Origin of the sequence: Rhodococcus sp. SB1D (genome assembly GCF_048573875.1) — a bacterium.
Lineage (GTDB): Bacteria > Actinomycetota > Actinomycetes > Mycobacteriales > Mycobacteriaceae > Rhodococcus_F > Rhodococcus_F qingshengii.
Window position 1 is genome coordinate 57,672 of sequence record NZ_JBMAIQ010000006.1, and the last position, 57,671, is coordinate 115,342.

Annotated in this window: 55 protein-coding genes (1 of these 55 only partly in view); 13 read left to right on the plus strand and 42 right to left on the minus strand. The window is 63.0% G+C overall.

The annotated features are described in order from the left end of the window. Together ACN50D_RS15145 and ACN50D_RS15150 are read right to left on the minus strand one after the other, a co-directional pair. A protein-coding gene (locus ACN50D_RS15145; protein WP_212633890.1) for a glycosyltransferase 87 family protein crosses the window boundary here: on the minus strand, positions 1–971 show its 5' portion. It extends 346 nt beyond the left edge of the window; the window shows 971 of its 1,317 coding nt (coding positions 1–971); the start codon lies at positions 969–971; its stop codon lies beyond the left edge, outside the window. 38 nt (positions 972–1,009) lie between these two features. Further along, the gene (locus tag ACN50D_RS15150; RefSeq protein ID WP_212633891.1) at positions 1,010–1,747 is read right to left on the minus strand and encodes a DNA alkylation repair protein; all 738 of its coding nucleotides are present in this window, start codon (positions 1,745–1,747) and stop codon (positions 1,010–1,012) included. 361 nt (positions 1,748–2,108) lie between these two features. On the opposite strand from ACN50D_RS15150, the gene ACN50D_RS15155 reads away from it, so the two are divergent. Then, entirely contained in the window at positions 2,109–2,477 is a 369-nt protein-coding gene (locus tag ACN50D_RS15155; protein ID WP_003941901.1) for an SPW repeat domain-containing protein, read from the plus strand. A gap of 71 nt (positions 2,478–2,548) precedes the next feature. On the opposite strand, the gene ACN50D_RS15160 is transcribed toward ACN50D_RS15155, so the two are convergent. Then, on the minus strand, positions 2,549–3,313 hold the full coding sequence (locus ACN50D_RS15160) for a glutamate racemase (protein WP_003941981.1): 765 nt from the start codon (positions 3,311–3,313) through the stop codon (positions 2,549–2,551). A 42-nt stretch (positions 3,314–3,355) separates the two neighbouring features. Beyond that, positions 3,356–4,534, minus strand: a complete 1,179-nt coding sequence (locus ACN50D_RS15165) for an FAD/NAD(P)-binding oxidoreductase (RefSeq protein ID WP_307850559.1) — start codon at positions 4,532–4,534, stop codon at positions 3,356–3,358. Positions 4,535–4,718: 184 nt separating this feature from the next. Between ACN50D_RS15165 and ACN50D_RS15170 the strand changes: the two genes are divergently transcribed. Genes ACN50D_RS15170 through ACN50D_RS15190 form a run of 5 tightly spaced genes read left to right on the plus strand, consistent with a single transcriptional unit; the run spans position 4,719 to position 7,262 of the window. Then, positions 4,719–5,186 (plus strand): Asp23/Gls24 family envelope stress response protein, encoded by a 468-nt coding sequence (locus tag ACN50D_RS15170; protein ID WP_003941912.1) that lies wholly within the window; start codon positions 4,719–4,721, stop codon positions 5,184–5,186. After that, the gene (locus tag ACN50D_RS15175; RefSeq protein WP_003941945.1) at positions 5,183–5,560 is read left to right on the plus strand and encodes a hypothetical protein; all 378 of its coding nucleotides are present in this window, start codon (positions 5,183–5,185) and stop codon (positions 5,558–5,560) included. Before ACN50D_RS15170 ends, ACN50D_RS15175 begins: the two co-directional genes overlap by 4 nt. Before the next feature lies 1 nt (position 5,561). Further along, positions 5,562–5,741: a hypothetical protein gene (locus ACN50D_RS15180; RefSeq protein ID WP_003942043.1), complete on the plus strand. Its 180-nt coding sequence runs from the start codon at positions 5,562–5,564 to the stop codon at positions 5,739–5,741. Next, positions 5,728–6,702: an Asp23/Gls24 family envelope stress response protein gene (locus tag ACN50D_RS15185; protein WP_007728390.1), complete on the plus strand. Its 975-nt coding sequence runs from the start codon at positions 5,728–5,730 to the stop codon at positions 6,700–6,702. Before ACN50D_RS15180 ends, ACN50D_RS15185 begins: the two co-directional genes overlap by 14 nt. Further along, positions 6,699–7,262, plus strand: a complete 564-nt coding sequence (locus ACN50D_RS15190) for a hypothetical protein (protein WP_212633892.1) — start codon at positions 6,699–6,701, stop codon at positions 7,260–7,262. Before ACN50D_RS15185 ends, ACN50D_RS15190 begins: the two co-directional genes overlap by 4 nt. 137 nt (positions 7,263–7,399) lie before the next feature. On the opposite strand, the gene tuf is transcribed toward ACN50D_RS15190, so the two are convergent. The 14 genes from tuf to ACN50D_RS15260 form a co-directional block, all read right to left on the minus strand. Then, positions 7,400–8,590: an elongation factor Tu gene (gene tuf / locus ACN50D_RS15195; protein ID WP_003941926.1), complete on the minus strand. Its 1,191-nt coding sequence runs from the start codon at positions 8,588–8,590 to the stop codon at positions 7,400–7,402. Positions 8,591–8,715: 125 nt separating this feature from the next. Further along, complete coding sequence (gene fusA / locus ACN50D_RS15200) at positions 8,716–10,818, minus strand: elongation factor G (RefSeq protein WP_007728394.1); 2,103 nt, start codon at positions 10,816–10,818, stop codon at positions 8,716–8,718. A gap of 200 nt (positions 10,819–11,018) precedes the next feature. Next, positions 11,019–11,489, minus strand: coding sequence for a 30S ribosomal protein S7 (rpsG, locus tag ACN50D_RS15205; protein WP_003941856.1), 471 nt, complete (start codon positions 11,487–11,489; stop codon positions 11,019–11,021). Continuing rightward, complete coding sequence (gene rpsL / locus ACN50D_RS15210) at positions 11,489–11,863, minus strand: 30S ribosomal protein S12 (protein ID WP_003941908.1); 375 nt, start codon at positions 11,861–11,863, stop codon at positions 11,489–11,491. Before rpsL ends, rpsG begins: the two co-directional genes overlap by 1 nt. A gap of 409 nt (positions 11,864–12,272) precedes the next feature. Further along, a complete protein-coding gene (locus tag ACN50D_RS15215) occupies positions 12,273–12,818 on the minus strand; it encodes a DUF3558 domain-containing protein (protein WP_042453122.1) in 546 nt (181 codons plus the stop codon). Continuing rightward, positions 12,815–13,363 carry a DUF3558 domain-containing protein gene (locus tag ACN50D_RS15220; RefSeq protein WP_003941874.1) on the minus strand — a complete coding sequence of 183 codons (549 nt, stop codon included), beginning with the start codon at positions 13,361–13,363 and terminating at the stop codon, positions 12,815–12,817. Before ACN50D_RS15220 ends, ACN50D_RS15215 begins: the two co-directional genes overlap by 4 nt. 83 nt (positions 13,364–13,446) lie before the next feature. Then, complete coding sequence (locus ACN50D_RS15225) at positions 13,447–14,058, minus strand: TetR/AcrR family transcriptional regulator (protein ID WP_003942008.1); 612 nt, start codon at positions 14,056–14,058, stop codon at positions 13,447–13,449. Between the two features lie 60 nt (positions 14,059–14,118). Then, positions 14,119–14,904, minus strand: a complete 786-nt coding sequence (locus tag ACN50D_RS15230) for an enoyl-CoA hydratase family protein (protein ID WP_007728400.1) — start codon at positions 14,902–14,904, stop codon at positions 14,119–14,121. A gap of 13 nt (positions 14,905–14,917) precedes the next feature. Beyond that, the gene (locus ACN50D_RS15235) at positions 14,918–16,078 is read right to left on the minus strand and encodes an acyl-CoA dehydrogenase family protein (protein ID WP_003942033.1); all 1,161 of its coding nucleotides are present in this window, start codon (positions 16,076–16,078) and stop codon (positions 14,918–14,920) included. Continuing rightward, positions 16,078–18,063 carry an acetyl/propionyl/methylcrotonyl-CoA carboxylase subunit alpha gene (locus ACN50D_RS15240; RefSeq protein ID WP_212633893.1) on the minus strand — a complete coding sequence of 662 codons (1,986 nt, stop codon included), beginning with the start codon at positions 18,061–18,063 and terminating at the stop codon, positions 16,078–16,080. Before ACN50D_RS15240 ends, ACN50D_RS15235 begins: the two co-directional genes overlap by 1 nt. Before the next feature lie 8 nt (positions 18,064–18,071). Next, positions 18,072–19,670: an acyl-CoA carboxylase subunit beta gene (locus tag ACN50D_RS15245; RefSeq protein WP_064443326.1), complete on the minus strand. Its 1,599-nt coding sequence runs from the start codon at positions 19,668–19,670 to the stop codon at positions 18,072–18,074. Next, positions 19,667–20,815 carry an acyl-CoA dehydrogenase family protein gene (locus ACN50D_RS15250; protein ID WP_007728404.1) on the minus strand — a complete coding sequence of 383 codons (1,149 nt, stop codon included), beginning with the start codon at positions 20,813–20,815 and terminating at the stop codon, positions 19,667–19,669. Before ACN50D_RS15250 ends, ACN50D_RS15245 begins: the two co-directional genes overlap by 4 nt. Then, entirely contained in the window at positions 20,812–22,533 is a 1,722-nt protein-coding gene (locus ACN50D_RS15255) for an acyclic terpene utilization AtuA family protein (RefSeq protein ID WP_050656401.1), read from the minus strand. The genes ACN50D_RS15250 and ACN50D_RS15255 overlap by 4 nt, the downstream gene beginning before the upstream one ends. Beyond that, positions 22,530–23,351 (minus strand): TIGR03084 family metal-binding protein, encoded by an 822-nt coding sequence (locus tag ACN50D_RS15260; protein WP_003941918.1) that lies wholly within the window; start codon positions 23,349–23,351, stop codon positions 22,530–22,532. The genes ACN50D_RS15255 and ACN50D_RS15260 overlap by 4 nt, the downstream gene beginning before the upstream one ends. A 109-nt stretch (positions 23,352–23,460) precedes the next feature. On the opposite strand from ACN50D_RS15260, the gene ACN50D_RS15265 reads away from it, so the two are divergent. The 3 genes from ACN50D_RS15265 to ACN50D_RS15275 are packed head-to-tail and all read left to right on the plus strand — an operon-like array spanning position 23,461 to position 25,690. Then, entirely contained in the window at positions 23,461–24,261 is an 801-nt protein-coding gene (locus ACN50D_RS15265) for a crotonase/enoyl-CoA hydratase family protein (protein ID WP_047268912.1), read from the plus strand. Further along, the gene (locus tag ACN50D_RS15270; protein ID WP_007728407.1) at positions 24,258–25,118 is read left to right on the plus strand and encodes an EamA family transporter; all 861 of its coding nucleotides are present in this window, start codon (positions 24,258–24,260) and stop codon (positions 25,116–25,118) included. Before ACN50D_RS15265 ends, ACN50D_RS15270 begins: the two co-directional genes overlap by 4 nt. Before the next feature lie 44 nt (positions 25,119–25,162). Further along, entirely contained in the window at positions 25,163–25,690 is a 528-nt protein-coding gene (locus ACN50D_RS15275; protein WP_212633894.1) for a gamma carbonic anhydrase family protein, read from the plus strand. 40 nt (positions 25,691–25,730) lie between these two features. Here the strand turns inward: ACN50D_RS15275 and ACN50D_RS15280 are convergent, their stop codons facing one another. The 7 genes from ACN50D_RS15280 to ACN50D_RS15310 form a co-directional block, all read right to left on the minus strand. Next, positions 25,731–26,717 carry a pirin family protein gene (locus ACN50D_RS15280; RefSeq protein WP_209921351.1) on the minus strand — a complete coding sequence of 329 codons (987 nt, stop codon included), beginning with the start codon at positions 26,715–26,717 and terminating at the stop codon, positions 25,731–25,733. A gap of 20 nt (positions 26,718–26,737) precedes the next feature. Further along, positions 26,738–27,211: a MarR family winged helix-turn-helix transcriptional regulator gene (locus ACN50D_RS15285; protein WP_007728410.1), complete on the minus strand. Its 474-nt coding sequence runs from the start codon at positions 27,209–27,211 to the stop codon at positions 26,738–26,740. Beyond that, positions 27,198–28,292: an LLM class flavin-dependent oxidoreductase gene (locus tag ACN50D_RS15290; RefSeq protein WP_007728412.1), complete on the minus strand. Its 1,095-nt coding sequence runs from the start codon at positions 28,290–28,292 to the stop codon at positions 27,198–27,200. Before ACN50D_RS15290 ends, ACN50D_RS15285 begins: the two co-directional genes overlap by 14 nt. A 147-nt stretch (positions 28,293–28,439) precedes the next feature. Continuing rightward, positions 28,440–29,972: a DHA2 family efflux MFS transporter permease subunit gene (locus ACN50D_RS15295; protein WP_003942006.1), complete on the minus strand. Its 1,533-nt coding sequence runs from the start codon at positions 29,970–29,972 to the stop codon at positions 28,440–28,442. After that, complete coding sequence (locus ACN50D_RS15300; protein WP_003941890.1) at positions 29,969–30,439, minus strand: MarR family winged helix-turn-helix transcriptional regulator; 471 nt, start codon at positions 30,437–30,439, stop codon at positions 29,969–29,971. The genes ACN50D_RS15295 and ACN50D_RS15300 overlap by 4 nt, the downstream gene beginning before the upstream one ends. 89 nt (positions 30,440–30,528) lie before the next feature. Next, positions 30,529–31,494, minus strand: a complete 966-nt coding sequence (locus ACN50D_RS15305) for an NADPH:quinone oxidoreductase family protein (protein ID WP_064074184.1) — start codon at positions 31,492–31,494, stop codon at positions 30,529–30,531. A 79-nt stretch (positions 31,495–31,573) separates the two neighbouring features. Continuing rightward, on the minus strand, positions 31,574–32,230 hold the full coding sequence (locus tag ACN50D_RS15310; RefSeq protein WP_003941871.1) for a TetR/AcrR family transcriptional regulator: 657 nt from the start codon (positions 32,228–32,230) through the stop codon (positions 31,574–31,576). A 65-nt stretch (positions 32,231–32,295) separates the two neighbouring features. On the opposite strand from ACN50D_RS15310, the gene ACN50D_RS15315 reads away from it, so the two are divergent. Both ACN50D_RS15315 and ACN50D_RS15320 read left to right on the plus strand, forming a co-directional pair. Further along, complete coding sequence (locus ACN50D_RS15315) at positions 32,296–33,285, plus strand: NAD(P)-dependent alcohol dehydrogenase (RefSeq protein WP_192712118.1); 990 nt, start codon at positions 32,296–32,298, stop codon at positions 33,283–33,285. Positions 33,286–33,329: 44 nt separating this feature from the next. Continuing rightward, positions 33,330–34,088, plus strand: a complete 759-nt coding sequence (locus ACN50D_RS15320) for an acyl-[acyl-carrier-protein] thioesterase (protein ID WP_007728423.1) — start codon at positions 33,330–33,332, stop codon at positions 34,086–34,088. On the opposite strand, the gene ACN50D_RS15325 is transcribed toward ACN50D_RS15320, so the two are convergent. After that, positions 34,085–34,285, minus strand: coding sequence for a hypothetical protein (locus ACN50D_RS15325; RefSeq protein WP_003941897.1), 201 nt, complete (start codon positions 34,283–34,285; stop codon positions 34,085–34,087). The two genes, ACN50D_RS15320 and ACN50D_RS15325, sit on opposite strands and share 4 nt — an antisense overlap. 73 nt (positions 34,286–34,358) lie before the next feature. Here ACN50D_RS15325 and ACN50D_RS15330 point away from each other — a divergent pair, with 73 nt between their 5' ends. Further along, positions 34,359–34,856 (plus strand): SixA phosphatase family protein, encoded by a 498-nt coding sequence (locus ACN50D_RS15330; protein WP_007728426.1) that lies wholly within the window; start codon positions 34,359–34,361, stop codon positions 34,854–34,856. A 13-nt stretch (positions 34,857–34,869) separates the two neighbouring features. Here the strand turns inward: ACN50D_RS15330 and ACN50D_RS15335 are convergent, their stop codons facing one another. Further along, a complete protein-coding gene (locus ACN50D_RS15335) occupies positions 34,870–35,877 on the minus strand; it encodes an LLM class flavin-dependent oxidoreductase (protein ID WP_054827492.1) in 1,008 nt (335 codons plus the stop codon). An 88-nt stretch (positions 35,878–35,965) separates the two neighbouring features. Between ACN50D_RS15335 and ACN50D_RS15340 the strand changes: the two genes are divergently transcribed. Beyond that, positions 35,966–36,352, plus strand: a complete 387-nt coding sequence (locus tag ACN50D_RS15340) for a glyoxalase superfamily protein (RefSeq protein WP_003942070.1) — start codon at positions 35,966–35,968, stop codon at positions 36,350–36,352. Between the two features lie 71 nt (positions 36,353–36,423). On the opposite strand, the gene ACN50D_RS15345 is transcribed toward ACN50D_RS15340, so the two are convergent. The 15 genes from ACN50D_RS15345 to rplJ form a co-directional block, all read right to left on the minus strand. Next, complete coding sequence (locus ACN50D_RS15345) at positions 36,424–40,380, minus strand: DNA-directed RNA polymerase subunit beta' (protein WP_003941914.1); 3,957 nt, start codon at positions 40,378–40,380, stop codon at positions 36,424–36,426. 117 nt (positions 40,381–40,497) lie between these two features. Beyond that, the gene (gene rpoB, locus ACN50D_RS15350) at positions 40,498–44,004 is read right to left on the minus strand and encodes a DNA-directed RNA polymerase subunit beta (RefSeq protein WP_003942068.1); all 3,507 of its coding nucleotides are present in this window, start codon (positions 44,002–44,004) and stop codon (positions 40,498–40,500) included. A gap of 461 nt (positions 44,005–44,465) precedes the next feature. Further along, positions 44,466–45,314, minus strand: coding sequence for a hypothetical protein (locus tag ACN50D_RS15355; protein ID WP_003941846.1), 849 nt, complete (start codon positions 45,312–45,314; stop codon positions 44,466–44,468). A 45-nt stretch (positions 45,315–45,359) separates the two neighbouring features. Continuing rightward, entirely contained in the window at positions 45,360–46,088 is a 729-nt protein-coding gene (locus ACN50D_RS15360) for a hypothetical protein (protein WP_192712115.1), read from the minus strand. A gap of 99 nt (positions 46,089–46,187) precedes the next feature. After that, positions 46,188–47,435: an MCE family protein gene (locus tag ACN50D_RS15365; protein WP_003942085.1), complete on the minus strand. Its 1,248-nt coding sequence runs from the start codon at positions 47,433–47,435 to the stop codon at positions 46,188–46,190. Further along, on the minus strand, positions 47,432–48,709 hold the full coding sequence (locus ACN50D_RS15370) for an MCE family protein (protein WP_003941859.1): 1,278 nt from the start codon (positions 48,707–48,709) through the stop codon (positions 47,432–47,434). Before ACN50D_RS15370 ends, ACN50D_RS15365 begins: the two co-directional genes overlap by 4 nt. Next, positions 48,706–49,959: an MCE family protein gene (locus tag ACN50D_RS15375; protein WP_212633895.1), complete on the minus strand. Its 1,254-nt coding sequence runs from the start codon at positions 49,957–49,959 to the stop codon at positions 48,706–48,708. The genes ACN50D_RS15370 and ACN50D_RS15375 overlap by 4 nt, the downstream gene beginning before the upstream one ends. Beyond that, positions 49,959–50,954, minus strand: coding sequence for an MCE family protein (locus ACN50D_RS15380; RefSeq protein WP_003942053.1), 996 nt, complete (start codon positions 50,952–50,954; stop codon positions 49,959–49,961). Before ACN50D_RS15380 ends, ACN50D_RS15375 begins: the two co-directional genes overlap by 1 nt. Next, positions 50,951–52,030, minus strand: coding sequence for an MCE family protein (locus ACN50D_RS15385; RefSeq protein ID WP_003941932.1), 1,080 nt, complete (start codon positions 52,028–52,030; stop codon positions 50,951–50,953). The genes ACN50D_RS15380 and ACN50D_RS15385 overlap by 4 nt, the downstream gene beginning before the upstream one ends. Further along, positions 52,027–53,388, minus strand: a complete 1,362-nt coding sequence (locus ACN50D_RS15390; RefSeq protein ID WP_003942007.1) for an MCE family protein — start codon at positions 53,386–53,388, stop codon at positions 52,027–52,029. Before ACN50D_RS15390 ends, ACN50D_RS15385 begins: the two co-directional genes overlap by 4 nt. After that, a complete protein-coding gene (locus tag ACN50D_RS15395; RefSeq protein WP_003941894.1) occupies positions 53,385–54,245 on the minus strand; it encodes an MlaE family ABC transporter permease in 861 nt (286 codons plus the stop codon). The genes ACN50D_RS15390 and ACN50D_RS15395 overlap by 4 nt, the downstream gene beginning before the upstream one ends. A gap of 5 nt (positions 54,246–54,250) precedes the next feature. Next, on the minus strand, positions 54,251–55,045 hold the full coding sequence (locus tag ACN50D_RS15400) for an MlaE family ABC transporter permease (RefSeq protein ID WP_003942038.1): 795 nt from the start codon (positions 55,043–55,045) through the stop codon (positions 54,251–54,253). A gap of 9 nt (positions 55,046–55,054) precedes the next feature. Further along, a complete protein-coding gene (locus tag ACN50D_RS15405; protein WP_007728450.1) occupies positions 55,055–56,176 on the minus strand; it encodes an ABC transporter ATP-binding protein in 1,122 nt (373 codons plus the stop codon). 259 nt (positions 56,177–56,435) lie between these two features. Then, on the minus strand, positions 56,436–56,822 hold the full coding sequence (gene rplL, locus ACN50D_RS15410; protein ID WP_003941857.1) for a 50S ribosomal protein L7/L12: 387 nt from the start codon (positions 56,820–56,822) through the stop codon (positions 56,436–56,438). Between the two features lie 78 nt (positions 56,823–56,900). Then, positions 56,901–57,485: a 50S ribosomal protein L10 gene (gene rplJ, locus ACN50D_RS15415; RefSeq protein ID WP_003942074.1), complete on the minus strand. Its 585-nt coding sequence runs from the start codon at positions 57,483–57,485 to the stop codon at positions 56,901–56,903. Positions 57,486–57,671: the final 186 nt, after the last annotated feature.

A 57,671-nucleotide genomic window follows, 5' to 3' on the forward strand; every position in this document is an offset into this window, starting at 1 on the left:
GCGGCAGGCACGAGATACACCCAGTGGTGAATCCAGCTGATCGGCGAAAGAATCGGCGCGCTCAATCCGATCACCAACGCCGCATCGACCGCTCGCCCGACGCGATAGACATCTCGGGCGATCCATAGCGCTACCCCCGCGCACAGCACGGTCGACGGCATCGCCAGAGACGCTGTCCATGGGCCCAGCGCGGCAAGTCCGCCCTGCAGCGAACTGTTGCCGGCACTCGCGATCGCCTGCCCGCTCAAATCCACCCGGTCGCTGAGGTTCCAGACGACGTCCGACCAGAAGGTCCAGCTGACGGCCGGGTCCACCACTGCTGCGACGGCGGTCGCCGCGGCAAATCCGATCGAACTCCAGATCGCGAGTCGCCACTGCTTCGTGACGACGAAGTAGACGATGAAGAGAGCCGGAGTCAGCTTGATCGCGGCCGCGACGCCGATCAGCAGTCCTCGCGGAAACCACCGGCCGAATCTCGAATCCTCTCGGCGAGTCACGTCGAGCAGTACGAGCACCATCAGCACCAAGTTCACCTGGCCGAATGAGATGTGCGCACTGACGATGGGAGTCACCGACACGGCCAGGACCAATGCCGCCATGACGAGCGGCCGCCTGGGGACGCGAGCGGGAGTGAACCTCGCAACCGTCCACACCAACGCCGCGATGCACAATCCCGACCACAGCAGATAGGCAGTCCACCAGTCGAAGAGGACAGTCGGCCAGAGGAAGATCACCGCGAATGGGGTGTAGGTGAACGGCATGCCCTCGTCGACGATCAACGGGCCGGACAGATTGCCCTCGTAGATGTTCGATCCCGCTGCGAACGCCTGGGCAGCGTAGCGGTAGACGAGAAAATCAACGGGTTCGACGGCTCGAACGGAGTACACGAGATAACACAGAGCTGCGACGCCGGCAGCGATCAGTGAACCGATCGTCACAATTCGAGACGCCTCGACACGGGTGGCGGGCATACTGAGAATCGTCCCACAACCTACCGAGCGGTACTTCGCTAGCGGGCCGCCCGGAAGTGCGCTCGCTCGTCTGCGGTCAGGTGTTCGCACGCGTAGCTCAGTGCCGTGCGTCCCATGTCTGCTGCATTCTTCCCGAGGAAACCGGTCAACAAATCCCGGTCCACCCGCTTGCCCACCTCGCGGAGCATCCAGCCCATCGCTTTCTGGGTCAAGTCTCGTCGATCACCCAGCACCTGCGCGGCAAGCTCGAGCGTGGTCGACCCGTCGCCGCGAGTGATGAATCCGTACGTCGTCAGCAGCGCCACCCGTCGTCGCCACAGGTCACCCGAATCGGAAAGCTCGAAGATCAGCCGGCGATCTCGGTCGTACAGCCAGCCGCCGAGGATCTGTCCGGCGGACGAATCCACGAGATCCCAATTGTTCACCCGCCCGTCCTCGACAGCGCTGAGATAGAAGTCGGCGATGCGGGCGCGACTCTCGTCGTCGAAAAATTTTGGGCGACTGACCTTTTCGAATCGAGCAACCAGGATCAACAGACCGGCCAACCGATGCTCGTGGACGTCGCTGTCGAGAAGGAGGCGTACCTGAGGCAACTCGAGACCGACATGCTTCTTCACCACCGAGCGCGTCTTCGGTACTCGCACGCCGATGAAGACGTCACCCTCGCCGTACTCCCCCGGCGCTGTCTTGAAGAACTTCTGTAGCTGGACGGCATCCGCGGGATCCGCGAGGTCGGCCAACTGTTCGATCACGTCCTGGGCACTCGATTGCGTCACCCCAGAACCTTCTCACGGGTCGTCTGTGCGGACTCTTCGATTCTCTCAGCGTCCTCACACCGTGTGCCCTGCTCGGCCACAGGTCGGCAGACGACACTCGAAGACAGTCAGTGAAAGGACCACCCATGATCACCGCCGCTATCGCATTCACCACTCTCACCCTCATGGCACTCTCGGGACATATCGCGGCCAGCGCTCCGCGCGGGCTCGTGGCAATCCGGACGAATAGTCACAAATCTTGATATTCGAGCCTCCACATCGCCTCTAACTGCAACGCGAATGCAATTGGCGGAGAGTTGATCTCGATCTGCCGCGGGCGTGTACTACAGGTGGACACACTCTCGTCTTTGGAGGTCTCGTCATGAAGTCGTGGAATCGAATGCAAGATGCCGTCGCGGTGGTTCTCGGCGTCTTTGCGGCTCTCTCGCCGATGTGGCTCGACACCACCGATCGGGCAATGTGGTCACTCGTCGTCCTGGGTGTCCTGGTTGCACTGTCGGGTCTGGCGCACATGGCACGTCCGGACATGGCCATGGCGGATTACGCGATGGGCGTTTTCGGCGTCTTGATGTTCATTTCACCCTGGGTCATGAGCTTCGACGCTCTACGCGGTGCGTCGTGGACGGCCTGGGTGGTCGGGGTCCTGACCGTTGTGGTCGCGGTGAGTGCGATGCCGGTGATGAGTGCGCGGATGCATCACGGGGGTCACGGCGGAGTAGCCGCCCATTGACAGAGCGGAGTAGCCGCCCATTGACGGAGCGGAGTAGCTGCCCATTGATGAATGGCTGGCTGCAGGCTGGATCAGGCTTTGATCGCGCCCAACAACCGCCCGGCGTCGAAGGCTTCGGCGCTGGGCGGTAGCGCGCCCGGACGTCCACTCACGAAAACCTCGACGGTTCCCGATCCTTCACCCGCGTCACCGAGCCCGTCGATCCGCCGCAGGGTCTGTCGTGCAACGGCTTCGGCACTGTCGAAGAGTGTGACACCGGCGGGTAGCCGCGCTGCGATTTCGTCCGCGAGCAGTGGGTAGTGCGTGCAGCCGAGGACAACGCCGTTGACGTCGTCCGGCGTCCGGGCCACTGCGGATTCGATGGCTGCAAGTGCGGCTGCACGATCACCGAGGTCTATCGAATCGGCCAAGCCGTGGCACGGCACCCCGACGACTTTGGCGCCGTTGCCGAACTGTTCGATCAGATCGGCTTGGTACCGGCTGGCAGTCGTCGCGGCGGTAGCCCAGATCGCCACTGAATCGCACGCGGCGGCCGCGGGCTTGATCGCGGGCACCGTTCCGATGACCGGCACACCCGGTCCGACCAGTTCGCGGACGTGTGGGAGAGCGGTGACGCTCGCGGTATTGCATGGAAGAACGATGACCTGAGCCCCACGATCGAGGCTCCGCCGCACCGCACCGAGTACCCGGTCGACGACCCACGGCTCGGGCTTGGGCCCCCAGGGGGCGCCGTCCGGATCGAGGGACAGCACAAGATCGAGATCCGGGCGCAGGCGTCTGAGCCACGCAGAGGTAGGGAGCAGGCCCAGTCCCGAGTCGATGAGTGCAACGATCACCGCACAAATCTATCGCCTCGGAACCGGTCCTGCCTCATCCGTTCAGGCCGGTGTGGACTCCAACACGTCCGAGATGGGCGTGCCGGCTGCGATCTTCGCGCGCATCTTCATCACAGCTCCCGCGCTACCGCCGCCGACGACAGCTGCCAGCACACCGTCGCGCTCGTAGTAGGCGACGAACTTTCGGCCGTCGTCCTTGACGATGTGAACGGTGTCCGTGGGTGCGACGGTCCCCAATGCCTGGATCTTGACGTCGTACTGATCGCTCCAGAAGTACGGAACCTGCGCCGGCGCATCCGGATCACCCGTTCCGGTGATCGCTCCCGCCAGGATCTTGGCCTGGTCCCCAGCATTGGTCCAGTGTTCGACACGCTTGCGTCGATCTCCGATCTGCCAGGACGCGACGTCGCCGACCGCCCAGACGTGTTCGGTGCTGGTGCGGCCGACGCCGTCGCAGAGCACTCCGTTGTCGAGTTCGATCCCCGAACCGTCGAGCCATTCCGTGACCGGCACCGAACCGACTCCGATCGCGACCACGTCGACCGGGATTTCCGAACCGTCGCTCAAGGTCGCAGCGGCAACCGCTCCGTCGCCGGACAACGAGGTCAAGCCCGTACCGACTCGGACGTCGATGCCCTCGTTCCGATGCAGACGTTCGACGAGGGCGCCGACGGTGGGGCCGAGCACCGACGCCAGCGGCGTCGGCTGGGGTTCGAGCAACACGACGTCGACGCCGTGAGACTTCATGCTTGCGGCCAGTTCGCAGCCGATGAAGCCGGCCCCGACGATCAGCGCACGCTTACCGGGAGCAAGGTCGGCGCGGAGGGCCAACGCTTCCTCGATGGAGCGCAGAACGTGCACTCCGGACAACTCCGGAAGGCCGGCGATGCAACGCGGAGTCAGTCCGGTCGCGATGACCAACTCGTCGTAGTCCAGGGTGGATCCGTCGGCGAACGCCACCGACTTGGCGACCGTGTCCACCGAGGTTGCCGGCGAACCGAGCTTGAGATCGACCTTGTTCTCGACGTAGAACTCGGCCGGACGCAAGGTCGTCTCGTCCTTGTCGCCGCGGATCACTTCCTTCGACAACGGAGGCCTGTCGTAGGGCAGATGCGTTTCCCCACCCGCGAGCGTCAATTCACCTTCGAAACCCGCTCGTCGCAGTTCCTCGACGGTCCGCAGTCCCGACAAACCCGCACCCACGATCACTATCCGTGCCACCACGTACCACCCTGTCCGACCCACGTCACTTGCAGCGCTCACTATGAACGCCGTCACTATTTGCCTCCGACTCTGCCATACCAAATGCCGGAGTAGGTGTGGTGCATCCCGCATGGTCACCTACCAGTCACTACAGTTGGAGGTACTTCAGACGCACGCACTGACACATGAGCAGGGAGCCCCCATGACCAGCGATTCCAGTGAAAAGAACAGCGTCCGATTCGGCGCCGACGGTGGCGCGGAACTAGTCAGCACCCAGGGTAAGACGATCATCGCCGACGCCGTGGTCGCCAAGATCGCCGGTATCGCGACCCGCGAGATCAACGGCGTGTACGACGTCGGCGGGGGCACAGCGCGTGCGGTGGGGGCACTTCGCGACCGCATACCGGGCGCCCGCGTCAACCATGCCCAGGGCGTGGCGGTGGAGGTAGGCGAGAAACAAGCCGCCATCGACATCGGCATTGTCGCCGAGTACGGCGTCGCACTCCACGAACTGGCGGTAGGTATCCGCCGCAACGTCATTGCCGCAGTGGAAAGCATGACGGGTCTCGAGGTCACCGAGGTCAACATCACCGTCTTCGACGTCATGCTCTTCGAGGATGCAGAGAGCGGCGGCAGTACCGATCCGGAAGCCAAGCCGAGGGTTCAGTGAGTACCGCCGACGCCGGCCGCGAGATCGACGCGGCCGAGGTAGTCGCCGACGCGGTTCTTGCCATCCCGGAAGTGGCAGATCTGCACGGAGGACAGTTCGGCGAAGTGGGAACCTACCTCCCCGGACGCCGCATCACCGGCGTCGTCGTCGACGAAAACTCTTGTGCTGTACACATTTCCGTTCACTATCCGGCAGACGTTCGCAGCGTCGCCGAACGCGTACGAGCGGTGGTGGCGAGATTGGTCGACGTACCGGTGAACGTGACCGTCGGCGACCTGTCGACAGCGGGATATCTACCCGTTGATTCCGAAAATGCAGTCACCGAGCCTGCCACCGTCACAGACATTGCACCGAACATTCGAGAAGGGAACTGACATGAACAGCACCACCGTCGGACTGCTGGTCGGTCTGCTCCTCGCACTCGCCGGAATCATGGGTGGGTTCAGCGGTTTCGTCTTCGCAGTCCTGCTCGGCGCCGCCGGTATGGCGATCGGAGCACACCGCGACGGACATCTCGACCTCGGCGCGATCCTCCGAAGCCGTGGCCGTGGCTGAGCCGTCCGATCCCAGCGCAGCGGACGATCCTGGCCTACGCGGCTCCTTGGTCATCAAGGACCGTGCGATGGCCAAGATCGCCACGGCCGCAGCGGTGAACGTCCCGGGGGTGGTCCGCCAGTCCGGTGGCTTGACTCGCCTGACCGGACGCGACCTTCCGCGAGCCGACATCTCGATGGGTAGCGACGCCGTCGCCATCAATCTCTTCCTCGCCGTGTCCTGGCCGTGTTCGGTCACCGAGTTGACCGGCCGGGTGCGAACGGAAGTCGGACGCAGCGTCGAATCGCTGACCGGGCTTCCACTCCACGACATGAACGTGATGATCGCGGCAACCGAGGGTTCTGACGACTCCTGTGTTTCCGGCGTCGAGATCGCGGAGGGCCCGGCACAGCAGGCACTCTCGGATCCGATTCCGCCGCGGGTCCCCTCTGCGAACCCGGCGGCCGCGGTTTCGGCCGTCGTCATCGCGTGTGGTCTACTCGCACTCGCCTTCGTCGTCTCGCGCGAATGGTTCATCAACCGTGGAACTTTCGAATCGGCGCCCTGGATCCGAAACTCCGTGGAGTGGACGTCTCGCCTGCACTGGCAACCGTGGCTGCTTCCGGTGGCGATCGCTGCCGTTGTCGCGGGTGTTGTCCTGATAATGTCGGCGATCAAACGCCGTGCGAAAACCCATGTCCCACTCGGGAACCCGAGCGCATCGACGGTGTGGATGCGGCCGACTGACATTGCACGTCTGTGCAGTAGCCACGCAGCGGTCGTTCCCGGCGTCGGCTCGGCTCACACCAGCGTCGACCGTAAACACGTCAAGGTCCACATCGAATCGACCGGTGGCGATCGAGCTGAACTTGCCGCAGCCGTCGACGCGGCGGTTCGGCCCCACCTCGCGATACTGCAGCGGCCACTGCAACTTTCGGTTGTCGTGCGAGAAACTGTAGTACGACGAAAGGACGCCTCGTGAACCGTTGGATCTCCGCGGTCGATCGGATCATCGTCCTCATCGTCGGAATCGCACTCCTCGCGGCGGGCGCATACGCCATCGCGTGGGACGCGGGCGCGTCGCTGATTCGAACCTGGGTGTCACGCCTCGATCGGGAGGTCCTCTTCGGCCTTCCGGAGGAGCCGTGGTGGCACTGGGTACTGTCGGGCACCTTCGTCCTCTGTGTCTTCGCCGGTTTCGGGCTGTTGTACCTGAACCTTCGCCGGCGCCGCACAAGCGCAGTCACATTGCGGCACAACGAATCCGGTACCGACGTCAGCGTGGATCTCGGACCCGTCGCAGACGGCGTAGCGGCCGAGCTCGCTCAGCTGACCGGCGTGCGGAGCACCAAGAGCAAAGCGACGGTCGATCGCGGACTGCCGACGCTGTCGATTGTCGTCACTGCAGATCCGTCGATCGACGTCGCCGGATTCACCGCTTCGGCCGAACGCATCGCCGGCGCAACCAGGCGCAGCCTCGACGGCTCAACCGTCGCAGTACAGGTTCTGCTGCACCTCGACCGGGTGGTAGCCAACAAGTAAGTAAGAACCACGCAGGCACCCGATCACCGAACACTCGATCACAGGCCACCCGATGGAAGACACAGAAAAGGCGCTCACTCCCCGAAGGGAATGAGCGCCTTTTTCAGTGCTGTAAATCAGCTAGCGAGACAAGAGTCTCACTTGATGATCTTGGCAACCTTGCCGGCGCCGACCGTACGGCCGCCTTCGCGAATTGCGAAGCGCAGGCCCTCGTCCATGGCGACAGGCTGGATCAGCTTGACGGACATCTCGGTGTTGTCACCGGGCATGACCATCTCGGTGCCCTCAGGCAGCGTCACGACGCCCGTAACGTCCGTGGTACGGAAGTAGAACTGCGGGCGGTAGTTGTTGAAGAACGGGGTGTGGCGGCCGCCCTCGTCCTTCGACAGGATGTATGCCTGGCCCTCGAACTCCGTGTGGGGAGTCGTGGTGCCCGGCTTGACGACAACCTGTCCACGCTCGACATCTTCGCGCTTGATGCCACGAACGAGCAGTCCGACGTTGTCGCCGGCCTGGCCCGAGTCGAGCAGCTTGCGGAACATCTCGATACCCGTGACCGTGGTCTTGGTCGAGGTTTCCTTGATGCCGACGATCTCGACCTCTTCGTTGACGTTGACAACGCCACGCTCGATACGACCGGTGACAACGGTGCCACGGCCGGTGATCGTGAAGACGTCCTCGACGGGCATGAGGAAGGGCTTCTCGGTCTCACGAATCGGGTCCGGGATGGACTCGTCGACAGCAGCCATCAGGTCGAGAATGGACTGCGTCCACTTCGGGTCACCCTCGAGTGCCTTGAGTGCCGAGATCGGAATGACGGGGGCTTCCTCGTCGAATTCCTGAGCGGCCAGCAGTTCGCGGACCTCCATCTCGACGAGCTCGAGGATCTCGTCGTCGTCAACCATGTCGGCCTTGTTCAGGGCGACGAGGATGTAAGGAACGCCAACCTGGCGAGCGAGCAGGACATGCTCGCGCGTCTGGGGCATCGGGCCGTCGGTAGCTGCGACGACGAGGATAGCGCCGTCCATCTGAGCTGCGCCGGTGATCATGTTCTTGATGTAGTCGGCGTGACCCGGTGCATCGACGTGCGCGTAGTGGCGCTTTTCCGTCTGGTACTCAACATGCGAGATGTTGATCGTGATGCCACGAGCCTTTTCCTCGGGAGCCTTGTCGATCTGATCGAAGGCCGAAGCCTCGTTCAGGTCGGGGAATGCATCCGCGAGAACCTTGGTGATGGCCGCCGTCGTCGTGGTCTTGCCGTGGTCGACGTGACCAATGGTGCCGATGTTCACGTGCGGCTTCGTCCGCTCGAACTTCGCCTTCGCCACTTTGTGTCCTCCTGGACTGTTGTTGCTTGCCGTATGCAGCAGTGCGGTTGGTTGTTACTAGGTCGTGCTTCGTGCCGGAAGAAACCGAGGTTACTTGCCGGCGCGGGCTGGGGAGCTCGCTGTGCTTACTCGCCCGTCGCCTTGGCGATGATTTCCTTCGAGACGTTCGCGGGAACCTCTGCGTAGGAATCGAACACCATGGAGAAGTTCGCTCGGCCCTGGGTCTTCGACCGCAGGTCACCGATGTAACCGAACATCTCCGAGAGCGGAACCAGCGCCTTCACGACACGGGCACCACTGCGTTCCTCCATGGCCTGGATCTGGCCACGGCGGGAGTTGAGGTCGCCGATCACGTCGCCCATGTACTCCTCGGGCGTTGTGACCTCGACAGCCATGAGCGGCTCGAGAATGACGGGGCCGGCCTTGCGGGCGGCTTCCTTCAGTGCCTGCGAACCGGCAACCTTGAACGCCATTTCCGAGGAGTCGACGTCGTGGTAAGCACCATCGAGCAGCGACAGCTTCAGGTTCACGAGCGGGTAGCCGGCGAGAACACCGTACTGCATCGCGTCCTGCGCACCGGCATCCACGGAGGGGATGTACTCGCGCGGGATACGTCCACCGGAGACCTTGTTCTCGAACTCGTAGGTAGCACCGTCTTCGCCCACGAAAGGCTCCAGAGCGATGATGACCTTTGCGAACTGGCCCGAGCCACCCGTCTGCTTCTTGTGGGTGTAGTCGTGCTTCTCGACCTTCTTGGTGATGGTCTCGCGGTACGCAACCTGCGGCTTACCGACGTTCGCCTCGACCTTGAACTCGCGACGCATGCGGTCGACGAGGATATCGAGGTGGAGCTCGCCCATACCGCCGATGACGGTCTGACCGGTCTCTTCGTCGAGCTCTACCGAGAAGGTCGGGTCCTCTTCGGCGAGCTTCTGGATCGCGACGCCCAGCTTTTCCTGGTCGGACTTGGTCTTGGGCTCGATGGAGACCTGGATGACCGGCGCGGGGAACGACATCGACTCGAGGACGATGGGGCTCGCCTGATCGCACAAGGTGTCACCGGTGGTGGTGTCCTTGAGGCCGATCATTGCGTAGATGTGGCCGGCTACGGCCTCGTCTACCGGGTTCTCCTTGTTGGCGTGCATCTGGAAGAGCTTTCCGATGCGCTCCTTCTTGCCCTTGGTTGCGTTGAGCACCTGAGCACCCGGATCGATACGACCCGAGTACACGCGGACGAAGGTCAGCTTGCCGAAGAACGGGTGAGCAGCGATCTTGAAGGCGAGAGCCGAGAACGGCTCGTCCTTGCTCGGCTTGCGAGTGATCTCTACTTCTTCGTCACCGAGCTTGTGGCCGATGACCTCGCCGATGTCCAGCGGGTTCGGAAGGTAGTCGATGACCGCGTCGAGCATGGGCTGAACGCCCTTGTTCTTGAACGCGGAGCCACAGAGAACCGGGTACAGCTCGGAGGCGACCGTCATCTTGCGGATGGCGCCCTTGATCTCCTCGATGGTGAGCTCTTCGCCGCCGAAGTACTTCTCCATGAGAGCTTCGTCGGACTCTGCAACCGTCTCGAGCAGCTTCTCGCGGTACTCGGCAGCCTTCTCGACGAGATCCGCGGGGATCTCCTCGATGGTCGGAGCGGTTCCCGTCGGGACCACGCCGCGCCAGGTGATGGCCTTCATCTCGACCAGGTCGACGACGCCGTCGAAGTCGTCCTCAGCGCCGATGGGCAGCTGGAGAACGAGCGGCTTCGCGCCCAAGCGGTCGATGATGGTCTGGACTGTGAAGTAGAAGTCCGCGCCCATCTTGTCCATCTTGTTGACGAAGCAGATGCGCGGAACGTCGTACTTGGCAGCCTGACGCCAAACCTGCTCGGACTGCGGCTCGACACCCTCTTTACCGTCGAAGACAGCAACTGCGCCGTCGAGCACGCGCAGCGACCGCTCCACCTCGACCGTGAAGTCGACGTGGCCGGGGGTGTCGATGATGTTGATCTGGTTGTTGTTCCAGAAGCAAGTCACGGCGGCAGACGTGATCGTGATGCCGCGTTCCTTCTCCTGCTCCATCCAGTCCGTCGTCGACGCACCGTCGTGCGTCTCACCGATCTTGTAATTGACACCGGTGTAGAACAGGATGCGCTCGGTGGTGGTGGTCTTGCCGGCATCGATGTGCGCCATGATGCCGATGTTGCGGACCTTGTTCAGGTCAGTCAGCACTTCCTGTGCCACAGGTTTCTTCCCCGCTCGTTGCTTGGTTTTCGGGTGTCGGCCTTATCGGTGTGTTCCACCGTCAGGGCCATGGTCTTTCAATTATGTCTCTGCCGAGGCGAACCTGGCCACCTGCGTCCGGAATCCGTCGCGATGATCAGGCCGCCAACGGCGACAAGCGTCGGAGCCCCACCCGATGGCAGTTGCTCCGACGCTTTACATCACCAGCGGTAGTGGGCGAATGCCTTGTTGGCTTCGGCCATCTTGTGAGTGTCTTCGCGACGCTTCACAGCTGCACCGAGGCCATTGCTGGCATCGAGGAGCTCGTTGGCGAGACGCTCGACCATGGTCTTCTCACGACGTGCACGCGAGAAGGTGACCAGCCAGCGCAGTGCCAGCGTGGTGGAACGACCGGGGCGAACCTCGACCGGCACCTGGTAGGTAGCGCCACCGACGCGGCGGCTACGAACCTCGAGTGCAGGCTTGACGTTGTCCAGGGCGCGCTTGAGGGTGACGACAGGATCGGTGCCGGTCTTCTCGCGTGCCTGCTCGAGAGCCTGGTACACGATTCGCTCTGCGGTGGACTTCTTGCCGTCCAGCAGGATCTTGTTGACGAGCTGCGTCACCAACGGGGAACCGTAAACCGGGTCGTTGATGAGCGGGCGCTTCGGAGCGGGGCCCTTACGTGGCATTAGCTCTTCTCCTTCTTGGCGCCGTAGCGGCTGCGTGCCTGCTTGCGACCCTTGACACCCTGGGTGTCGAGGGAGCCGCGGATGATCTTGTAACGGACACCCGGGAGGTCCTTCACACGACCGCCACGGACGAGCACCATGGAGTGCTCCTGAAGGTTGTGACCTTCACCGGGGATGTACGCGGTGACCTCGACCGAAGTCGTGAGGCGAACACGTGCGACCTTACGGAGCGCGGAGTTCGGCTTCTTGGGGGTGGTGGTGTACACGCGAGTGCACACGCCACGACGCTGCGGGCTGCCCTTGAGGGCTGCCGTCTTGACCTTGGCGGTCTTGTCGCGGCGACCCTTGCGGACCAGCTGGTTGATGGTTGGCATTTACCGGCTTTCTTGTGACGAACAGACTGCTCGAGCGAACTCGGGCCGTTCGAAAACGTGGCTGTTCTGAAATTAGGGATCTAGCAGTTGGAGCAAGAGAGCTGCTGCTCCTCACCCACCTCAGAGTCTGTACTCAGCACTTTCATGCCGCGCACTGCCCCCGAGGTCGGGCGTGTCGCATACCCCCACACAGGCAGCCGGATGCTCGTTCATCAGCAGTTTCTGCTCGAACGCGCGCACGGCAATACCTAGCTAGGCACACAGATCGGCCCGGGCATGCCGGACACGACCCATAACGATACCTGTCGGCGCGCCACGAGGTCAAAGCGAGGCCACGGTGATAGTGACCTCACGCTCTGACCAGACACTCTGGCTGCACACTCAGACCACGCAGCCGGACCGGTCGCGATCAGATGCTGCGGTTCAACGTCAACGCGCCGAGCTTTGCCGCAGCCTCGCACGGATCCGCGCCGCCTTGCGGCTCGGTGACCCACCAACCGAACACTCCCCCGGCCGGTGCGCTCGCGCTCACCCCGCAGCTCTGCGGATCGGCCGGCTGGCGAACCTGGTACCCGCCACTGCCGTTGATGTCGATTTTCGCCACCACGTATCCCAGGTGCTCGAATGCAGCGCGCTCGTGATCGAGGGTGCCCGTCTCGAACCAGTTGAAGGTGATCTTGATCGGACCCGCGGCTCCGATGCCGTCCCAACGGCAGATAGCGCCGAAGAACCCACGCCCGACGGCGTCGGCACCCACGGCACCGGCGATCTGCTCGTCGGTGACGGCTTCGCATTCTTGGAGGACGTTCGCGAATTCCTGGCTGTCACTACCGCCGTAGCTGCCCTCCGCACGAGGAGTCCCGGTGACCACCGAGCCGCAGCCTGTCAGCAGAACCAGCGACCCCGCCAAGGCGAGTCCGATCCTTACGCGCTTCACGGCGCCCTCGAACTTCACTGTGCCCTCGAAACTGTTTTTTCCATCAGATCCCGCGCCACCGTGCATGGATCCGCGGTCGGTGGCAGCAAACCGTAGGTGATCGACCAGTGCACGAAGTCTCCGCCGAACGCGATACCCAACTCGCACAACGAACCTGCGGTGGACGCGATGAAGCCCTGGTGTCCACCGATCGTGATGTCGTCGGCAGGACGTCCGAGCAGGTCGGACCCGGCCCGTTCGCGGCCGATCGGGCTACCGCGGTACCAGGAGAAACTGACGCTCGGGCCGTTCGAACCGGCGACTTCCCACTGGCACCCGACGCCGTTGCGCGTCGTCGTCGCAAAAGCGCCGAGATTGAAGGCGTTGACAACTTCCTCGTCGGTCACCGAGCCGCATTCGGCGAACATCGGGCCCGGATCCGTAGGTGCGAGTGCCTGCGAACCCGCACCGTCGCCCGGCTGATCGACGGACCCGTCGCCGGAGCTGCAGCCGACCACGGCCGAGAGCACGGCAGCCGAGACCAATACCGAAGTCCCGATCGAAGTGAGAGTGCGTGCAGCCATGGAGCCGACTGTACTTCTCGGTGGCCCCCGACACACGCCACGTGCGCGTCAAGAGCACCGGCGCCGGCCCCGCCGCTACCGATTCAGGGAGTTGCCACCGGTACCCGAACAAGTGTGGAATCCAATTGCGCCGCCCACTGTTTGACCACCTCGGTGCGTCGGCGCGAGTCGTCTGTCAAGACATCAGCCAGCCCCAGCCCGCGGGCCAGGTCCAGGGTCGCCTGTACCAAGCGGTGCGTCACCGGGTCGGAGTCGTCGACACCCAGACTCTCGACGGCCATGCGGTGCGCGATGCGCCCGAATCGTTCCTCGAGGGGCAGTACGCGGGCACGCAGGTCGGGGTCGGAGGCAGCGGCCGTCCACACCTGCAGTGCTGCTTTGAACAGAGTCCCGGTGTAGTACTCCACCAACCGCGAAATGATCGCCTCGGTTCGTCCGGCACCCACCGGAAGGTCGGTCGATTCCTTTCGTGCCTGATCCATCCGGGCGTCGAACATCACCTCGAGCGCCGCGGTGATGAGGTCCTCGCGGGTCGGGAAGTGATGCTGCATGGCGCCTCTGGACACCCCGGCACGCTGCGCGACGACGCTCATCGTCGTTGCGCTCCACCCGAGTTCGGCGAGACACTCCACAGTCACTTCGAGCAGGTGGGAGCGCGTGACTCGACTTCGGTCCTGCTTGGGCTCTCGAGTCATCGCGCCGCCATCCCTTCTACTTCTGTGTTCCAGCGCTTCTGTGTCCCAGCTGCGCAGTTTCTACTGCGCCCAGGCCGCTGGACGCTTCTGCAAGAAAGACATCATGCCCTCACGAGCCTCGTCAGAGGAAAACAGCCGAGCCGACTGCGCGATCATCTCCTCGCCGTCCCGGTCGAATCCAGCCAGGACCGAACGCGTCGTGATCCACTTCGATTCGGCAAGTCCCTGCGGTGAACATTGGCGCAAGGTGCCGAGCAGTTCGGTGATCGACTCCTCCGTGTCCTGCGACGCGGAGGTGACGAGTCCGATGGATTCGGCCTCGTGCTGGCCGAACTTCTCGCCGGTGAGCAGATAGCGGCTCGCAGATCGCTGGTCGAGCCTCGGCAGGACCGTGAGCGAAATGATGGACGCTGCCAAACCCAACCGTGATTCCGTCACCGCGAAGGTGCTCGCCGGTCCGGCGACGACGATGTCGCACGCCCCGACAAGACCCATGCCTCCGGCCCGGACGTGACCGTCGATCCGCCCGATCACCGGCTTGGGAAGCTCGAGAATGCTGCGCAAGAGTGTCAGCATCCCCCGTCCTCGCTCCTTGACGGCGTCCTCCGGTGATGCGGACGAACCGGAGGCCTCACTGAGATCGGCTCCCGCACAGAATGTTCCACCGGTGTGGGTGAGTACCACCGCTCGAACTGCCGGATCGGCGGCAGCCGACGTCAACCCAGCCTGCAACTCCGTGACCAACCGCGTCGAAATCGCGTTGCGGTTGTGGGGTGAGTCGAGAGTGATCGTGGCAGCACCGCCCGATACTTCGTACCGTACGTATGGCTTGTCCTGATCCGTCATGAGTCGCCTCTTCCTAGTAGGACCGTGGCAGACCGAGGGAATGCTGTGAGACGAAGTTGAGGATCATCTCGCGGCTCACCGGCGCGACACGGGCGATACGAGCCGCACCGAGCATGGCGGCCAGTCCGTATTCCTTCGTCAGTCCTGCGCCGCCATGCGTCTGGATCGCCTGATCGAGCGCCTTGATGCTGGCTTCGGCGGCGGCGTACTTGGCCATGTTCGCGGCTTCGGCAGCACCGAAATCGTCACCGCTGTCGTAGAGCACCGCGGCCTTCTGCATCATCAGCTTGGCGAGCTCGAGTTCGATCTTCACCTGCGCGAGTGGATGCGAAATGCCTTGGTGCGCACCGATCGGCGTCTTCCACACCGTGCGCTCGTTGGCGAACTTCACTGCGGCGTTCAGGGCGTAACGGCCCATGCCGATGGCCATCGACGCACCCAGGATGCGCTCGGGGTTGAGGCCCGCGAACAACTGCATCAGGGCGGCATCGGCTTCGCCGACCAGAGCGTCGGCCGGCAGACGGACGTCGTCGAGGAAGAGGATGAACTGGTGGTCCGGTTCGATGATGTCCATCTCCATCTGCGTCTTCACGAATCCGGGAGAATCCGTGGGGACGATGAACAGAGCGGGCTTGAGCTTGCCCGTCTTGGAGTCCTCGGTGCGCGCAACGACGAGGACCGCGTCAGCCTGATCGACACCCGAGATGTAGATCTTGTTGCCGCTCAGGATCCAGTCGTCTCCATCCCTGCGTGCCGTCGTGGTGATCTGATGAGAGTTGGAACCAGCGTCGGCCTCGGTGATTCCGAACGCCATGATCTTGGAGCCGTCGGCGAGGCTGGGTAGCCACTGCTGCTTCTGCTCCGCCGTGCCGTACTTGCCGATGATGGTGCCGCAGATGGCCGGGGATACGACAACCAGGAGCAGACCGGCACCCTGCGCCGCCAATTCCTCCTGCACCAGCGCGAGTTCGTAGATGCCTGCACCGCCGCCGCCGTATTCCTCCGGCAGGTTGACGCCCAGGAATCCGAGTTTGCCCGCCTCGTTCCACAATTCGGTGAGCGGCTCCCCCTTTCGCGCCTTGGGCAGCACGTAGTCGACGTAGTTGAAGCGCTCACCCAGTTTGGAAACGGATGCCCGCAGTTCCTTCTGCTCTTCGGTCTCGATGAAACTCATCATGCTTCCTCTTCTGTAGCGGGTTCTTCCACACGTGCGAGTACCGATCCGACCTCGACCTGCTGGCCGACGGCGACCGGAAGTTCCACCAGGACACCGGCAGTCGGCGCGGTGACGGTGTGTTCCATCTTCATGGCCTCCAGCCACAGAATCGGCTGGCCGGCGGTGACGGTGTCACCGAGTGCGGCACCGAGGCGGATGACCGATCCCGGCATCGGAGCGAGCAACGAACCGGCGGCGACTTCTGCGGACGGATCCACGAAGCGCGGTGCTGCCGTCAACGCGACGGGTCCGAGCGAGGAGTCGACAAAAATCTCACTCCCGTAGGCCGCAACGTCGAACGAGCGCTGTACTCCGCTCTGCTCGAGCACTACCCGGGTCGCAGTTGCCGATACCAGGCGCACGTCGTCGAAGCCTTCTGCACTCAGCACGCCGCTTCGGCTCAGGGAGTAGCGGACGTCGTAGTCGCCCGACGCAGTGGAATAGCTCTTGCTCTGCGGCTGCGACGGGAGGTTGCGCCACCCGCTGGGCAAGCGGCCGATGACGCGGGCCGACGCCCGGTTGTGCGCGGCATCGGCAAGTGCCGCCGCCAGCGCCGAGAGTCTTTCGGCGGCGGTATCGGCCAAGGGCGTAGACAGCTTCTCGAGGTCGTGAGTCTCGAAGAAGGCAGTGTCGGTGTCTCCGGCAATAAAGGCGGGGTGGGCCAGGACGTTGACGAGCAGGTCGCGGTTGGTGCGCAGCCCGTGAATCCTGGTGCGCGCCAGCGTCGATGCGAGCAGCCGGGCAGCTGCGGTCCGCGTCGGCGCGTACGAGATGACCTTGGCCAACATCGGGTCGTAGTGGACGCCGACAACACTGCCGTCGACGACGCCGGAGTCGAGGCGAACGCCCTGCTCACGCAGAACACTGAATTCTTGCGGGTCACCGGGCAACTCGATGTGGTGGACGGTTCCGCTCTGCGGCTGCCAGTTCTTGGCGGGGTCCTCGGCGTACAGGCGCACCTCGATCGAGTGCCCTCGGATCTCCGGCTGATCGTCCGGAAGTACTTCACCTGAAGCGACCTGCAATTGCAGTTCCACCAGATCGAGCCCGGTGGTGCACTCGGTGACCGGATGCTCCACCTGCAAACGCGTGTTCATTTCGAGGAAGAAGAAGTCGCCCTTCTCGTCGGCGAGGAACTCGACGGTTCCTGCGCCCTCGTAACCGATGGCGTTGGCGGCGAGCCGCGAGGCGTCGAACAGCTTGTCGCGCATCGCGGGGATGCGTTGCACGAGCGGCGACGGGGCCTCTTCGACCACCTTCTGATGCCGACGCTGGATCGAGCACTCGCGCTCCCCCACCGCCCACACCTCACCGTGGCGGTCGGCCATGACCTGAACCTCGATGTGCCGACCGGTCTCGAGGTAGCGCTCACAGAAGACCGTCGGGTCGCCGAAAGCGGACTGCGCCTCACGCCGCGCCGCTTCCAGTTCGCCGTCCAGCGCCGACAATTCACGAACGACACGCATTCCGCGTCCGCCGCCGCCCGCCGACGCCTTGATCAGCACCGGCAGATGAGCCTCGGTCACCGCGGCGGGATCGAGTTCGGAGAGCACCGGCACTCCGGCGGCGTCCATGATCTTCTTGGACTCGACCTTCGACCCCATGAGCTCGATGGATTCGACGGGCGGGCCGATCCACGTCAGTCCCGCGTCGATGACGCTGCGCGCGAACTCCGCGTTCTCGGAGAGGAATCCGTATCCGGGGTGAATCGCGTCGGCGCCCGAAGCCTTGGCGGCGGCGATGACGAGCTCACCCCGCAAGTAGGTCTCGGCAGGCGTGTTACCCGGCAGGCGAACCGAAGCATCGGCTTCGGCGACGTGCGGGCTGTCGGCATCTGCGTCGGAAAATACCGCGACCGTGCCGATTCCGTTCTTGCGGCAGGTTGCAAAGACACGGCGGGCGATTTCGCCACGATTGGCGACCAGTACTGAAGTGATTGTCACGGCGTGCCTCACATACGGAAGACGCCGAAGTTCTCGGTGCCTTCGATCGGGGCGGTGGCGATGGCCGACAGGCACATTCCCACCACGGTGCGGGTGTCTCGGGGATCGATGACGCCGTCGTCGTACAGACGACCCGACAGGAACATCGGAAGTGACTCGGCCTCGATCTGGTTCTCGATCATCGCGCGCATGCCGGCGTCGGCCTGCTCGTCGAAGACCTGGCCGCGGGCCTCGGCAGCAGCGCGTCCCACGATGGAGATGACGCCGGCGAGCTGCGCACCGCCCATGACGGCGGACTTGGAACTGGGCCACGCAAAGAGGAACCGCGGATCGAACGCGCGTCCGCACATACCGTAGTGACCGGCGCCGTACGACGCTCCGAGCAGGATCGAGATGTGCGGAACCTTGGAGTTGGCAACCGCATTGATCATCATCGATCCGTGCTTGATCATGCCGCCCTCCTCGTATTCCTTACCCACCATGTACCCGGTGGTGTTGTGCAGGAACAGCAACGGCGTGTTGGAACGATTGGCGAGCTGGATGAACTGCGTGGCCTTCTGTGATTCCTCACTGAAGAGCACTCCACGTGCGTTCGCCAGGATGCCGATCGGGTAGCCGTTGAGCTCGGCCCACCCGGTCACGAGGGAGGAACCGTAGAGCGGCTTGAACTCGTCGAAGTCGGAACCGTCGACGATACGGGCGATGACCTCACGCGGATCGAACGGGATCTTCAGGTCGGCCGGAACGACGCCGAGCAACTCTTCCGGATCCTCGAGCGGTTCGATGATCTCCGCGCGCGGCGCCGGCCCCTTCTTGGTCCAGTTGAGCCGCTTGACGATCGAGCGCCCGATGCGGATCGCGTCCTGCTCGTCGGCGGCGAAGTAGTCGGCCAACCCGGACTTGCGAGCGTGCATTTCGGCGCCGCCGAGTGCCTCGTCGTCGGATTCCTCACCGGTGGCCATCTTGACCAGCGGCGGGCCTGCGAGGAACACCTTGGAGCGTTCCTTGATCATCACGACGTGGTCGGACATGCCCGGGATGTACGCACCGCCGGCCGTCGAGTTACCGAAGACCAGTGCAATGGTGGGGATTCCGACTGCGGACAGCTGAGTGAGGTCACGGAACATACGCCCGCCCGGGATGAACACCTCTTTCTGCGTCGGCAAGTCTGCGCCGCCGGACTCTACGAGGGAGATCACCGGGAGGCGGTTCTGCATGGCGATGTCGTTGGCCCGGAAACCCTTACGCAGCGTCCACGGATTGCTGGTGCCGCCGCGCACGGTGGGATCGTTGGCGACGATCAGGCATTCGACACCTTCGACGACGCCGATACCGACCACGGTGCTGGCTCCGACCGGGAAGTCACTCCCCCACGCAGCGAGGGGACACAGTTCGAGGAACGGTGAATCCTGATCGAGCAGGAGTTCGATCCGCTCGCGTGCCAGGAGCTTTCCCCGCTTGTGGTGCCGCTCGGTGTACTTCTCGCCGCCACCCGCCAACGCCTTGGCGTGCTCGACCTCGATCTCGGCGAGCTTGGTGTTCATGGTCGAAGTTGCGGTCTTGTACACCTCGGAATTGGTGTCCAGTGTTGACCGGATGACACTCATGACTGATACCCCAATCGCTTGGCCGCGAGGCCGGTGAGGATTTCGGTGGTTCCGCCACCGATTCCCAGAATTCGCATGTCCCGGTACTGCCTCTCCACTTCGCTTTCCTGCATGTATCCGAGGCCGCCGAACAGCTGAACAGCTTGGTTCGCAACCCATTCGCCCGTCTCGACTGCCGTGTTCTTCGCAAAGCACACCTCGGCGATCAGATCGCCGTCACCGGCCATGTACCGCTCGATCACCGAGTGCGTGTACACCTTGGCGACGTCGATCTTGCGGGCCATCTCGGTGACGGTGTTCTGGACGGCCTGCCGACTGATCAGGGGGCGACCGAAAGTCTCACGGGCGCGGCACCATTCGAGCGTCAGCTCCAGGCAACGTTCTGCACTGGCATACGCCTGCGCGGCGAGCGCTACCCGCTCGGAGACAAATGCCTGGGCGATCTGCGCGAAGCCGCTGTTCTCTGCACCGACCAGATTCTCCACCGGAACCCGGGCGTCGACAAAGGAGAGTTCCGCGGTATCGGATGCGCGCCAGCCCATCTTCTCGAGTTTGCGCGAGACGGTGAATCCCGGTGTGCCCTTCTCGATCACGAGCAGTGAGACACCACCCGCGCCGGGACCACCGGTGCGCACCGCTGTAACGACGAAGTCCGCTCGAACGCCGGAGGTGATGAACGTCTTGGCGCCGTTCACGACGTAATGATCGCCGTCGCGCTTGGCTGTAGTTGTCAGGTGCCCGACGTCGCTGCCTCCGCCGGGCTCGGTGATGGCGAGCGAGCCGATCTTGTCGCCGCGCAGGGTCGGCTTGACCCACTTCTCGATCTGCGCCTCGTCGCCGGCCGCGATCAGGTGCGGCACCGCGATGCCGCAGGTGAAGAGCGATGCGAACAGCCCGCCCGACGCACCTGCCTGATGCATCTCCTCACAGATCACGATGGAGTCGACGGCGTCGCCGCCCTCACCACCGGCCGATTCGGGTGCGCTGGCCCCGAGGAGTCCGAGAGCGCCTGCCTTGCGGTGCAATTCGCGCGGAATCTCGCCGTCTCGCTCCCACTGCGTCAGATGCGGCAGAATCTCCTGGTTCACGAATCCGCGTACGGTCTCGCGAAGCGCAAGCCTTTCCGGTGTGGTCCACACGGTCACCGTGAATCCTCTTTCTCGTCAGTTACGGGGAGTAGCGAAATCGGGATGTCGATGTGGCGCGAACGCAGCCATTCACCAATTCCCTTGGCCTGCGGATCGAACCGCGCCTGCGAGGCGACACCCTGACCGAGAATTCCCTCGATCACGAAGTTGACGGCACGAAGGTGCGGAAGCTGGTAGCGAGTGACGTTCAGGTCTGCTGCTTCCGGTAGCAGTTCCTTGAGCATCTCGACGGTCAGTGTGTGCGCCAACCACTTCCACTGATCGTCCGTGCGAACCCAGACGCCGACGTTGGCATTTCCGCCCTTGTCGCCGCTACGGGCACCGGCGATCGTGCCGAGTGGTACTGAAAGCGACGTCTGTGGCGGCAACGGCTCCGGACGCTCCGGTTCGCCGACGGGTTCGAGGTCCTGCGTCAACGTGGACGGAGCGATGTCCACGCGCGTGCCGTCCGGCAGTACGGCCACGTGCGGCACCGATCCCGCGTCGACGTAGCCGGGGGTGAACACTCCGTACGGTTGGCCGTTGCTCGGCGGAGCCGTCAGCGAGAAGCCGGGGTAGCTGGCAAGTGCCATTTCCACCGCAACCGCGGAGAAAGGGCGACCGATCACCTTGGGGTCGGAATCGCGAACCACGCAGCGCAGCAACGCACTCGCGGTTTCCTCGGTGTCGGAATCCGGATGATCCGTGCGAGCGAGAGTCCAGACCAGTTCGGCGGGCTTCTTCGTCAGCCAGGATTCGAGCTGAGTCTTCGCCAGATCGGCCTTGGCCTCGATGTCGAGACCCGTGAGGATGAAGGTGGCCTCGTTACGGAACCCGGCCAGCGTGTTCAGGGAGACCTTGTACTGCGGCGGCGGAGCCTCGCCCGTGACGCCGCTGATCAACACCCGGTCCGGGTCTTCCTGGGTGAGCACTGCGTTGTCGATGCGGGTCGTCACGTCCGGGCCTGCATAGCGTCCACCGGTGATCTCGTACAGCAGCTGCGCCGTCACCGTGCCGACGCTCACCTCGCCGTCCGTTCCGGCGTGCTTGGTGATGACCGAGGTTCCGTCCGCGTTGATCTCGGCGATCGGGAAGCCAGGCCGGCCCAGATTGGGAATCTCTGTGAAGAACGCGTAGTTGCCGCCGGTGGCCTGGGTTCCGCACTCGATGACGTGGCCCGCCGCGACAGCACCGGCAAGCTGATCGAAATCATCTCGCTTCCAACCGAAATGGTGAGCGGCCGGACCGACGATCACCGACGCATCGGTGACCCGTCCGGTGACCACGACATCGGCGTCGGCCGACAATGCTTCGACGATGCCCCAGGCGCCGAGGTACGCATTGGCCGTCAGTGGGGAGCCGAGTCCGAGTTCGTCTGCCCGAGAGATCAAATCGTCGCCCTCGACGTGGGCGATCTTCGCGTTCAACCCCAGCTTGGTGTTGACCTCGCGCAACGCGTCGGCCAGTCCGGCGGGATTGAGACCGCCTGCATTCGCGACGATCTTCACCCCCTTGTCGAGCGCAAGGCCGAGCGTGTCCTCCACCTGCCGCAGGAACGTCTTCGCGTAGCCGAGCGACGGGTCCTTCATCCGATCCCGCCCGAGGATCAACATCGTCAGTTCGGCCAGGTAGTCGCCGGTCAGGTAGTCGAGTTCGCCGCCCTCGAGCATCTCGCGCATCGCCGAGACGCGGTCGCCGTAGAACCCGGAGCAGTTACCGATCCGTACCGAACTCATTTGCCCACCTTCGATGCTCGTCCCTCACCGCTGGATCCGACGGCGGCTCGTCCCTCACCGCTGGGTCCGGCAAAGGCCTGCGCGAACCCGAGCCACTCGTCCGCATCGGCACCCACGGCGACCAGATCGAGATCGGCGCGATTGGCACGCTGGGTGACCAGCAAGCAGAAGTCCAACGCCGGCCCGGTGACCTTCTGCGGCGCATCTTCCGGCCCCCAGGTCCAGAGCGACCCGTCCGGCGCGGTCAACTCAACCCGGAAATCGTCGGCGGGCGGCGTCTTCTCGTTGACCGAGTACGCGAAGTTTCGCGTCCGCACACCCAGGTGAGCGATGTTCTTGATGCGCGCCGTCGGAGCGCGTTCGACGCCGAGTGCGTCGGCAACGTCCTGCCCGTGCGCCCACGTCTCCATCAGTCGCGCGGTAGCCATGGAGACACCGCCCATGGGCGGGCCGTACCAGGGGAACTTGGTTCCGGCCGGGGCGGCGGTGAGCGCCTCGACGAGAGCGGTGCGCCCCGCTCGCCAATCGGCGAGCAACTCCGCCGGCTGGCGGGCCGCCTGTTCGGCAGCACCGTCGTCGACAAACCCTGCCGGGTTCACGAACGCCGCCTTCAACTGCTCCGCGAACCCGTCCGGGTCGGTGATCGCCAGGATCGCTGCACTGTCCGTCCAGTGCAGGTGCCCGATCTGATGTGCGATGGTCCACCCTTCCGCAGGCGTCATTGTCGCCCATTTCTCCTCGGGCAGATCCGCAACCAGGGCGTCGAGGCTCTCGCCTTCGGCCCGCAAGTCATCGATGAACGTCTGAAGTTCGGCCATGCGACCAGCATCACACTCACATCCATAAAAATCAAGCACGAATGATTGTTATTGCGAAATCCTGTGGTGAGAGACTGAGCTCAACTGCCATCGACAACCAGGAGCACCCATGAGCGACGCCGTACTGATCTCGCGAACCGGCGATGTGGTCACGTGGACCCTCAATCGCCCGGACACCCGCAATGCGATCTCCGAGATCGACATGATCGAGGCCCTCGAAGACGCAGTCACCGCGGTCAACCGAGATCAGAGTGTGCGCACGGTCATTCTGACGGGGGCCGGATCGGCCTTCTCCTCCGGCGGCAACGTCAAGCACATGCGAGACAAGGAGGGCATGTTCGGTGGCGCACCCGGCGAGATCCGCCAGGGCTACCGGCACGGCATCCAACGCATCCCGCTCGCGCTGTACACGTGTGAGGTGCCGACCATCGCGGCGGTCAACGGCCCGGCCATCGGAGCGGGCTGCGACCTCTCACTCATGTGCGACCTCCGCATCGCCTCGACCGCCGCAGTCTTCGCCGAGAGTTTCGTCAAGGTAGGACTCATTCCCGGCGACGGCGGAGCGTGGCTGCTCCCCCGCGCGATCGGCAACGCCCGCGCGGCCGAGATGGCGTTCACCGGTGAACCGATCGATGCTGCGAAGGCACTCGACTGGGGTCTGGTCTCGCAGGTGACCGAGCCCGAGGAATTGCTTTCCGCTGCGCACGCTTTGGCAGCTCGAGTAGCCGCCAATCCCCCGCAGGTACTCCGCATGACCAAAAAGCTCCTCCGCGAGGGCCAGCACCAGAGCCTCGAGAGCTTGCTCGAACTCTCGGCCGCCATGCAGTCGATCGCCCACCACACCCGAGATCACCACGAAGCCGTCGCCGCGATGCTCGAGCGTCGAAGTCCCGAGTTCACCGGAGAATGAAGGCCGGCAGTCAGCTACTGCCGGTCGGAGCAGTCCTCACGTCGATACTGTCGCTCCAGTTCGGAGCGGCATTCGCGACGACACTGTTCTCGCAGATCGGGCCGGCCGGAGCCACGACGCTGCGGCTGACGATCGCCGCGATCATCCTCGGCGTCATCGTCCGCCCGCGATGGAGCAGATGGTCGAACCGGCAGCGCAAAGGCATCTTCGCGCTGGGCATCGCCCTCGCCGTGATGAACGGCGCCTTCTACCTCGCCCTCGACACAGTGCCCATCGGAACGGCCGTCACCATCGAGTTCCTCGGACCGCTCACCCTGGCCGCAGTTCTGTCTCGTCGGTGGGCCGACGGAGCATGGGTGCTGCTCGCCTTCGGCGGAGTGTTGCTGCTCGGGTTGGGCGATCACGGCGAATCCGGTTTGGACCCGATCGGGGTGATGTTCGCGTTGATCGCCGCTACTGCGTGGGCCGGATACATCGTGGCCGGTTCCCACCTGGCCGCGACGCTCCCGAGCGCCGACGGGTTGGCAGGCGCAAGCATCGTCGCGGCCGTATTGACGCTGCCCTTCGGCGTCGTCTCGGGCGGAAGTGAACTGCTGGATCCGACGATGCTCGCCGCAGGCGCAGCCGTCGCCGTCCTCTCGTCCGTCATCCCGTACAGCTTGGAAATGTGGGCGCTGCGCTCTCTAGCCAAGAAAGTCTTTGCCGTCCTCATCGCCCTCGAACCCGCAGCGGCCGCACTGGCCGGAGTCCTCGTGATCGGGCAAACGCTCGACGCGTTCACACTCGTGGCCATCGCACTGGTGGTGGCCGCGGGCGTCGGCACAGTCGTCATGAATCGAAAACCCACAGCGAAGTAGTCCAGGTACCGTCAGAGCACGTCATTCCAACGCACAGGAGAACCATGACCAACCCGATCATCGCCACCGTTCTCGGTAACACCCCGCAGATCGACGAAAGTGCGTTCATCGCACCCAACGCCACCGTTGTCGGCGCGGTGACCATCGCTGCGGGAGCCAGCATCTGGTACGGCGCGGTCCTGCGCGGCGACGCCGAATCGATCTCCATCGGTGCTGACACCAACATTCAGGACAACTGCACGGTTCACGCCGACCCGACGTTCCCCGCGGTACTGGGCGAACGAATCTCGGTCGGCCACAACGCGGTGCTGCACGGGTGCACCGTCGAAGACGACGTTCTCGTCGGCATGGGTGCCGTGGTGCTCAACGGCGCACACATCGGCTCGGGGTCACTGATTGCAGCCGGCGCCGTCGTGTCTCAGGGGATGCAAATCCCGCCTGGATCACTGGTCGCCGGCGTGCCAGCCAAGGTCAAACGTGAACTCTCCGAAGGCGAAAAGGCCGGTATCACCGCCAACGGCGCCGGCTACATCATGCTCGCGAAGGCTCACCAGGACATCGAACAAGCCTGATCGAAACGACGCTCGCGGCCGGTAGCAGCAAGAGCAACGACTAGCCTCGGGGCCGCAACGTACTGTTCGGCAACTCGGGTGCCGGGAGCGCCGGACCGTCGTATCCCGGCACGACGCCGAAACGCCGGTCCGGGACGCTGCCGTCGAATCCGGAGGCAAGCTCGGCCTGCCACTTGCGTCGATACTCGACGATCTCTTCGTGTGTACGGCCCATGAAGTTCCACCACATGATGACCTGCTCGCCCAACGGTTTCCCGCCGAGAAGTAGCAGTCGAGCCGGTTCGGATCCCGGATTGCGCAAAGTCAGTTTTCCGAAACCCGGTGCTTGATAACCCAACTCGGCCCAGTCGACAGTGGTACCACGCAGAACAACCGATCCTTGATCGACGATCACGCCGTGCTCATGTGAACGATCGACATCGAGGGCGATCTCGGCCCCAGGATCGAGAATCACCTCGGCACCGAGTAATTCGGTGAAGGTAGACACCGGAGACGTTTCACCGGCGAGCGAACCGAGGAACACACTGAGCGTGACACCATCGGTGGTCACCGGCTCCGGTCGATAGTGAACGAACGCGGGTGCGGTATCGCGCGCCGCATCCGGCAGCGCCACCCACAACTGCATCCCGTGCAGAACCTTCGTATTCGGCGTCGACACCTCGGAGTGCGCGATCCCACTCCCGGCCGTCATCAGATTCAGTTCACCCGGCCGCACCATCGCATGGGAACCGATGCTGTCACGGTGCTCGATCTCTCCGGTGAACAGCCAACTCACCGTCTGCAAACCGGTATGCGGATGCGGCGGCACATGCATGCCCGGTCCTGAGCCGACGTCATCCGGACCGTAATGATCTGCAAAACACCATCCCCCGATCAGCGAACGCTCGCGTTGCGGGAGGGTGCGTCGCACTCGCATGGCCCGCGGGCCACCGAGCGGTACGTCGCGCGGGGTGAGGATCTGAATCTCGCTCTCCGCCGGATGGCCTTCGCATTCCTGCTCGACGGGCTGCGCTTCGAGGTTGCTCATATCGTCCATCCTGCCTCCAGTCATGACTGCGCGAGACGCAGACGCGTGCACAATTCGGCCAACAGTCGAAGTTCATCCGCGTCCAGGGCCGGTCCGACGTGGCGGCGGATGCTCGCGGCATGACGGCGACCCACTGATTTCTGCAGCGCTGCACCCGTTTCGGTGAGTTGCACGATCGTCCCGCGGCGATCCTGTGGATCAACACTTCTCGTTACCAGACCTTCGCCCTCCAACCGTTCCACCAGGCGACTGAGCGAAGGCTGGCTCAGCAATATCTCCCGATTCAGGTCATGCAGGCGAAGGGAACTACTCGGCGCAAGACTCAGCGTGAACAGCACGTCGTACTCGCGCATCGACACCTGATCCCAGACGTCATCGGCAGAGAGCCGCCGCATCACCGACACCTGGGCGCGAAACAAGGCTTCCCAGGCGTCGGTGGCGAGTTCGGTGGTGCTGACCGGAACCTCAGGCGGTTGCTCGTCAGGCAGTGACACTGCTTGCCTCACGAGCCGCCTTCATCGACGCGTGAGTGGGCGGGTTGTCCGGCACATGTGCTGGCCGCCTGGCCGCGAACTCACGGCGCAGAACCGGAACAACTTCCTCACCGAGCAGATCGAGCTGCTCGAGCACCGTCTTCAGCGGCAGTCCGGCGTGATCCATCAGGAACAGCTGGCGCTGGTAGTCACCGAAGAAATCGGCAAACGCCAACGTCTTCTCGATGACCTGTTCAGGGGAACCGACGGTCAGCGGCGTCTGCTCGGTGAACTCTTCGAGTGAGGGCCCGTGGCCGTACACCGGAGCATTGTCGAAATACGGACGGAATTCCTTGACCGCGTCCTGACTGTTCTTGCGCATGAAGACCTGACCACCGAGACCGACGATCGCCTGATCCGCGGACCCGTGGCCGTAATGCTCGTAACGCCGGCGGTAAAGATTGATCAGCTCGATGTAGTGCTCTTTCGGCCAGAAGATGTTGTTCGCGAAGAATCCGTCGCCGTGATACGCCGCGATCTCCGCGATCTCGGGGCTGCGGATCGAGCCGTGCCACACGAACGGCGCGACGCCGTCCAGCGGGCGCGGTGTGGACGTGAATCCCTGGAGTGGAGTGCGGTACTCCCCTTGCCAGTTCACGACCTCCTCGTCCCAGAGCCGGCGAAGAAGTTGATAGTTCTCGAGCGCCAACGGGATACCGGCGCGAATGTCTTTGCCGAACCACGGGTACACAGGCGCGGTGTTTCCGCGACCCATCATCAGATCGACGCGCCCCTCGGCGAGGTGCTGGAGCATCGCGTAATCCTCGGCGATCTTCACCGGGTCGTTGGTGGTGATCAGCGTCGTGGACGTGGACAACGTGATCTTCTCGGTCTGAGCAGCGATGTATCCGAGCATCGTCGTCGGAGACGACGGAACGAACGGCTTGTTGTGATGCTCGCCGGTCGCGAAGACGTCGAGACCGACTTCCTCGGCGTGCTTGGCGATGGTTGTCATGGCCTTGATGCGCTCGTGCTCTGTCGGGGTCGCCCCCGTCGTGGGATCAGTGGTGACGTCACCGACCGTGAAGATTCCGAACTGCATGGTTGCTCCTCCGCGAACTAGATCCATGCGTTTGCATGTAACTGATCAAACATTCAACCATCCGGCTGTATTCCACGGCAAAAAGATGAGGGCGGCACACAAGATGTGTGCCGCCCTCACCTGGACGAACGATCTACCGAAAAGCGGTCAGTGCATAACGATCGGCGTTGCCGTCTCGCCCTCGGCCACCGGCCTGGTGGTCTTGCTCCGCGGTAGGAAGAACGCCGGGATGAGGGTCAGGACGATCAGCACAGTGGCAACGAGGAAGGTGTTGCCGAAAGCGTCCGACGCCGCACTGAGAATCGAATTCGCAGCAGACTCCTGCGGACTTCCCGGCTCGGTCGGAATGTGCGAGGCCGCACCGACCATCGTCGTATCGAGGCCACGATCGAGAAGCTGGTTGGTCAAGACCACCGACATCACGGCGGTACCGATCGAACCTGCGGTCTGCTGAACGATGTTCATCAGAGTGGAGCCGCGAGCGATCTGCTCGTTGGAGAGCGTCACGATAGCTGCGGTCATCAGCGGCATCATGGTGCAACCCATACCGAGGCCCATGACGAACAAGGCGCCCATCAGCAGCCACGTCGGGGAATCCGAGGCAACCTGTGTGAACACACCCAAACCGATGAGAATCAGCGGCAAACCGGTCAGGACGATCTTGCCCGGGCCGATCTTGTCGACCAGTCGACCAGCGATCGGCATGGTGACCATAGCGCCCAGACCCTGCGGAGCCATCAACAATCCGGCCGCGAGCGTGGTGTGACCGCCGACCTGGATGAAGTAGCTCGGGAACAGCAACCCGGCGCCCATGAACGCGACGATGAACAGCGACGTCGTGATGACGGCGGTGGTCAACTGACGGTTCTTGAACAGGTGCAGGTCGATCAGCGGGTGATCCTTGTTGAGCGCGTGGAACACGAAGGCGATGATCAGCGCCAGACCGATACCGGCCGACACCAGAACCCGAGCCGACGCAACCGTTCCCACCTCGGGGATGGACGACACACCGAACAAGAACAGCGCGAGGCCGGGTGACAGCAGGATCATGCCGAGGAAGTCGAACGACTCCGAAGGCTTCGCCTTGTCGGACGGCAGAATGATGAATGCTGCTGCCAACGCGATGATGCCGATCGGCAGGTTGATCAGGAAGATCCAGTGCCAGCTCGCGGCCTCGATCAGCCAACCACCGAGGATCGGGCCACCGATGGGGCCGAGCAGCATCGGGATACCGAGAACTGCCATGACGCGACCGACGCGGTCCGGACCGGCGGCCCGGGTCATGATCGTCATACCGAGCGGCATCAACATGCCGCCGCCGAGACCCTGGAGCACGCGGAAGCCGATGAGCGAGGTGATGTCCCACGCCATCGCACAAGCGACCGAACCGAGTACGAACAGCACCAGGGCCGTCATGTACAGGCGCTTGGTACCGAAACGGTCGGCAGCCCAACCGGTAACCGGAATGACCGTCGCCAAGGCGAGCGTGTAGGCCGTCATCGTCCACGCGACGGTGGCGTACGAAGTTTCGAAGTCCTCGGCAAAAGTGGTGAGCGCGACGCTCACCACGGTTACGTCGAGAATCGACATGATGGCGCCGAGCACCACCACGGAAGCGATCTTGAGGACCGCCCCGTCAAGTTTGTCGGACGCCGGTGCCGGCGCGTTCGGCGATGTCATCGCGAAGTCTCCTGGTTAAGTGCTCGCAGATAGTCACCCGCGAGAATGGGCTTGAGAGCCTCGAACAAACGAATCCGCTCTGGCTCAGGAACACGCGACGCGAATTCGCGAAGCTGGCCGCGCTTGCACTCGATGTGGTTGGTCGTCACCTTACGACCGGCCTCCGACAAGGAAACCCGCTTGACGCGTCGGTCCCGCTCGTCTTCACGGCGATCGACCAGACCCATGTTCACGAGCTGATCGATGTTCCGCCCCGTAGCTGCCACCGAGAGCCGAAGCTCGTCGGCAACCTCGTTGATCGGGATCGCCGCATCACGTTGTGCAAGTACGAACAGCACACGCACCTGAGAGAACGAGAGATCCAGTTCGATCAACGCATCGATCGACTCCGAATCACCGGCGCTCATCAGGCGAGTGAACAACTCGTCGAGTGCTCCATACAGGTCATCAGAATCGGAAGCGATCACCTGGCAAATGGTAGTGCGGTTGCAACTATTGCCCAAATGAAAACATGTTGCAACTTATTATTTGGTGACCACCATCACGTTGCGAAGAATCATTCCTGCAGCAAGATGGCCTTTCCGAGAACTTTGCCGCTTTCGAGATCAGCCAGGGCAACTGCTGCGTCGGCAAGCGGATACCGTGCCTTGACCAGCGGACGCAAGCCGTTTCGGACGTGTTCTACCAGCGATGCGTGTATCTCGGCTACCGCCTCGGGATTGGTACGCGTGAACTCACCCCATGCCGCGCCGACAATGCTGATATTGCGAAACAGCACCCGGTTCACCTTTATCTCGGGAATACCGCCGCCGGCGAATCCGATCACCACGAGTCGTCCTTCGGGTGCCAGAACCCGGACCGCGTCGTCGAACGCATCGCCGCCCACCGGATCCACCACGATCTGAGCGCCGACGCCGTCGGTCAGTTCCCGAATCCGCTCTCCCCATCCCGGAGCCAGCGCGACCACCTCGTCGGCACCGAGCTCACGCAAGAAGTCATCGACGCCCTCGCGTCGTACCACGGCGATCACCCGGGCACCGTGCGCCTTGGCCAGCTGGATGGTTGCCGTTCCGACTCCGCCTGCAGCGCCCAGCACGACGACTGTCTCCCCCGCGACGATCTTCGCGCGACGAGCGAGCGCGAACTCCATCGTCTGATAGTTGATGATCAGCGAGGCCGCCTCGTCGAAGGCGAGTCCGTCCGGAATTCGGAGTACCTGCGCCGGGTTGACGGCAATCCGCTCTGCATACCCACCCAGATACGCGGCCGCGAGAACACGATCGCCCGGAGCGAAACCCGACCCTTCCGGCGCGGAGACCACGACGCCCGAGATCTCCGCGCCGGGAATGAACGGCGGTTCCGGGCGGATCTGATACTTGCCGTAGGTGATGAGCAGGTCCGGAAAGCAGACGCCACTGGCCTTCACATCGATGAGAACAAGACCTTCGGCTGCGGGCTCGGGAACCTCCTGCGCGACAATTCCTTCGGGACCGGACAGTTCCGTAACCACCATGGCGCGCACAGAAAGCTCCTCTTCGGGACATCTGAAGTCTGGACCGGTAACCCGGTTTTCTCGACTTTAACCCGGTACTCACGTCAGATCATCGTTCGCTCCCGATGTGCAGACGTTCGAGTCCGTCGAGAATCAGATCGAGACCGAAAGCGAATTCGGCAGCGTAGCTGTATCCCGGAGCAAGGACGTGCTCGGTGGTCAACTCGGCCAGGTGCGGATACTGACCGCTCTCGAACGAGCCCATGATCGCCTTCGCCAGTTCCGTCGTTTCCTGCGCTGTTTCGAACGGCAAGCTCACTTCTTGCAGCACGAAGCCGTAGATGTACGCATCCATGATCGAAAAGGCATGCGCAGCAAGGGCGACGGGAAAGTCGGCGGCGCGTAGCGTTCCGATGACGGCATCGTGGTGGCGCAGGGTCGCGGGACCAGGCGTCGTTCGGGACTCCATCAACGGAGTTGCCCACGGGTGCCTCCCCAACACTTCCCTTGTCGATACCGCTCGCACGTGAAGTTCCGTGCGCCACGGGCGTCCCGGCGTCGGCAGATCGATCTCCGCGAAGACCGCATCGACCATTCCGTCGAGCAGATCCCCCTTGTCCGAAACATGGTTGTACAGAGACATCGCTTCGACGCCCAGTTCGGTGCCCAACTTCCGCATGGTCATCGAATCGATTCCGACGGAATCGGCAAGCGCGACAGCAGCGTGTACGACGTCGTCTCGGGTCAATCTTGCGCGCTTCTCCACGTTGACAGAACTTACACCGTAAGTGCAATACTTACGCTGTAAGTATTCGACGAACGGAGACTCGCATGCCGAAGGAACTGATGACCGCCGTCGTACAGGATCGCTACGGCGAGGCCGACGTTCTCTACGTCGACCACATTCCGCGCCCCGCTGTCGCCGACAACGAAGTGCTGATACGCGTCGAGGCCGCGTCCGTCGACCGCGGGGCATGGCATCTCATGGCCGGACTGCCATATCCGTTGCGCCTCGCGGGTTTCGGGCTGCGCAGACCTAGGAACCGGGTACGCGGACTGGACGTATCCGGCCGAGTCGAGGCCGTCGGCAGTTCGGTGACCCGCGTGGCAGTCGGCCAGGAGGTATACGGGATCGCGGTCGGTTCGTTCGCGGAGTACGCACGCGCACTCGAGACGAAGATTGCCGCAAAACCTGCCCGGTTGTCGTTCGCACAAGCAGCAGCGGTGCCGGTCTCCGCCCTCACAGCGTTGCAAGCCGTGCGCGACCACGGCCGCGTGCAGGCGGGCCAATCCGTCCTCGTACTCGGCGCATCCGGTGGCGTCGGGATCTACGCGGTGCAGGTGGCAAAAGCCATGGGCGCTCACGTCACCGGCGTGTGCAGCACCTCGAAAACCGATACCGTCCGCTCCATCGGTGCCGACGAGGTTCTCGACTACCGCGTCGACGACGCCACCGACGGATCGCATCGGTACGACGTCATCATCGACACCGGCGGCAACCGCCGACTGCGAGATCTTCGACGGGCGCTCACACGCACCGGAACGCTGGTGATCGTCGGCGGCGAGAACGGCGGACGGTGGCTCGGCGGAACCGATCGCCAAATACGCGCACAGTGCTTGTCTCCGTTCATATCTCAGAAAATGGGCACCTTCATCGCTTCGGAGAACGCCGACGATCTGGAGGTCCTGACGCAGATGATCGACGCAGGTGACATCACCCCGGTGATCGACTCCGTTCATCCCCTTGCCGACACCGCCGTCGCCGTGGCACGAATGGTCGACGGCTCCGGCTGCGGAAAGCAGATAATCGCCACTCGCTGAAAAGCCTGACAGAATCGGCTCACTCCAGCGAACAGGAATCTCACGTGAACCCAGATCTCACGCTCGCGCAACAGCCGGACCGAGGACCGATCTTCGTCAAGTCCCGCCCGGTCCGCACCGGCGACATCGACGTCGCCAAGCAGGTCAGGCTCGACGCCGTCGCCCGCTACCTGCAGGACATCGGCAACGACAACATCGAGGCCGCGGGAGCCATCGACACCCATCCGCTCTGGATAGTGCGTCGTACGGTCGTCGACGTCGTACGCCCGGCGATCTGGCCGGAAGAGTTGACGATGACTCGCTGGTGCTCCGGCTTCTCCACGAGATGGGCGAACATGCGTGTGCGCTTCGACGGCAGCAACGGCGCGCTGATGGAAACCGAAGGCTTCTGGATCAACATCAGCGCCGAGTCGGGCATGCCCACGCGGATGAGTGACGACTTCATGCGGCCACTGGAGGAATCCACCGACGAGCATCGCCTGAAGTGGAAGCGAGTCCTCGCCGAGAACGCACCGGAGGCGGACGACGCCGGTGTTCTGGACACGCCGTTCGCTCTGCGCGCCACGGATATCGACCCGTTCGACCACGTCAACAACGCCGTCTACTGGCAGGCAGTCGAAGAGGTCCTCAGCGCTCGCACCGAACTACGGACAGTTCCGCATCGAGCACTGATCGAGTACCTCTCCCCCATCGTCTCCAGCGACGACGTCGTCCTGCGCAGCCGCGTCGACGACAAGACCGTCACGGTCTGGTTCCTGGTCGGCGAAGCGCTCCGCGCAGTTGCGCAGGTGAGCGCCCTCTAACGCAGTTTCTGGGTCGCGACAGCCGCGACACCGAACACCAACGCAAGAAGAATCGCGGCCCAGAAACCGAAGAGCCACCACACCACGCCGAACACGACCACTGCCGGGGCAACGGTGATGAAAGCGATGGTGGGGCTTTCGCGTACCACCTCGAGTGCAGTTCGGGCATTAGTTCGATCGAGCTTCTTACCGGCCATCGAAAACCTCCTTCAAGGTCCTGACCATCCAGAGTAACCGGACTGACGGGCACAAAGCGGATACCGTGAACGCATGGCCGACCACCGCACCCTCGTCCTCATGCGACACGGCAAGTCCAGCTACCCCGAGGGCATCCGTGATCACGAGCGTCCACTCGCCGAACGGGGCCTGCGCGAGGCCCGCATCGGCGGCGAATGGATCCGTGAAAACGTCCCGCCCGTCGACGCCGTTCTGTGCTCCACCTCCCGGCGGACCGTCGAAACCCTTGCCTCGACGGGAATCGAAGCTCCCGCCGGGTTCGAGAAGTCCATCTACGGCGGCTCACCCGCAGACGTCATTGCAGCTGCGCGAACCACGTCCGACCACGTCAAGACGCTCCTGATCGTCGGACACGAACCCGGAATTCCCTGGACTGCACTCGATCTCGCATCGAACGAAAACTCCGAAGCGGCCCAACGTATCCGCGACAAGTTCCCGACTTCGGCGATCGCCGTCCTCTCCGTACCGGTGCCGTGGACCGAACTCGACGACTCCGTCGCCACTCTGCTCGAGTTTCACGTGCCTCGTTAGATCAACCACACCGCTAAACCACCTCACGTAGCAGGCGGTCCGAAAGTGCAAGCGCGTCACGGTCGTACGTCGATGTCGACGCCAACACTTCGTCGGCACCGGTCCGTTCGGCGAGAGAGTGAAGTTGCTGTTTCACCTCGACGGGTGTGCCGTGCAGCGCCGAAGCCGTGAACGACTCGATGCGCCTGGCGTTTCGATCACTGCGCGGGGCGCGCCTGATCTCGTCCGGCGACACGAGCGGCGGAAACTCCCCTGTCCGTGACGATTCTGCGAGCGCGTACGCCTCCGGGATCAGCAACTCACGGGCCGCCTCGGTGGTATCGGCAACCGCCACCTCGAGGGAAACCACCACATAGGGTTCGGGGTGTGTGTCGGTGGGCTGGAAAGCTCGGCGGTACTCGTCCAACGCATCCACCCGATCGGTGCTACCGATTCCCAGTATCGGCCCACCCACGACCACCGGAAGCCCCAGCTGCGCTGCCACTTTCAGACCTGTGCGCGTCGCCAGCACGAAGATCGGGACTCCAGTCTGCGACGCCGGCCGTGCCGTCACTGCGGCGGAACCGTCCAGATAACGCCTCACCTCGTCCAGGTCCGACACAAACGTGTCCGGAGCGTCCTTGCTGCGTCGTAGTGCCTGACGTACGGGCTCCGTGAATCCCAGCGATCGGCCGAGGCCGAGGTCGATTCGCCCCGGGTAGAGAGCCTCCAGCATCAGGAACTGCTCGGCGACGATCAGCGGTTGGTGATTCGGCAGCATGACCCCACCGCTGCCGAGTCTGATATCGCGCGTATGCGCGCCGATCGCGGCAAGCAGTACTGCCGGCGACCCGCTCCCGATCCCGGGCACCGCGTGATGCTCGGCGACCCAGAACCGGTGGTAGCCGAGAGCGTCGGCGTGCGCGGCACGTTCGACGGAATGCGTCAGAGCTGCGGAGTCGGGGTATCCGCTCCTGGTTCGGGATCGGTCGAGCAGTGAGAGAAGCACCCTCGGAGCAACAAGGAATTCGGAAAGTTTCATCCGGACGCCGAACGAGGACCGTTTCTGACCGCAATACCCGCAACACTGGACCTGTCGCCGGAATTCACCATCACATGAAGGGCACGTCATGGACATCAAGCTCGAACTGGTCGCCATTCCCGTCACCGACATCGACCGCGCCAAGGACTTCTACGTCCGCCTCGGATTCAATGCCGACCACGATCACACGGTCAGCGAAGACCTGCGATTCGTCCAGCTGACCCCTCCCGGTTCGGCCTGCTCGATCTGCATCGGCAAGGGAATCACCGACGCCGAGCCCGGCTCGGTCGTCGGCATGCAGGTAGTGGTCAAGGACATCGAAGAGGCCGAGCGCGAGTTCAAGAGCCGCGGCATCGACATCAGCCCGATCGACGACCAGGCCTGGGGGCGGTTCATCTACTTCGCCGACCCCGACGGGAACAAGTGGGCCGTCCAGGAGATCGTCATCCCGGACCTCAGCGGCAGCAACTCCTGAAAACGTCCCACTCCTGACATGAAAAATCCCCCCACCTCTTTCGAAGTGGGGGGATTTCTACGAACTAACGCTTAGCGGTAGTCGTTGCTGAAGCCGTAGTCGTCCAGCGGAACTGCAGCACCGGTGTTCTGGCCGAAGCCGTCCGGGCTGTAGTACTGGTCGTCGTACGACGGCACTGCGTAAGCAGCGGCGCGTGCCTCTTCGGTGGGCTGAACCTGGATGTTGCGGTAACGGTTGATACCGGTACCGGCAGGGATCAGCTTGCCGATGATGACATTTTCCTTCAGACCGATCAGCTTGTCCGAGCGGCAGTTGATAGCCGCGTCGGTCAAGACACGAGTGGTCTCCTGGAACGATGCCGCGGACAGCCACGAATCCGTCGCGAGCGACGCCTTCGTGATACCCATGAGCACCGGACGGCCGGCTGCGGGCTCGCCACCCTCGGCGACAACGCGGCGGTTTGCCGACTCGAACTCGGCGCGCTCGGTGAGCGAACCGGGCAGGAACTCGGTGGCACCGGAATCGATGATCGTCACGCGACGAAGCATCTGGCGCACGATGACCTCGATGTGCTTGTCGTGGATCGACACACCCTGGCTCCGGTACACCTCCTGGACCTCGTTGACCAAGTGGATCTGAACCTGACGCGGACCCATGACTCGCAGGACCTCGTGGGGATCGGCAGCACCTTCCATGAGCTGCTGTCCGACCTCGACGTGGTCACCGTCAGCCAAGAGGCTTTCGCGACCGTCGGCATGCTTGAAGACGCGCAGACGCTGACGCTTGCTGAGCTTGTCGTAGACAACCTCTTCGCCGCCGTCGTCCGGAACGATGGTGATCTTGTAGAAACGATCGCCGTCTTCGAGCTGTACCCGACCGGTGACGTCCGCGATAGGAGCCTTGCCCTTGGGCACACGTGCCTCGAACAGCTCCTGGACACGCGGCAGACCGCCGGTGATGTCATCTCCTGCGACACCACCCTGGTGGAAGGTACGCATGGTCAGCTGGGTACCGGGCTCACCGATCGACTGTGCGGCGACGATACCGACAGCCTCACCGATGTCGACCAGCTTGCCGGTGGCCATCGAGCGGCCGTAGCAAGTGGCGCAAACGCCGGTGCCGGTGGTGCAGGTCAGGACCGAGCGGACCTTGACCGTCGTGATGCCGGCTTCGAGCAGAGCATCGATCGCGGGGTCACCGAGATCGTGGCCACGCTCGACGATGACGGTGCCGTTCGCGTCGACTGCATCGGCCGCCAAGGTACGGGCGTACGTGCTGGTCTCCACGTGAGCATCGCGGATCATCGTGCCGTCGGCCTGCTTCTCGGCGATCGTGGTGACGATGCCGCGCTCTGTTCCACAGTCGACCTCGCGGACGATGACGTCCTGCGAAACGTCCACCAGACGACGGGTCAGGTAACCCGAGTCGGCGGTGCGGAGTGCGGTATCGGCCAGACCCTTACGAGCACCGTGCGTGTTGATGAAGTACTCGAGAACGGTCAGGCCTTCCTTGAAGGAAGACTTGATCGGACGCGGGATGAACTCACCCTTCGGGTTTGTCACCAGGCCCTTCATACCGGCGAGCGAGCGAACCTGAGTCATGTTGCCGGCTGCGCCGGACTTCACGATCATCGGGATCGGGTTGCTGTCGGGGAAGTGAGCCTCCATGGCCTTGCCGACCTTGTCGGTCGCTTCCTGCCAAATGGTGACCAGAGCGCTGTTGCGCTCCTTCTTGTCCAGAGCACCACGCTGGTACTGCTTCTCGATCTTGTCGGCCTGAGCCTCGAAGTCCTCGATGATGGCAGGCTTCTCCGGCGGCACGAGCACGTCGGAGATCGAGACCGTGACACCCGAACGGGTGGCCCAGTAGAACCCGACGTCCTTGAGCTTGTCGACGGTCTGAGCAACCACGATCATCGGGTACCGCTCGGCGAGATCGTTGATGATCGTCGCCTGGCGCTTCTTCGGCATCTGCTCGTTGACGAACGGGTAGTCCGCCGGAAGCAGCTCGTTGAAGAGCACACGGCCGAGTGTCGTGGTGGCGGTCCAGCCGTCACCGTAGTTCCAGCCCTCGGGGAACAGTTCGTTCTCGAGGTCGCGCGGCGGACGCTGCTGCGTCAGACGCACCTTGATCTGAGCCTGAACCGAGAGCGCGCCGCGGTCGACTGCCATCTGAGCCTCGGCGGGCGAGGAGTACACGCCCTGCTCTGCCTCGTCGTTGGTCGGAGCAACGAGCTCACCGGTGACACCCTCGTCGAGACGGGTCAGGTGGAACAGACCCGTGACCATGTCCAGACGCGGCATGGCGAGCGGGCGACCCGAAGCAGGCGAGAGGATGTTGTTCGAGGACAGCATCAAGATGCGTGCCTCGGCCTGAGCCTCTGCCGACAGCGGGAGGTGAACAGCCATCTGGTCACCGTCGAAGTCGGCGTTGAAGGCCTCACACACCAGCGGGTGGAGCTGAATGGCCTTGCCCTCGACGAGCTGCGGCTCGAATGCCTGGATACCCAGACGGTGCAGCGTAGGTGCACGGTTGAGCAGCACGGGGTGCTCGGCGATGACCTCTTCGAGGACGTCCCACACCTGGACGCGCTTGCGCTCGACCATGCGCTTTGCCGACTTGATGTTCTGCGCGTGGTTCAGATCGACCAGACGCTTCATCACGAACGGCTTGAACAGCTCGAGAGCCATCAGCTTGGGCAGACCACACTGGTGCAGCTTGAGCTGAGGACCGACGACGATGACGGAACGACCCGAGTAGTCGACGCGCTTACCGAGCAGGTTCTGACGGAAGCGACCCTGCTTGCCCTTGAGCAGATCGCTCAGGGACTTCAGCGGGCGGTTACCCGGTCCGGTGACCGGACGTCCACGACGACCGTTGTCGAACAGGGCGTCGACCGACTCCTGCAGCATCCGCTTCTCGTTGTTGACGATGATCTCGGGAGCACCGAGGTCGATCAGTCGCTTGAGGCGGTTGTTGCGGTTGATGACGCGGCGGTACAGGTCGTTGAGGTCGGAAGTCGCGAAACGTCCACCGTCGAGCTGAACCATCGGGCGAAGCTCCGGCGGGATCACCGGAACAGCGTTGAGGACCATGCCCATCGGCGAGTTGCCGTTGGTCTGGAATGCCGCAACCACCTTGAGGCGCTTGAGTGCACGCAGCTTCTTCTGGCCCTTGCCGCTGCGGATGGTCTCGCGGAGAGACTCTGCCTCGGCGTCGAGGTCGAAGTTCTGCATCAGGATCTGGATGGACTCTGCGCCCATCGCACCCGTGAAGTACTCGCCGTAACGGTCGACCAGCTCGCGGTACAGGAGCTCGTCGATGATGAGCTGCTTGACGCTCAGCTTGGTGAAGGTGGTCCAGATCTCGTCGAGACGATCCAGCTCACGCTGCGCGCGGTCACGGAGCTGACGCATTTCGCGCTCGCCGCCGTCCTTGACCTTGCGGCGGACATCGGACTTCGCGCCCTCTGCCTCGAGCTCGGCGATGTCGGCTTCGAGCTTCTGCGCACGTGCCTCGAGATCGGCGTCGCGCTGATCTGCGACGGTCTTCTTTTCGACCTGCATCTCGGCTTCGAGGGTGGACAGCTCGTTGTGACGGAGCTCCTCGTCGACACCGACGATGACGTAGGCAGCGAAGTAGATGATCTTTTCGAGATCCTTCGGAGCCAGGTCGAGCAGGTAACCGAGACGGCTCGGAACACCCTTGAAGTACCAGATGTGCGTGACCGGTGCGGCCAGTTCGATGTGACCCATGCGCTCACGACGAACCTTGGCGCGAGTGACCTCGACGCCACAGCGCTCACAGATAATGCCCTTGAAGCGGACACGCTTGTACTTACCGCAGTAGCACTCCCAGTCCCGAGTGGGGCCGAAGATCTTCTCGCAGAAGAGGCCGTCCTTCTCGGGCTTGAGCGTGCGGTAGTTGATGGTCTCCGGCTTCTTGACCTCGCCGTAGGACCAATTGCGGATGTCCTCTGCACTGGCCAAGCCAATGCGGAGTTCATCGAAGAAGTTGACGTCGAGCACGTAACTTCCTTTCCCCGTTGGGGTTACGGTTGCCGGTCACCCGGCAACCTGACTGCCAATTCAAATGTGAACTACGCCCCCGGGCCGCTCTCTCAAGAGCAACCCGGGGACCGAAACCTAGTTCGCGAGGTCGTCGACCGTCGCAGCTTCGTTCCTGGACAGGTTGATGCCCAGGTTCGCTGCGGCCCGCTCCAAGTCCTCGTCGTCGCCGTCCGCCATCGTGATGGCCGCGCCGTCCGAGGACAGCACCTCCACGTTGAGGCAGAGCGACTGGAGCTCCTTGAGGAGCACCTTGAACGACTCGGGGATGCCGGGTTCGGGGATGTTCTCGCCCTTGACGATGGCTTCGTACACCTTGACTCGACCGACCACGTCGTCAGACTTGATGGTCAGCAGTTCCTGCAGCGTGTAAGCCGCGCCGTAGGCCTGCATCGCCCAGCACTCCATCTCACCGAAGCGCTGGCCACCGAACTGGGCCTTACCACCGAGAGGCTGCTGCGTGATCATCGAGTACGGACCGGTCGAACGAGCGTGGATCTTGTCGTCGACCAAGTGGTGCAGCTTGATGATGTACATGTAACCGACCGAGACCGGGTACGGGAACGGCTCCCCGGAGCGGCCGTCGAACAAGGTGGCCTTTCCGTCGGGTCCGACCATCTGCTCGCCGTCACGGTTCGGCAGCGTCGCGCCGAGGAGACCGGTGAGCTCGTCTTCCTTCGCACCGTCGAACACCGGGGTGGCGATGTTCGAGTCGGCCGGAGCGGACAGCATCTCTTCCGGCAGGGTCGCAGCCCAGTCGGGACGAGAGCCGTCGGACGCGATCTGAACGTTCCAGCCGGTCTTGCCGATCCACCCGAGGTGGGTCTCCAAGACCTGACCGATGTTCATACGACGCGGGACGCCGTGCGTGTTCAAGATGATGTCGACAGGCGTGCCGTCCGAGAGGAACGGCATGTCTTCCTGCGGCAGGATCTTGCCGATGACGCCCTTGTTACCGTGGCGGCCGGCGAGCTTGTCGCCGTCCTGGATCTTGCGCTTCTGTGCCACGTAGACGCGGACCAACTCGTTGACACCGGGAGGCAGATCGTCGTCTTCGTCACGTGAGAACACGCGGATTCCGATGACCTTGCCGGTCTCACCGTGAGGAACCTTGAGGGACGTGTCACGAACCTCGCGAGCCTTCTCACCGAAGATGGCGCGAAGGAGGCGCTCTTCGGGGGTCAGCTCGGTCTCGCCCTTCGGCGTGACCTTTCCGACCAGCACGTCGCCGTCACGAACCTCGGCACCGATACGGATGATGCCGCGCTCGTCGAGGTCGGCGAGGACCTCGTCGGAGACATTCGGGATGTCGCGAGTGATTTCCTCGGCACCGAGCTTGGTGTCGCGGGCATCGATCTCGTGCTCCTCGATGTGAATCGAGGTCAGGACGTCCTCTTCCACGAGACGCTGCGACAGAATGATCGCGTCCTCGTAGTTGTGGCCTTCCCACGGCATGATCGCGACGAGCAAGTTCTTGCCCAGCGCCATCTCACCGTTCTCGGTGCAAGGGCCGTCGGCCAGAACCTGGCCGGCCTCGACACGCTGTCCCTCGTCCACGATCGGACGCTGGTTGGCGCACGTGCCCTGGTTGGAACGCGCGAACTTGCGCATCCGGTACGTCTTGCGGCTTCCGTCGTCAGCCATCACCGTGACGTAGTCCGCGGAGATCTCCTCCACGACACCGGTCTTCTCGGTGATGATGACGTCGCCGGCATCCACAGCTGCACGCAGCTCCATGCCGGTACCGACGAGAGGTGCCTCGCTGCGAACCAGCGGGACAGCCTGACGCTGCATGTTCGCGCCCATCAGGGCACGGTTTGCATCGTCGTGCTCGAGGAACGGAATCATCGCGGTTGCGACGGACACCATCTGACGCGGCGAAACGTCCATGTAGTCGATGTCGGAGGACGCGACGAACTCGACCTCGCCACCCTTACGGCGGACGAGAATCTTCGAGTCGGTGAAGCGACCCTCGCGGTCGATGGCCGAGTTGGCCTGCGCGACCACGTGGCGGTCTTCTTCGTCAGCGGTCAGGTAGTCGACCTCGTCGGTCACCTGTCCGTCGACGACGCGACGGTACGGGGTCTCGATGAAACCGAACGGGTTGACGCGGGCGTAGACCGACAGCGAACCGATCAGGCCGATGTTCGGGCCTTCCGGGGTCTCGATCGGGCACATGCGGCCGTAGTGCGACGGGTGAACGTCGCGAACCTCGAGGCCGGCGCGCTCACGGGACAGACCACCCGGGCCGAGGGCGGACAGACGACGCTTGTGCGTCAGCCCCGACAGCGGGTTGTTCTGGTCCATGAACTGCGACAGCTGGGAGGTTCCGAAGAACTCCCTGATCGCAGCGACGACGGGACGGATGTTGATCAGCGTCTGAGGCGTGATTGCCTCGACGTCCTGCGTGGTCATGCGCTCACGAACCACACGCTCCATGCGGGACAGGCCCACGCGGATCTGGTTCTGGATGAGCTCGCCGACGGTACGCAGACGACGGTTGCCGAAGTGGTCGATGTCGTCGACCTCGACGGGAACCTCGACGCCGCCCGGAGCCGTCATCGAGGTGTCACCTGCGTGCAGACGCACGAGGTACTCGACGGTGGCGACGATGTCCTCTTCGGTGAGCGTGGATGCAACGATCGGCTGACCCGCGTTCAGGCCGAGCTTCTTGTTGATCTTGTAACGACCCACGCGAGCGAGGTCGTAGCGCTTGTCCTTGAAGAACAGGTTCTCCAGCAGGGTCTGTGCGCTCTCCTTGGTGGGGGGCTCGCCCGGACGCAGCTTGCGGTAGATGTCGAGCAACGCCTCATCGGTGCCGGCGGTGTTGTCCTTCTCCAGCGTGGCCATGAGGATCTCGGAGAAGCCGAAGCGCTCCGTGATCTGCTCGGTGGTCCAGCCGAGTGCCTTGAGCAGGACGGTGACAGGCTGACGACGCTTGCGGTCGATACGGACACCAACGGTGTCGCGCTTGTCGACGTCGAACTCGAGCCATGCGCCGCGACCCGGGATCACCTTGACGCTGTGCAGATCCTTCTCGGTGCTCTTGTCGACGCTCATGTCGAAGTACACACCGGGGGAACGCACGAGCTGCGAGACGACCACACGCTCGGTGCCGTTGATGATGAAGGTGCCCTTGTCGGTCATCATCGGGAAATCTCCCATGAAGACCGTCTGGCTCTTGATCTCACCAGTGTTGTTGTTGATGAACTCCGCGGTGACGAACAACGGCGCCGCGTAGGTCATGTCCTTGTCTTTGCACTCGTCCGTCGAGGCCTTGACCTCGTCGAATCGAGGGTCGGAGAAGGACAGCGACATAGTGCCGTTGAAATCCTCGATCGGAGAAAGCTCCGCGAGGATGTCCTCGAGACCACCGGACACTGCATTGTCGCCGAGTGCCGCTGCTCGTTCACGCCAACTCTGCGCGCCGATCAGCCACTCGAACGAATCTGTCTGTACGTCAAGAAGCCCGGGAACTTCGAGGGGTTCGCGAACTTTCGCGAACGAAACCCTCTTCGGGGCTCCGGGGATTCCGGAAACTGCCTTGGTCTGGCTAGAGACTGCCAAGATGCGTCCTTCCAGCACCTCACGCGGGCCGCTCCGTGCTGTTGCGACCGCCGCTGTATCTGCTTCGAATTTCGCTGGTTACAACCCGAACGAAACCCGTCGCAGAAAGCAAGAAGTACTTGACTTCGCAGCGGTTGAGACGAGGGGTGGACAGGAGGCAGCCAGCGCAACGTCCAAAAGTACACCCTTACTCTGGAAATGTCGAGTCGGGTGTAACTGAGGGTCGAATTCAGATACTGACGTGAGACTGCCGATCACTCGTCCGTGCATGTTCACCGATCAGAGTGGACCTTGCGGACCGCTCCGTCAAGGGCGAGAGCGCGTGTCGCAGCATTCGAACATTCGTGACGCGCATTCGAACACTGCCACCGGGAGTGTAGCCAGCAACGGCGTCACATACGAAAAATCTGGACCGACATCGTGCGTCGATCCAGATCTTCGCGCTGGTGCGCAGGTGCTACTGGTCGCGAATCTCCGAGCTACTGGTCGCGAATCTCCGAGATCAGCCAGTTTCCGTCCTGCTTCTCCAGACTCACGATGACCATTCCGGAGCGAGAGTCTGCCGCCACGCCGTTCTGCGTCGAGCTGACGTTCAGTTGGGCGAGCAACTGCGCCCGGTCCTTCTCGAGCCGTGTGATCCCGATCAGCGGGACATCAGCGGTCGTTGCCGTCTGGGTTTGTTCGACGCCGGCCTTCTGCGTGTCCTTGTACTGCGTCAGCTGATCGCGCATCGACTGGTTCAGGCCCTGGACACCCTTGTCGAAATCGGCGTCGAAGGTGTCGGGAGAAAACGTGAAGACTGCAGCCAACGCCGACGGCGTCACACGAAGAACTTCAGCCGTGGCGCCTTCGTCCACCCAGGCGATGTCGTCCGTCTTCGCGCCGACTTTGAAGAAGGCGATGCCGGCGAGGATCGCGACGATGACCGCTGCGGCCCCCAGGATCGCGACCAGGCGCCAACCGGCCTTGGATTGTGTAGGTGTTGTCGCCGACTCCCCCGCGCCCGTCTCCGGGGTAGCAGGGGCCTTGGGCTCGTCTGCGACGGTTTTCGCCGGTTTGGTCAGATCGGGGCCTGGTGTGGATTCCGGAGCGTCGGTTTCCGTCTTCGGCGGCTCGATGTCTCCGGACTCTGCCTTCGTGAGCGTCGGCTTCGCAACCTCCGGCTTCACAGCCTCCTGTGTTTCCTCTTCCGGCTGTTCGATCGTGGGCTCGACCGGATCCGAATCGGACGTCCCCGCGGGGACGTTGAGCGAGCGAGCGCTTCCGGCGATCTTCGGCCGACGGTTCTGCGGGGAGGACGGTCCGCCGGTACGACGTTTGGGTGGCATTACGCGCTTCTCCTTCGAGGGATGTCGGTGTGCAGGTTCGACGAACTACTGGCCACCGGAATCACCACCCTCGGTTGTCGGTGCAGGAGTACCGGACGCAGGTGCCTCGGTCCCCGAACCAGGGGCAGGCGTTGCATCAGGTGCAGGCGTGGAGCCGTCGGCCGCCGGCAGGGTGCCGGAGCCGAGATCGAGTCGCGATCCGATCGGATCAGCCGACTGCGCCTTCCAGACCCCGTCGATCTCGACCATGCCCAGCCGCATGCCGAGCTGATTCTTGACGAACTGGTTGCCCTGGGTCGTGGTGACACGAACGACGACCAGTGCCGTGGCGGTCCGGTCATCGGTATTGAGCTCGGTCAGCGCGGACTGAACGACTTCGGTGTCAGCCTTCGAGCCCGAGTTACGCAACTCGTCGGTGATGGAATCCTGAACGGTCTGCAGATACGTCGTCATCTCGTCACCGGTCACCGAAGAACGCATGTTCTCGATCGACTGGTCGAGATTGGCCGAATCCGCGTTGTTGAGGTTGATCGCGACTTGCTGCGCACCGATAAGCGCGTCGTCACGCATCTCGGCGGTGGTGCGGTCGGTGGTGAGCGCCCGAACGTACGGGACGCCGAACACACCGAGCGCAACCACTGCCGCCAGAAGCAAGACACCGACCGCAATCAGAGACGCTGTCAGCCCCTTCGGTCTACCGGTTGTCGGCGCTCCCGATTCGACTTGCTCGGGCCCGCCGGACTGCGGGGAACTGTTTCTCTGAATCACACTCACTACCCTACTTACCTGTTTTGCCCAGCCTCTGGCCGCGAATCGTCAACTGCCACAACTCAGTAGCCTGAACTGCACAAACTCGACCACATTCGGATCGGTCTACTTCGGTGTCACTCCGAGCAACGGCGCCAACTGCGTCGCGATCGGGTTGAGGTTCAACTTGTCCGGATCGACCTTCGGCTTGAAGTCCCAAGGCTGGATCGTGTCGGGATCGGCGTACACCACGCGGTTGGCACTGCGGACGCCCGTCTCGCTGCCCAGCGGCGTCTCACACGACGCGGCGGTGTTGAGCGGGAAGTCCTGCTGGGTGTCGTCGAAATTGGGATTCTGACGCTTCATCTCGTCCAGGATCGCCATGGTGCCTTCGTAACCCACCGTGCACGAGAGCGGATTGTTGGTCTCCAGCACCAAGCCCTGATGGACCGTTCCGTCGCCGGGAGCAACCGTCGGTGCGGCAGCGGCCAGACCGGGAAGGAAGATCAGGAACGGCTGCAGCGCGATCGTTCGCGGCGCAAGCGTCTTGGTGGTCGCGGCAAGATTGGTCAGGTCAGTCGTCAGGCTCGGGCCCGCCTCGTTGATGAGGGCACCGATCTGATCGCTGGCCGGGATGCCGTTGTCGATCAAGCGACGGATGTCCGGATCACTGGTCCGCAACTGCGCCGTGACAGCATCGAGATCGGTACTGAACTGCTTGATCGCGGAGGACTGATCCGACTGCGTCGTCAGTACCGTCTCACTGTTCCGAATCAGCGCGAGCGTCTGAGGCAGAGTGTCGAGCCCGGACTGCGAGAGGCCGGACAGCGAATCGGCCAGGACCTGAATGTCCTCGCCCTTGCCGTTGAACGCTGCACCGAGTTCGACGGCGACGGTGTGGAGCGCGTCGACGGGCACGGACTTGACCAAGCCGTTGGCACTGGTCAGCACATCCTCGATCGGGATCGGAGTTGTGGTGTCCCCCACCGCGATCACCGAGCCGTCCTCGAGAAACGGTCCCTGGTCGGTATCGGGCTGAAGGTCGACGTACTGCTCACCGATGGCGGAGCGGTTGGCCACGACGGCACGGGCCGACGCGGGAATCTCCGGAGCACTGTTGTCGATCTTCAGGTCGACCTGAATTCCGTCCTCGGTCAACGACATGTCGCCCACTCGCCCGACCGGCACGCCGCGATACGTCACCTCGGCGTTGGTGAAAATTCCACCGGACGTGGCCAATTCGGTCTTGACCGTGTACTGACCGAACCCCATGAGGTTGTCCAGGCGCACGTACTTGGCGCCGACGTAGATGAGACCCAGGAGCGCAACCACGACAAAGCCGACGAGCTGCCATCTGACCAGAGCTGATCTCACTGTCCATCACCGCCGATTCCGAACTGTTCCAGCATTCCCTGGATGGGGTTGAGTGGGTTCGCCGCGGGCGCCGGCGTTGCCGGGTCACCCGCTGTTGTGGCGGGAAGGCCGGCGACAACGGGAACCTGCGGCAGGATCGGAGCGATCGGCAGCAGTGACACTGTCGGCCACCCCGGTCGCGGCCCGTTGCCGTTGTAGTACGGGTTGGAGGGGTCGACCACCGGCTTGGGATTGCCGAACTTGGGCTGGCGGTATTCCGGTTCTCCCTGCCCGACACCGAGACCCGAGAGTGTATTGCCGATCTGCAGGTCGACACTCAGGAAGAGGTTGACGGAACCACCCTGTGCAATCTTCTCGACACCGTCCGGGAACGGGAACGTCGGAAGGAACGGAAGTGCCCCCACGAAGTCGTCACCGGAGTCTGCGAGCGCCTGCAGCGTCGGACGCAGAGCCTGAAGATCAGCGATCAGATCGTCCTTGGACTGTGTGAGGACGTCGGTTCCCACTGTTCCGAGTCGATCCACCTGAGCGAGCATCTGCGTCAGCTGCGGACGCTGCTCGTTGAGAACCTGTGTCGCAACGGGGAGTTCCTCGAGAATCTTCCCGATCTTCTCGTTCTGATCGTTGACGCGAGTCGAGAGCACATCCAGGCCGTCGAGCGCGCGTGTGATGTCGTCACGCTGCTCGTTGAGTCCACCGATGAGTGTGTTCGCCTGCTCCAGAAGACTTCTCGTCTTGCCTTCGCGACCGTCGAACGCGGCACCGAGTTCTTCGACGATAGGCTGCAACTGGCCTACACCGCCGCCGTTGAGCAGCAGCGACAATGCGCCGAGAACCTGCTCGATCTCCGTGGCGTGGCGAGTGCGATCCAGCGGAATGAGGTCACCGTCGGCCAGCTTCGCAGAGTCCGGTCCGGACGGCGGGGCCGACAGCTGGATGAACTTCTCGCCGAGCAGGTTGGTCTGCTCGACCGCGGCAATTGCGTTGGCGGGCAGATCAACCGACGAGTCGAGGATGATGCCGACATCCGCGGTCCATCCGTCCGGTCCGACCGACACGTCGTCGACGCGACCGACGGGAACGCCGTCGACCTTCACAGCGGACTGCGGAACCAAGTCGAGCACGTCGTCGAACTGAATGGTCAAGTGCATCGGATCGGAACCCACATCAGGACCGCCGGGAAGCGGGACAGCGTAGATCCCCTCGGACGAGCAGGCGGTTGCCGAGATCAGGACGGCGCACAATCCGGCGCCGACTATCAACGAACGCTTCACTCGCCCTCCCCGTTTCCACTGGTCAGTCGCGGTGACACGACGCCGGGCACAGTGCCCGGAACTACCTGCATCTGTCGTTCGGAACCGGCAAGGATGCCGAAGGGAAGGTTCAGGCCTGCAGCCTGATTGGCTGCGTCGGTCATCGCTGCGACGTTTGCGCACTGGTCGATGGCCGGTTGCATCTGCCTTCCCAATGCCTCGAACCGCGGATCACCGGGCAACAGCTTGCCGAGGTCCATCAACTTGCAGAGCACGCCGGCCGGGTTCTGAAGATCAGGGAACGCCAGACGTGAAGCCAGCACACCTGATTCGGCGTCGTACGAGTTGACCAAGTTGGAGATCGCCAGCGGAAGCATGGTGAGCGTGTTGGCCAGTGCTTCCTTGTTGTTCGCCAATGTCTGTGTCGGTTCGACGAGACCTTCGGTTGTCTGGACCAGTTGATCGCGGTTGTCGGCCACGAACTTCGCGACGTCGCCGAGCGCAATCGAGAGCTGGTTCAGAGCGGCACCGAGATCGTCGCGCTCACCTGCCAGGAATCCGGTCAGGTCCGACAACTGCGTGTTGAACTGGCGCACCTGCTGATCGTTGGCCGCGAGAGCGCCCACGAAAGTATCCAGGTTCTTGATGGTGAGCGAGATGTTGTCACGCGAATCATTGAGCGTCCGTGCGGCATCCGAGAGGTTGGTGATGCTGTCTCCCAACGCTTCACCGTTGCCCTCCAGGTTGGCCGCACCTGTCTCGACGAAATCGGCCAGTGCTCCGTTCTTGTTGGCACCTTCAGGACCGAGAGCCGACGCGAGTTCGTCGATGCTGGAGTACAACTGGTCGACCTCGACGGGCGTCGCCGTCTTCTCGATCGGAATTACTGCACCGCTGGCCATCTTGTCGCCGCCGGTGAAGACCGGTGTCAGCTGGATGTAGCGGTCGGCAACCACCGACGGCGTGATCTGAGCGGCACTGGCACCCGCGGGAATGTCGATCCCACGATCGACACGCAGCTCGACCTTGACCTGATCTCCCTGGGGTTCGACGGATTCGACGGTGCCGACCTTGACACCGAGAACACGAACGTCGGAACCGTCGTAGATACCCACCGACTTGTCGAAGTAGGCGGTGATCTTGGTGGTTCCGGCGCGAGTGAACACCCACCACAGCGCGCCACCGATTACGAGTAACCCGATCAGAACAGCGGCGATGATCGCGACCGAGCGCTTCTTGGAGCCGCTTCCGGCTTCGGCAGTATCAGCCATCAGTTGCCTCCCAACGTACGAACGGGGTCACGGTAGCCCGGAATGTCCGGCAGACCCGGCGGAAGGAGGTTCACGACGACCTGGTCGAACCAACGGCCGTTGCCGACCACGTTGGCATACAAGCGAATGAAGGGTTCGTAGAGCTTCAGTGCCTTGTCCAGGTTCTCGTTGTTTGCCTTCAGGATGTCGATGACGCCGTTGAGCTGCGTCAGCGCCGGCCCGATTGCCGCCTCGTTGTCACGAACGAGACCGGTGAGCTGCTGAGAGACGCGCTGAGTTCCGGTGAGCAGCTGCGAAATCGCTTGCTGGCGATTGTTGAGCTCCTGCACCAGTAGTCCACCGTCTCGGATCAGCTGGGTGAATTCCTTGTTGCGGTCAGCAAGAATCTGCGACGTCTTCCCGGTGGCGGCGAAGAGCTTCTGCAAGTCCTGATCGCGGCTCGCGATCGTCTGCGACAGCCGACTGACACCGTCGAGCGAAGCGCGGACATCGCCAGGTGTCTCGGAGAATGCCTGGGACAACGTCTCCATGCTCTTCGCCAACTGGTCGGTGTCGATGTCGCCGACGGTGTCCGCCGCGGCCGAGAAGGCCTGAACGACGTCGTACGGAGAGGTGGTGCGCTCTAGCGGAATCCGATCCTTGGGATCGAGGTTGTCGGTTCCGCGCGGATCTAGTGCGAGGTACTTCTGTCCCAGAATGGTCTTGATCTGAATGGACGCAGAGGTTTGATCTCCCACCCACGCGTCACTGACCTTGAAGTCGACGAGAACACGGTCACCGTCGAGATCGACGGAAGTGACCTTGCCGACCTTCACGCCGGCGATACGAACCTCGTTACCAGGCTTGAGACCCGCGGCTTCGGAGAACTCGGCGGAGTAGGACGAGCCTGCTCCCACGAACGGAAGCGAATCGAGGAAGAACGCGGACAAAGTGGCCAGCAGCACCACGAAGATACCGATGGCTCCGGCCATTGCCGGACTGCGACGTTTACTCATCGACCTTGCAACTCCCTCATACCGTCTTGAGTGCATCGCGTGGCCGCGTTGGTGTAAATCGGCTGATTGACCGTCGGCAGGCCGGTGGGCAGATTCAGCGACGCAGACTGTCCTGGACCGGCAACGATGTCGATTCCGCACAGATAGAACTGGAACCAGGAACCGTAGCTCGCTACGCGTGCGAGCTTCTCGAGCTTGACCGGCAAGGTCTCGAGCACCGCGTTGACGTCGTCACTCCGACGATTGAGTGTGGTCGCCAGTGTGTTGAGCGCCGTGATCGAGCCCTGAATCGACGGCCGCGTCGGCTCGAGCAGGTCTGCCGTCGCGTCGGTCAGGCCGGCGAGTGAGGTGACGGCCGAACCGACCACCCCACGCTCGTTGGCCAACCCGGTGACGAGTTGCTGGGTGTTGACGATCAGTGAATCGAGGTTCTTGTCGTTCGCGTTGACGGTGTCGAGAACGTCGTTGAGGTTCTTGATCACCGCGCCGATGACCGCGTCCTTGTCCGCGACGGTGTTGGTCAGGCTCGCGGTGTTGCGCACGAGCTCACTGATGGTGCCCGATTCGCCTTGGAACACCTGGATGATCTGGTACGACAGCTTGTTGACGTCGTCCGCGCTCAGGGTGGTGAACAGCGGCTTGAAGCCGTTGAAGAGTGTCGTGAGGTTGACTGCCGGGCGCGTCTGAGACAGCGGCAGGGTATCGCCGCCGGTGATCTTCTTGCCTTGGCTGCCTTCACCTTGCGAGAGCGAGATGTACCGCTGCCCCACCAGGTTGCGGAACCGGATGGTGGCGATGGAACTGGCCGGCAACCAATCACGGTCGGATACCGAGAACTGGACCTCGGCCTGGTTGTCGTTGACGATGGCAATCTTCTCGACCTGGCCGACACGAACACCGGCAATGCGAACCTCGTCGCCCTCGTTCAACGAAGTGACGTCGGAGAAGACGGCGTTGAACTTGGTGCCGCCACCGCCGCCGAGGTTGGCGATACTGGCTGCCAGCAGTCCTGTCGCCAGGACCGTCACCACAACGAAGATGATGAGCTTTGTCAGCGGAGCTGCGAGTCCTCTCATTGGACGCTCACCTCCGCACCTGCGAATGCCGGAGCGCTGACCATCGTGGTCCACGCCGGAACATCGTCCGGCGCAACACCGTTGGCCTGTCCGTAGATCACCTTCAACGTATCCTCTTCGAGTTTCGAGCCCGCGTAGCCGGCCTGCTGAGCCGGACCGCTGTTGTTGGTCGAGAACAACTGAGGTCCGGAGCCCTCGGGTGCAGGCAGGAATTCCATGGTGGCGGGACCTGGATTGCGGGAAGGAACCTGGTAGGAACCGTCACCGTACGAACCGCCGGGGTACTGCGGGAACGGACGACCGGGCTCGGTGACGTTGTCGTAGCAAACCGGGCCGCGGTTGTCGACGAGCCGTGGCTCGTCCTGGTTGGGCAGGTAGCGACCCTTGGGGTTCACGATCTGAATACTCGCACGCACACCAGGATTGGGCGCGTCGGTGGACAGGATCTTGGCAGCTTCCGGAGCGGTGTCCGAGAAGCCCTTGAACGTGCACCCGAAGGTCGGAGAGTACTGGGCCAGAAGCTGGAGAGCTTCCTTCGAATCCGCAGCGAGCGTGATGATCGAGGACGAGTTCGCTTCGAGGAAGGCTGCGGTGTCCGACGATGTCACGGTGAGCGACGCCAGCAGTGTCCGCAACTGGTCCTGCTTCTGCACCACCGTGTTACCCGTGGTCCGCAGATTGTCGAGAGCGTTGATCAGATCGGGCGCAGCGTCCGAGTACGTCTGGGAGAAGTCCGCGAACTTGCGCAGATCCTCTTGCACCGCGGGCAGTTCGGTATTGACGCCGCGGAAGATCTCCTCGAGACGATCGACCGTCAGACCGAGCTCGGCGCCGCGTCCCGTCAGACCCTGCGCGAGAGAACCGAGAGTGTTCGCCAGATCCTGCGGCGGAATCGCCTGCAGAAGTGGGAGCAGTCCGTCCAGAACGTCGCCGACCTCGACAGCATTGCCGCTCTTGTCCTGGTGGATCACCGTTCCCGCGGAAATCGGGGTCGCGGTGGTTCCCTCCGGAATGATCAGGGAGACGTAGCGCTCACCGAAAAGCGTCTTCGGGAGCAGACGCGCCGTGACGTTGGACGGAATGAGATCAGCCTTGTCCGGCTCGATCGCGAGGACCGAGGTGACCTGGCCGTCTTTCGTCGACGCGGATCGCACCTCGCCGACCAGCAGCCCACGGACCTTGACGTCCGCGTTGGGTGGCAACGCATTTCCGACTGTGTCGGTCACGAGGTCGATCTTCACGACGTCCTTGAACGTCTTGTTGAAGGTTCCGATGGTGAAGGCCAGGAACAATGCCAACACCACGAAGAACACGAGTCCGAGCACACGGCGGCGCAGGACTGACGGAGCCTCGATCATCCGGCCACCCTCACTGTCGTCGTGGTGCCCCAGATTGCGAGGCTGAGGAAGAAGTCGAGAACGGCGATCGTCACGATTGCGGCGCGAACAGCGCGGCCGACGGCCACACCGACACCTGCGGGACCACCTGAGGCATGGAACCCGTAGTAGCAGTGGATCAGGATCAGCACGAAGGCGAATACCAGGACTTTCGCAAACGAATACAGCACGTCCTGCGGTGGCAGGAACAGGTTGAAGTAGTGGTCGTAGGAACCCGTCGACTGCCCGTTGAAGACCGTGCTGATCACTCTCGAGGCGAGGTACGCCGCGAGTAGACCCACGATGTACAGCGGAATGACGGCGACGAAGCCGGCGATCATGCGCGTCGTGACCAGGAACGGCACCGACGGAACTGCCATGACCTCGAGCGCGTCGATCTCTTCGGAGATTCGCATGGCACCGAGTTGGGCGGTGAAGCCACAACCAACCGTGGCCGAGAGCGCAAGAGCCGCAACGATCGGAGCGATCTCACGGGTGTTGACGTATGCGGAGAGGAAGCCGGTCAGGACCGAGCTACCCAACTGCTCCAGAGCGGCGAAGCCCTGGAGGCCGACGACGACACCCGTGAATCCGGACATCATCGCGATGACGCCGATGGTTCCGCCGATCACTGCGAGCGCACCGCTACCGAAGGTCACTTCGGCGAGTAGTCGAAGCGTCTCCTTCCGGTACCGATGCAGGGTGCGCGGGGTCCACGCGATGGCGCGCGCGTAGAACGACATCTGCTCGCCCGCGCGGTCCAACGCGTTCACTGGAATTCTGGCTACTTTGCGACTCTTCAGCAGGAACTGATCGCCGCGGCCTCGTGCGATGGTCATTTAGGTCAAGATCCCTTCGCCGGCACGATCTGGAGGTACACCATCGTCAGAATCAGATTGGCGAAGAACAACAGCAGGAACGTGATGACGACAGCCTGGTTCACCGCCTCACCGACGCCCTTCGGGCCACCGGACGGGTGGAGTCCCTTGTACGCGGAGATCACACCAGCGATGACACCGAACACCGCGGCTTTGATCTCACCGCTCCAAATGTCCGGTAGCTGCGCAAAAGCTGAGAACGACGAGATGTAGGCACCGGGGTTACCGCCCTGCAGGATCACGTTGAAGAAGTAACCACCCGCGATACCGACGACGGACACCAGTCCGTTGAGCAGAACAGCGATCAGCACCATCGCGAGGACACGCGGAACCACCAGGCGCTGAATCGGATTGATTCCGAGGACTTCCATCGCGTCGATCTCTTCACGGATGGTTCGAGAACCGAGATCGGCCGTCACGGCCGATCCGGCCGCACCGGCGACCAGCAACGCTGTCACCAGGGGGCTACCCTGCTGGATCACCGCCAGGACGCTGGCAGCGCCAGTGAACGATTCTGCACCCAACTGCTTGATCAGCGAACCGGTCTGCAGTGAGACGACGGCGCCGAAAGGGATGGCTACCAATGCCGTCGGCAAAATTGTCACGCTGGCGATGAACCAGGCCTGCTCGATGAACTCACGGAACTGAAATGGACGCCGGAACGTATTCCTGACGACGTCGACAAACAGTTCGACGATGTTTCCGGCCTGAGTTAATGCTCCGTTGACCGGACTCAGAACCGAGTTGCGGGTAACCCCCATCCGATATGCCTACCCTTGCCCGTGTGTCGTGTTTCCGTAGGGATCGCCCTCGTATGCAGGAATGACCTGCGTGTCTTGCGAGTTGTCGTTCCACTCCCCCTGATAGCCGCTCGCTTCGGCGTACTGGGGATCGTACTGCCCAGTTCCGTCAACCTCGTCGAGGCTGTCCTGAATCGCCGCCTGTGCGTTAGCTGGGAGGGTGTGCATGATCTGACGGACGCGCTCCTGGCGACGACGAACAGCCTGACGCTCCGGGTTTCCGGGGGTGGCCTTCATCTGCGGCACGATGCCCTCGACGTCGTCGACACCACCGGCGTGGTGACCGGCGTCGACGAGCGCCTGCTCGTGCGCCATCTGAGCCTCGTCCTTCTCCTCCGACATACCGATCGGACCGATCATCGTTCCGTTGAGGAACTGCTTGACGACGGGCTCGTCCGAGGTGAGCAGCACCTCACGAGGACCGAACATCACCAACTGACGACGGAAGAGCATGCCGATGTTGTCCGGCACCGTGCGTGCGAGGTTGATGTTGTGCGAGACGATCAGAATCGTCGCGTCCGACTGGGCGTTGATGTCGATCAGCGTTTGGCTGATGTACGTCGTACGCACCGGATCCAGACCGGAGTCGGGCTCGTCGACGAGGATGATCTCGGGATCGAGAACGAGTGCACGCGCCAGACCGGCACGCTTGCGCATACCGCCGGAGATCTCACCGGGAAGCTTGTCCTCGGCGCCGACCAGACCCGTGAGGTCCAACTTCTCCATCACGATCTTGCGGATATCGGATTCCGACTTCTTGGTGTGCTCACGAAGCGGGAAGGCGATGTTGTCGTACAAGTTCATCGAGCCGAACAGTGCGCCGTCCTGGAAGAGAACGCCGAACAGTTTGCGGATCTCGTAGAGCTCCTTGGAGGAGCACTGCAGGATGTCCGTGCCGTCGATGACGATGGAGCCTTGTTCAGGGCGGAGCAGTCCGATCAGGGACTTCAGGAACACCGACTTACCGGTACCCGAAGGCCCGAGCAGTGCGCTGACCTCACCCGCGGGAAGTGTCAACGACACGTCCTGCCAAATCCTCTGCGACCCGAAAGACTTTGTCAGTCCTTGTACCGCTACCTCGACTCCCACCATTACCTCCGCGACGTCCGTTGCATGCATGCACCCGTGTGGGTTGGGTCACTCTATCGCATGGGAGTGGTACCCGTGACTGCGAATACTACTAACGAGTAGGGAAGAAGCATAATTCAGATCACAGCCTAGTTCGGACACCCCTCCCACCTGCATGAATTCCGGCATATCACCCGCGAAAAAAGTTCAAAAAAAGAGGGCCACTCCCCGTGGGGAGTGGCCCTCTTCGTTACTACTCGCGAAGAGCAGCGGGAAAACCGTCTTACTTGATGACGATCTTTGCGCCGGCAGCTTCGAGCTTTTCCTTGGCAGCCTCTGCGGCGTCCTTGGCAACCTTCTCGAGGATGGCCTTCGGAGCGCTCTCGACGAGATCCTTGGCTTCCTTCAGGCCGAGGCCGGAAACGACCTCACGGACGACCTTGATGACCTGGATCTTCTTGTCGCCAGCCGACTCAAGGACGACGTCGAACTCGTCCTGCTCTTCAGCAGCTTCTGCGCCGGCAGCCGGTGCGCCTGCAGCGGCGACGGCGACGGGAGCAGCAGCGGTGACCTCGAAGGTCTCCTCGAATGCCTTAACGAACTCCGAGAGCTCGAGGAGGGTGAGCTCCTTGAACTGGTCCAACAACTCTTCGGTGCTGAGCTTCGCCATTGTGGCGGTCCTTCCTGTAAGTCCCATGTCGCTGATCCGCGACCGGGCGGGGTTATAGCAGTGATGCGCGGGTGCGGATCAGCTTTCGGCTTCGGCCTCGGCCGGAGCCTCGGTGGCAGCCTCTGCGGGGGCCTCTGCGGCTCCGCCTTCTGCAGCCTTCTTCTCCTGCAGGGCAGCGGCCAGACGGGCCATCTGCGAAGCGGGAGCATTGAACAGGCCTGCGGCCTTTGCCAAGTTGCCCTTCATCGCGCCGGCAAGCTTTGCCAACAGGATTTCGCGGGATTCGAGATCCGCGATCTTGTTGACCTCTTCCACGGACAGCGCAGCGCCGTCCATGTAGCCGCCCTTGATGATGAGCGCCTTGTTGTCCTTAGCGAAGTTCTTCAGAGCCTTCGCAGCGTCGACCGGTTCGCCCTTGATGAATGCAATGGCGGTCGGACCAACGAACAGGTCATCAAGGCCCTCGATGCCAGCCTCTGCGGCGGCACGCTTGACCAGGGTGTTCTTGGCGACGGAGTAGGTGGCACCTTCTCCGAGAGCGCGTCGCAGTGTCGTGATGTTGCCAACCGAAAGGCCACGGTATTCCGTGACCACAGCGGCGGTCGAACCCTTGAACTGCTCGGTGATTTCCGCAACTGCGGAAACCTTCTCAGGCTTTGCCATACTTCGCCTCCTCTCGTGACAGTCGTTGTCCCACTCAGGAACCGCTGCACCTCATCGGGGTGAACCCGAGAAGACACAGTCCGCGACATGCAAAACGCCCCGGCGCAAGCGCACGGGGCGTACAGAGGAAACATGAAGAAGAGGCTTACGAATCAGCGTAACGATGCAAAGCGAGGCAGTGCATAA

Bases quoted from the DNA above. Each gene is read 5' to 3' on its own strand.
- ACN50D_RS15155 (WP_003941901.1), top strand. From the start codon at position 2,109: ATGAAGTCGTGGAATCGAATGCAAGATGCCGTCGCGGTGGTTCTCGGC.
- ACN50D_RS15170 (WP_003941912.1), top strand. From the start codon at position 4,719: ATGACCAGCGATTCCAGTGAAAAGAACAGCGTCCGATTCGGCGCCGAC.
- ACN50D_RS15180 (WP_003942043.1), top strand. From the start codon at position 5,562: ATGAACAGCACCACCGTCGGACTGCTGGTCGGTCTGCTCCTCGCACTC.
- rpsG (WP_003941856.1), bottom strand. From the start codon at position 11,489: ATGCCACGTAAGGGCCCCGCTCCGAAGCGCCCGCTCATCAACGACCCG.
- rpsL (WP_003941908.1), bottom strand. From the start codon at position 11,863: ATGCCAACCATCAACCAGCTGGTCCGCAAGGGTCGCCGCGACAAGACC.
- ACN50D_RS15220 (WP_003941874.1), bottom strand. From the start codon at position 13,363: ATGGCTGCACGCACTCTCACTTCGATCGGGACTTCGGTATTGGTCTCG.
- ACN50D_RS15225 (WP_003942008.1), bottom strand. From the start codon at position 14,058: ATGACTCGAGAGCCCAAGCAGGACCGAAGTCGAGTCACGCGCTCCCAC.
- ACN50D_RS15230 (WP_007728400.1), bottom strand. From the start codon at position 14,904: ATGACGGATCAGGACAAGCCATACGTACGGTACGAAGTATCGGGCGGT.
- ACN50D_RS15235 (WP_003942033.1), bottom strand. From the start codon at position 16,078: ATGAGTTTCATCGAGACCGAAGAGCAGAAGGAACTGCGGGCATCCGTT.
- ACN50D_RS15245 (WP_064443326.1), bottom strand. From the start codon at position 19,670: ATGAGTGTCATCCGGTCAACACTGGACACCAATTCCGAGGTGTACAAG.
- ACN50D_RS15255 (WP_050656401.1), bottom strand. From the start codon at position 22,533: ATGAGTTCGGTACGGATCGGTAACTGCTCCGGGTTCTACGGCGACCGC.
- ACN50D_RS15260 (WP_003941918.1), bottom strand. From the start codon at position 23,351: ATGGCCGAACTTCAGACGTTCATCGATGACTTGCGGGCCGAAGGCGAG.
- ACN50D_RS15265 (WP_047268912.1), top strand. From the start codon at position 23,461: ATGAGCGACGCCGTACTGATCTCGCGAACCGGCGATGTGGTCACGTGG.
- ACN50D_RS15270 (WP_007728407.1), top strand. From the start codon at position 24,258: ATGAAGGCCGGCAGTCAGCTACTGCCGGTCGGAGCAGTCCTCACGTCG.
- ACN50D_RS15275 (WP_212633894.1), top strand. From the start codon at position 25,163: ATGACCAACCCGATCATCGCCACCGTTCTCGGTAACACCCCGCAGATC.
- ACN50D_RS15280 (WP_209921351.1), bottom strand. From the start codon at position 26,717: ATGAGCAACCTCGAAGCGCAGCCCGTCGAGCAGGAATGCGAAGGCCAT.
- ACN50D_RS15290 (WP_007728412.1), bottom strand. From the start codon at position 28,292: ATGCAGTTCGGAATCTTCACGGTCGGTGACGTCACCACTGATCCCACG.
- ACN50D_RS15295 (WP_003942006.1), bottom strand. From the start codon at position 29,972: ATGACATCGCCGAACGCGCCGGCACCGGCGTCCGACAAACTTGACGGG.
- ACN50D_RS15315 (WP_192712118.1), top strand. From the start codon at position 32,296: ATGCCGAAGGAACTGATGACCGCCGTCGTACAGGATCGCTACGGCGAG.
- ACN50D_RS15325 (WP_003941897.1), bottom strand. From the start codon at position 34,285: ATGGCCGGTAAGAAGCTCGATCGAACTAATGCCCGAACTGCACTCGAG.
- ACN50D_RS15330 (WP_007728426.1), top strand. From the start codon at position 34,359: ATGGCCGACCACCGCACCCTCGTCCTCATGCGACACGGCAAGTCCAGC.
- ACN50D_RS15335 (WP_054827492.1), bottom strand. From the start codon at position 35,877: ATGAAACTTTCCGAATTCCTTGTTGCTCCGAGGGTGCTTCTCTCACTG.
- ACN50D_RS15340 (WP_003942070.1), top strand. From the start codon at position 35,966: ATGGACATCAAGCTCGAACTGGTCGCCATTCCCGTCACCGACATCGAC.
- ACN50D_RS15355 (WP_003941846.1), bottom strand. From the start codon at position 45,314: ATGCCACCCAAACGTCGTACCGGCGGACCGTCCTCCCCGCAGAACCGT.
- ACN50D_RS15375 (WP_212633895.1), bottom strand. From the start codon at position 49,959: ATGGCTGATACTGCCGAAGCCGGAAGCGGCTCCAAGAAGCGCTCGGTC.
- ACN50D_RS15380 (WP_003942053.1), bottom strand. From the start codon at position 50,954: ATGAGTAAACGTCGCAGTCCGGCAATGGCCGGAGCCATCGGTATCTTC.
- ACN50D_RS15385 (WP_003941932.1), bottom strand. From the start codon at position 52,030: ATGAGAGGACTCGCAGCTCCGCTGACAAAGCTCATCATCTTCGTTGTG.
- ACN50D_RS15390 (WP_003942007.1), bottom strand. From the start codon at position 53,388: ATGATCGAGGCTCCGTCAGTCCTGCGCCGCCGTGTGCTCGGACTCGTG.
- ACN50D_RS15395 (WP_003941894.1), bottom strand. From the start codon at position 54,245: ATGACCATCGCACGAGGCCGCGGCGATCAGTTCCTGCTGAAGAGTCGC.
- ACN50D_RS15400 (WP_003942038.1), bottom strand. From the start codon at position 55,045: ATGGGGGTTACCCGCAACTCGGTTCTGAGTCCGGTCAACGGAGCATTA.
- ACN50D_RS15405 (WP_007728450.1), bottom strand. From the start codon at position 56,176: ATGGTGGGAGTCGAGGTAGCGGTACAAGGACTGACAAAGTCTTTCGGG.
- rplL (WP_003941857.1), bottom strand. From the start codon at position 56,822: ATGGCGAAGCTCAGCACCGAAGAGTTGTTGGACCAGTTCAAGGAGCTC.
- rplJ (WP_003942074.1), bottom strand. From the start codon at position 57,485: ATGGCAAAGCCTGAGAAGGTTTCCGCAGTTGCGGAAATCACCGAGCAG.